Source organism: uncultured Parabacteroides sp., from assembly GCF_947855115.1.
GTDB lineage: Bacteria > Bacteroidota > Bacteroidia > Bacteroidales > Tannerellaceae > Parabacteroides.
The window spans coordinates 1-57671 of the sequence record NZ_CANTZW010000028.1; the positions used below are offsets into that span (position 1 = coordinate 1).

The 57671-nt window shown below is 41.3% G+C and carries 43 protein-coding genes and 2 pseudogenes (1 of these 45 running past the window's edge); 22 read left to right on the top strand and 23 right to left on the bottom strand.

What is annotated here, in order from left to right:
• Positions 1-402: 402 nt before the first annotated feature.
• Positions 403-1728, top strand: a complete 1326-nt coding sequence (gene dgt, locus Q0110_RS14770; RefSeq protein ID WP_297908006.1) for a dGTP triphosphohydrolase — start codon at positions 403-405, stop codon at positions 1726-1728.
• A 532-nt stretch (positions 1729-2260) separates the two neighbouring features.
• Here dgt and rsgA read toward each other — a convergent pair.
• The 12 genes and pseudogenes from rsgA to folP all read right to left on the bottom strand — a co-directional run bounded on the left by rsgA (position 2261) and on the right by folP (position 16164).
• The gene (gene rsgA, locus Q0110_RS14775; protein WP_297908009.1) at positions 2261-3193 is read right to left on the bottom strand and encodes a ribosome small subunit-dependent GTPase A; all 933 of its coding nucleotides are present in this window, start codon (positions 3191-3193) and stop codon (positions 2261-2263) included.
• Positions 3194-3288: 95 nt separating this feature from the next.
• Positions 3289-3852 carry a ribosome recycling factor gene (frr, locus tag Q0110_RS14780; protein WP_297908012.1) on the bottom strand — a complete coding sequence of 188 codons (564 nt, stop codon included), beginning with the start codon at positions 3850-3852 and terminating at the stop codon, positions 3289-3291.
• A 125-nt stretch (positions 3853-3977) separates the two neighbouring features.
• A complete protein-coding gene (locus tag Q0110_RS14785; protein WP_297908015.1) occupies positions 3978-5150 on the bottom strand; it encodes an MFS transporter in 1173 nt (390 codons plus the stop codon).
• 3 nt (positions 5151-5153) lie between these two features.
• Positions 5154-6026 carry a carbohydrate kinase gene (locus tag Q0110_RS14790; RefSeq protein WP_297908018.1) on the bottom strand — a complete coding sequence of 291 codons (873 nt, stop codon included), beginning with the start codon at positions 6024-6026 and terminating at the stop codon, positions 5154-5156.
• 176 nt (positions 6027-6202) lie between these two features.
• Complete coding sequence (locus Q0110_RS14795; RefSeq protein WP_297908021.1) at positions 6203-8008, bottom strand: DUF4980 domain-containing protein; 1806 nt, start codon at positions 8006-8008, stop codon at positions 6203-6205.
• A gap of 128 nt (positions 8009-8136) precedes the next feature.
• A complete protein-coding gene (locus Q0110_RS14800) occupies positions 8137-10800 on the bottom strand; it encodes a substrate-binding domain-containing protein (protein ID WP_366139684.1) in 2664 nt (887 codons plus the stop codon).
• Positions 10801-10930: 130 nt separating this feature from the next.
• Positions 10931-11641 (bottom strand): UMP kinase, encoded by a 711-nt coding sequence (gene pyrH, locus Q0110_RS14805; protein ID WP_297908026.1) that lies wholly within the window; start codon positions 11639-11641, stop codon positions 10931-10933.
• A gap of 77 nt (positions 11642-11718) precedes the next feature.
• A pseudogene (locus Q0110_RS14810) lies at positions 11719-11978 on the bottom strand (nucleotidyltransferase domain-containing protein).
• Between the two features lie 154 nt (positions 11979-12132).
• Positions 12133-13335 carry an acetate kinase gene (locus Q0110_RS14815; RefSeq protein ID WP_297908029.1) on the bottom strand — a complete coding sequence of 401 codons (1203 nt, stop codon included), beginning with the start codon at positions 13333-13335 and terminating at the stop codon, positions 12133-12135.
• Between the two features lie 28 nt (positions 13336-13363).
• A complete protein-coding gene (pta, locus tag Q0110_RS14820; protein ID WP_297908033.1) occupies positions 13364-14377 on the bottom strand; it encodes a phosphate acetyltransferase in 1014 nt (337 codons plus the stop codon).
• A 127-nt stretch (positions 14378-14504) separates the two neighbouring features.
• Entirely contained in the window at positions 14505-15290 is a 786-nt protein-coding gene (gene cdaA / locus Q0110_RS14825; RefSeq protein ID WP_297908036.1) for a diadenylate cyclase CdaA, read from the bottom strand.
• A 34-nt stretch (positions 15291-15324) separates the two neighbouring features.
• Entirely contained in the window at positions 15325-16164 is an 840-nt protein-coding gene (gene folP, locus Q0110_RS14830; protein ID WP_297908039.1) for a dihydropteroate synthase, read from the bottom strand.
• 129 nt (positions 16165-16293) lie between these two features.
• Between folP and murF the strand changes: the two genes are divergently transcribed.
• Complete coding sequence (murF, locus tag Q0110_RS14835; protein WP_297908042.1) at positions 16294-17577, top strand: UDP-N-acetylmuramoyl-tripeptide--D-alanyl-D-alanine ligase; 1284 nt, start codon at positions 16294-16296, stop codon at positions 17575-17577.
• On the opposite strand, the gene Q0110_RS14840 is transcribed toward murF, so the two are convergent.
• The gene (locus tag Q0110_RS14840) at positions 17572-19797 is read right to left on the bottom strand and encodes a DUF2339 domain-containing protein (protein ID WP_297908045.1); all 2226 of its coding nucleotides are present in this window, start codon (positions 19795-19797) and stop codon (positions 17572-17574) included. The two genes, murF and Q0110_RS14840, sit on opposite strands and share 6 nt — an antisense overlap.
• Before the next feature lie 279 nt (positions 19798-20076).
• The gene (locus Q0110_RS14845) at positions 20077-22926 is read right to left on the bottom strand and encodes a DUF6383 domain-containing protein (RefSeq protein WP_297908047.1); all 2850 of its coding nucleotides are present in this window, start codon (positions 22924-22926) and stop codon (positions 20077-20079) included.
• 793 nt (positions 22927-23719) lie between these two features.
• Between Q0110_RS14845 and Q0110_RS14850 the strand changes: the two genes are divergently transcribed.
• A complete protein-coding gene (locus tag Q0110_RS14850) occupies positions 23720-24616 on the top strand; it encodes a PfkB family carbohydrate kinase (RefSeq protein WP_297908050.1) in 897 nt (298 codons plus the stop codon).
• A gap of 75 nt (positions 24617-24691) precedes the next feature.
• Here Q0110_RS14850 and Q0110_RS14855 read toward each other — a convergent pair whose 3' ends face one another.
• A complete protein-coding gene (locus tag Q0110_RS14855; protein WP_297908053.1) occupies positions 24692-25930 on the bottom strand; it encodes an MFS transporter in 1239 nt (412 codons plus the stop codon).
• A 278-nt stretch (positions 25931-26208) separates the two neighbouring features.
• Between Q0110_RS14855 and Q0110_RS14860 the strand changes: the two genes are divergently transcribed.
• The 13 genes from Q0110_RS14860 to Q0110_RS14915 all read left to right on the top strand — a co-directional run bounded on the left by Q0110_RS14860 (position 26209) and on the right by Q0110_RS14915 (position 44729).
• Positions 26209-28497, top strand: coding sequence for an outer membrane beta-barrel protein (locus tag Q0110_RS14860; protein WP_297908056.1), 2289 nt, complete (start codon positions 26209-26211; stop codon positions 28495-28497).
• A gap of 176 nt (positions 28498-28673) precedes the next feature.
• The gene (locus Q0110_RS14865) at positions 28674-30461 is read left to right on the top strand and encodes a glycoside hydrolase family 15 protein (RefSeq protein ID WP_297908058.1); all 1788 of its coding nucleotides are present in this window, start codon (positions 28674-28676) and stop codon (positions 30459-30461) included.
• Positions 30462-30694: 233 nt separating this feature from the next.
• The gene (locus tag Q0110_RS14870; RefSeq protein ID WP_297908061.1) at positions 30695-32782 is read left to right on the top strand and encodes a sodium:proton antiporter; all 2088 of its coding nucleotides are present in this window, start codon (positions 30695-30697) and stop codon (positions 32780-32782) included.
• Between the two features lie 620 nt (positions 32783-33402).
• Positions 33403-33663 carry a hypothetical protein gene (locus Q0110_RS14875; protein WP_297908064.1) on the top strand — a complete coding sequence of 87 codons (261 nt, stop codon included), beginning with the start codon at positions 33403-33405 and terminating at the stop codon, positions 33661-33663.
• 661 nt (positions 33664-34324) lie between these two features.
• Entirely contained in the window at positions 34325-34807 is a 483-nt protein-coding gene (locus Q0110_RS14880; protein ID WP_297908068.1) for a hypothetical protein, read from the top strand.
• 314 nt (positions 34808-35121) lie between these two features.
• Complete coding sequence (locus Q0110_RS18340; protein ID WP_366139685.1) at positions 35122-35202, top strand: potassium-transporting ATPase subunit F; 81 nt, start codon at positions 35122-35124, stop codon at positions 35200-35202.
• Positions 35203-35226: 24 nt separating this feature from the next.
• The gene (gene kdpA / locus Q0110_RS14885; RefSeq protein ID WP_297908071.1) at positions 35227-36936 is read left to right on the top strand and encodes a potassium-transporting ATPase subunit KdpA; all 1710 of its coding nucleotides are present in this window, start codon (positions 35227-35229) and stop codon (positions 36934-36936) included.
• A gap of 16 nt (positions 36937-36952) precedes the next feature.
• Entirely contained in the window at positions 36953-38992 is a 2040-nt protein-coding gene (gene kdpB, locus Q0110_RS14890) for a potassium-transporting ATPase subunit KdpB (protein ID WP_297908074.1), read from the top strand.
• A gap of 83 nt (positions 38993-39075) precedes the next feature.
• A complete protein-coding gene (locus Q0110_RS14895) occupies positions 39076-39654 on the top strand; it encodes a K(+)-transporting ATPase subunit C (RefSeq protein ID WP_297908077.1) in 579 nt (192 codons plus the stop codon).
• 54 nt (positions 39655-39708) lie between these two features.
• Positions 39709-40479, top strand: coding sequence for a TorF family putative porin (locus Q0110_RS14900; RefSeq protein ID WP_297908081.1), 771 nt, complete (start codon positions 39709-39711; stop codon positions 40477-40479).
• 13 nt (positions 40480-40492) lie between these two features.
• The gene (locus Q0110_RS14905) at positions 40493-41614 is read left to right on the top strand and encodes a sensor protein KdpD (RefSeq protein WP_297908084.1); all 1122 of its coding nucleotides are present in this window, start codon (positions 40493-40495) and stop codon (positions 41612-41614) included.
• Between the two features lie 19 nt (positions 41615-41633).
• Entirely contained in the window at positions 41634-43355 is a 1722-nt protein-coding gene (locus tag Q0110_RS14910) for an ATP-binding protein (protein WP_297908131.1), read from the top strand.
• Positions 43356-43382: 27 nt separating this feature from the next.
• Positions 43383-44729 carry an aspartate kinase gene (locus Q0110_RS14915; RefSeq protein ID WP_297908086.1) on the top strand — a complete coding sequence of 449 codons (1347 nt, stop codon included), beginning with the start codon at positions 43383-43385 and terminating at the stop codon, positions 44727-44729.
• Between the two features lie 197 nt (positions 44730-44926).
• Here the strand turns inward: Q0110_RS14915 and Q0110_RS14920 are convergent, their stop codons facing one another.
• The 5 genes from Q0110_RS14920 to Q0110_RS14940 all read right to left on the bottom strand — a co-directional run bounded on the left by Q0110_RS14920 (position 44927) and on the right by Q0110_RS14940 (position 48801).
• Positions 44927-45562, bottom strand: a complete 636-nt coding sequence (locus tag Q0110_RS14920) for a CatB-related O-acetyltransferase (protein ID WP_297908089.1) — start codon at positions 45560-45562, stop codon at positions 44927-44929.
• Positions 45563-45575: 13 nt separating this feature from the next.
• Positions 45576-46868, bottom strand: coding sequence for an MATE family efflux transporter (locus Q0110_RS14925; RefSeq protein ID WP_297908091.1), 1293 nt, complete (start codon positions 46866-46868; stop codon positions 45576-45578).
• Between the two features lie 384 nt (positions 46869-47252).
• Positions 47253-47555 (bottom strand): hypothetical protein, encoded by a 303-nt coding sequence (locus Q0110_RS14930; protein WP_297908094.1) that lies wholly within the window; start codon positions 47553-47555, stop codon positions 47253-47255.
• A 62-nt stretch (positions 47556-47617) separates the two neighbouring features.
• Positions 47618-47980 (bottom strand): hypothetical protein, encoded by a 363-nt coding sequence (locus Q0110_RS14935; RefSeq protein ID WP_297908097.1) that lies wholly within the window; start codon positions 47978-47980, stop codon positions 47618-47620.
• 464 nt (positions 47981-48444) lie between these two features.
• The gene (locus Q0110_RS14940; protein WP_297908100.1) at positions 48445-48801 is read right to left on the bottom strand and encodes a hypothetical protein; all 357 of its coding nucleotides are present in this window, start codon (positions 48799-48801) and stop codon (positions 48445-48447) included.
• Between the two features lie 37 nt (positions 48802-48838).
• Here Q0110_RS14940 and Q0110_RS14945 point away from each other — a divergent pair, with 37 nt between their 5' ends.
• Positions 48839-49570 carry an integrase core domain-containing protein gene (locus tag Q0110_RS14945; RefSeq protein ID WP_297908103.1) on the top strand — a complete coding sequence of 244 codons (732 nt, stop codon included), beginning with the start codon at positions 48839-48841 and terminating at the stop codon, positions 49568-49570.
• A 1649-nt stretch (positions 49571-51219) separates the two neighbouring features.
• Here the strand turns inward: Q0110_RS14945 and Q0110_RS14950 are convergent.
• Positions 51220-52059 (bottom strand): AraC family transcriptional regulator, encoded by an 840-nt coding sequence (locus tag Q0110_RS14950; RefSeq protein WP_297908106.1) that lies wholly within the window; start codon positions 52057-52059, stop codon positions 51220-51222.
• Positions 52060-52186: 127 nt separating this feature from the next.
• Here Q0110_RS14950 and Q0110_RS14955 point away from each other — a divergent pair, with 127 nt between their 5' ends.
• From Q0110_RS14955 to Q0110_RS14965, 3 genes are read left to right on the top strand one after another with little or no spacing between them, the layout of a single operon-like run.
• Positions 52187-52795, top strand: coding sequence for a sugar O-acetyltransferase (locus Q0110_RS14955; RefSeq protein WP_297908109.1), 609 nt, complete (start codon positions 52187-52189; stop codon positions 52793-52795).
• Positions 52788-53432 (top strand): HAD hydrolase-like protein, encoded by a 645-nt coding sequence (locus Q0110_RS14960; RefSeq protein ID WP_297908112.1) that lies wholly within the window; start codon positions 52788-52790, stop codon positions 53430-53432. Before Q0110_RS14955 ends, Q0110_RS14960 begins: the two co-directional genes overlap by 8 nt.
• Before the next feature lie 32 nt (positions 53433-53464).
• A complete protein-coding gene (locus Q0110_RS14965; protein WP_297908115.1) occupies positions 53465-53611 on the top strand; it encodes a hypothetical protein in 147 nt (48 codons plus the stop codon).
• A 69-nt stretch (positions 53612-53680) separates the two neighbouring features.
• Here Q0110_RS14965 and Q0110_RS14970 read toward each other — a convergent pair whose 3' ends face one another.
• A complete protein-coding gene (locus Q0110_RS14970; protein WP_297908118.1) occupies positions 53681-54913 on the bottom strand; it encodes an IS256 family transposase in 1233 nt (410 codons plus the stop codon).
• Positions 54914-54996: 83 nt separating this feature from the next.
• Between Q0110_RS14970 and Q0110_RS14975 the strand changes: the two are divergent.
• Together Q0110_RS14975 and Q0110_RS14980 are read left to right on the top strand one after the other, a co-directional pair.
• Positions 54997-55612, top strand: a pseudogene (locus Q0110_RS14975) (RteC domain-containing protein); the annotation flags it as partial.
• A gap of 587 nt (positions 55613-56199) precedes the next feature.
• A complete protein-coding gene (locus tag Q0110_RS14980; RefSeq protein WP_297908122.1) occupies positions 56200-57534 on the top strand; it encodes an FRG domain-containing protein in 1335 nt (444 codons plus the stop codon).
• A gap of 64 nt (positions 57535-57598) precedes the next feature.
• Here Q0110_RS14980 and Q0110_RS14985 read toward each other — a convergent pair whose 3' ends face one another.
• Positions 57599-57671 carry the final stretch of a helix-turn-helix domain-containing protein gene (locus tag Q0110_RS14985; RefSeq protein ID WP_297908134.1) on the bottom strand. The gene runs 281 nt beyond the window's last position, so 73 of the gene's 354 nt are visible here — the last part of the coding sequence; its start codon lies beyond the right edge, outside the window; its stop codon occupies positions 57599-57601.

Consider the following 57671-nt stretch of genomic DNA (forward strand, 5'->3'; position numbering starts at 1 on the left):
AAATTAAACGGTTTTATTTTAAATAATAATAGTAACATAGTATCATTAGAACTAAATCAAATTAATATATTTAATTCGTTTAGAAATGATGAAAAATTGACTAAGTGTTATCGAACACACTGGAAAAAGTAGATATGGCTTTTATTTTTGTTGCGTTTTAACTTGTCCATATAGTTGTTTTATGTATATTTGTCTGTTGAAATATGAAAAACGACTTAGTTCTAATGAAACTAAGAACAAAGCACATTTAACAGACATTTACTTATATTGCCAACTTTTGGAAACTCTTTTCAGGTTCCTTCATTTTATAATACAATCCGCAATTCTAAATTTCTTCTACAATATTTGACAAATTGAATAGATTATCTTTACATTTGTACATATATAATATATGTATTGACTATGAACTGGACCCAGCTATTATCCGGCAAACGTTTCGGAATGGAAGAATATCACGAGCGGAAACATGAGAGAACTGATTTCCAACGTGACTATGACCGTCTGATTTTCTCATCCCCTTTCCGAAGACTACAAAACAAGACACAAGTTTTCCCCCTTCCTGGAAGTATCTTCGTGCATAACCGGCTTACACATAGTCTGGAAGTCTCATGCGTAGGACGCTCTCTAGGCAATAACGTAGCAAAAGGACTCACACAAAAATATCCGGAAGGCAGTGTCAATTTCCCGGAGATAGGTTCCATCGTATCAGCGGCTTGTCTTGCCCATGACATGGGAAACCCTCCATTCGGGCATTCCGGTGAGAGAGCGATCTCCGCTTACTTTTCCGAAGGGAACGGACGGAAACTGGAAGAGAAAGTACGGCAGGAAGGCGGTCGCTGGGAAGATTTCATCCATTTTGAAGGTAACGCAAACGCCATGCGGTTGTTAACTCACCAATTCATCGGACGTAGAAAAGGAGGATTCGCCTTAACATATAGCACATTAGCTTCTATCATCAAATATCCTTACGCTTCTGTTTATTCTGGAGAAAAAGGGAAATTCGGTTTTTTCCAATCAGAAGAGAAAAGTTTTCTGCAAATCGCCCAAGAGCTAGGAATCGGACATAATCCGGAAGCCCCGGATAAATATATCCGTTACCCGTTAGTCTATTTGGTCGAAGCCGCAGACGATATTTGTTATCAAATAATGGATATAGAAGACGCCTGCAAGCTACATATCCTGACTACCGAGGAAGCGATACAATTGCTGTTGGGATTCTTCGAAGGTAAACGGTTGGAACATATCCGTAAGGTCATGCGTATGGTAGACGATACCAATGAGCAAATCGCTTATTTACGTTCTTGTATTATCGGATTATTAGTTGATGAATGTTCCCGGGTCTTCCTAGAGAATGAGGAAAACATCCTCAACGGGACCTACAACACACCGTTGATCAGCAATATATGCGATCAAGCCAAACAAGCATACGCCAAATGCTCGGATACGGCATACAAGAAGATATACAAGGCAAAAGAAGTTCTCGACATAGAATTGGCCGGCTACCACATTTTCAGTCATTTAATCGACAGCTTAACCGAGGCCGTGATGAACCAAGAGCATGCTTACAGCAAACTGCTCCTACAACGGATACCGGAGCAATACGACACGAAAGCTCCCACCACATACGGTAAAATACAATGCGTACTCGATTATATCTCAGGCATGACCGATATATACGCACTCGATCTGTACCGTAAAATCACCGGCATGAGCCTACCGGCTGTTTAACGGTTAATAAGAGAGCCAATCCTCTCGATTATTCTTAGTTCCAGCAACCTATTCAGTATTTGATTATCAATGCTGTTCCGAGCCATACGGCCATGAGCCAATCGATATACCCTAAAACCACTGGTTCCGAATTGTTTTCCAATTTGGCAGTAAAGATCTTTGTGGTCAGTCCTAAACAAATAATTAAATAAATCCATCATATCCAATTCATTTTATCGTTTTCTATAGATTACTCCAAAACTTCCAAAACGAATAGGATAAACGTTCGTTTTTTTTATTCAAAAATATCAAGATGACTCACATCCGTTAAAAATCAGTCATTAAGTTGTGAATATATTGTGATTCTTATAATTACGAAGCTTGAAAAATAAAAATGTTCCTTATCTTTGTCACCAAAACCTGGTAAAAAAACGAATAGTCTAAACGAAGGTTTTCACTCGCCATTTTTATAACGACACTAACCTGTGCAAGATCTCAAGACCCCACATAAATATTTACAAAACAGAGATTTATAACAATCTGTGATAACTTGTCAGAACTCTTCCCGGTACTTACTTTCCATACGGTCATCCAAGATACTCAGATAACTTTTATAGCGGGACTCGCTGATCAGCCCATCACTAACGGCTTGAATGACAGCGCAACCCGGTTCATGACGGTGCGTACAGTTATTAAAACGACATTCTTCCGAGTATTTGAACAACTCCCGAAAATAATGAGAAATCTCAGCATCTGCCATTTCAATTGTACCGAATCCCTTGATACCCGGAGTATCGATCAAATAGCCTCCATAGGGAAGAGGTATCATCTCGGAGAAGGTAGTCGTGTGCATACCTTTGTTATGATATTCGGAAATATCTCCAGTACGAAGATTAACGCCCGGAACAAGCTTGTTGATAATCGTGGATTTTCCAACACCTGAATGACCGGACAAAAGCGTAACCTTATCTTTCAGATCCGCTGTCAAGGCATCCAGACCTTCCCCTGTCCGGGCACACAATGTCGAACAAGGATAACCAATCGAGGTATACAACTCGATTAATTTCTCCAACGCCTTTTGATCCTCATTATTATAACGATCAATCTTATTGAAAACCAATTTAACGGGGACACGATACGCCTCTGCGGTCGCCAGGAAACGATCAATAAATATTGTTGTTGTTATGGGATAATTTACCGTAACGATCAGCATCGCCTGATCTAGGTTTGCCGCGATAATATGCGCTTGTTTCGATAAGTTAGAGGCACGGCGGATGATATAATTCTTACGCTCCTCAATCTCAGTAATAAAAGCGGTTCCTTCCTTATTTATATTGATTACGACACGGTCTCCTACCGTAACCGGATTGGTACTCCTTATGCCTTTCAGACGAAAGTTTCCTTTGATCTTACTTTCTATATCCCGTCCGTCTTCTGTACGAACCGTATACCAACTACCTGTGTTTTTTATTACCAGTCCCCTCATGAGAATTGAAAATTGAGAATTAAAAATTGAGAATTGGAATAAGGGCCCTATGGAATTCCTTAATTTTCAATTCTCAATTTTCAACTTTCAATTATTTAAACAGTCATTACTTCTTTTTCTTTAGCAGCGTAAAGTTCATCAATCTTTTTGATAAACTTATCATGGATTTTCTGAACCTCTGCCTCGGCGTCTTTCTCTACGTCCTCGGGAACACCGTCAGACTTGATACTTTTCTTCAAAGCGTCGATTGCGTCGCGACGAGCGTTACGGACACTGATCTTTGCGTTCTCTGCCTCCTGCTTACATTGTTTCACCAATTGACGGCGGCGCTCCTCGGTCAACGGAGGAATACCTAAACGGATCACCTCTCCATTATTCTCCGGTGTGATACCCAGCTCTGAATCCAAGATTCCTTTCTCGATATCGCGGATAATCTTCTTCTCCCACGGAGTGATCATGATAGTCCGTGCGTCCGGAACTGTCACCGTAGCCACGTTGGTAAGAGGAACAGGCGCCCCGTAATACATTACCTTCACACAATCGAGGATTTTCGGATTGGCCTTACCTGCCCGAATGTGAGACAATTGCTCGTCCAGATACTCAATGGCGAACGTCATCTTCTCTTCCCCTGCTTTGATCAATTGTTTCGTATCTATCATAAATTATACGTTTTTTGTTTGCGAATCTTTTAATTAACAAAAGTAATAAAGATTTCTAACTTCGCAAACATATAATTAAAATACTCCCTAACAAAAGATTGATCTTACCGCATAATAAGTATCTATCAATGTTTACTCAATTTGGGCGTAAAGAATAACAAATAGGCCACACCCACGCACAGCACCAGCACCGCCCCTATCTGAGAGGCCAACATATCGGATGCCACTCCCATAAAAATAGGGAAGATCGTACCACCGAATAATCCCATAATCATCAAGCCGGATACCTCATTCTGCTTATTCGGCATAGAAAGCAGGGCTTGGGCGAAAATGATGGAGAAGACATTCGAGTTGCCAAAACCGATCAAGGCAATACAAACATAGATGATCTCTTTCGAATGGAATAACAGCAAACCAATCATCGCCAACAGCATCAAGAGGACACTAAAGGCAAAGAATCCTTTCGGAGAGATCTTTCGCAAGATAAAAGCACCGGAGAAACATCCCGCCGTACGGAAGATGAAATACAGGCTCGTGGCGAAACCGGCATCGGCCAAGGTCATGCCTAAACGTTCTATCAAGATTTTCGGGGCAGTCGTATTCGTCCCGACATCAATCCCCACATGGCACATGATACCGATAAAGCAAAGCAGGATAAAAGGTTTGCCCAGCAAAGCCAGACACTCGCCAAAGGTAGAAGGTCGTCCCTCTTCCTTGGTCTCGTGGATAGAGGTAGCTCCCAATAGCAGGATCGCGATCACGGCGATCACCATATAAACCGGGAACAAGACACGCCAACCAAGCCCCATCGACGGTATCGCCTGGGTAGCACCCCACATAGCGATATAAGGTGCTAAGAAAGAGGCGATCGCTTTCACGAACTGGCCGAACGTCAAGGAACTAGCTAGCTTATCCCCGCTTACGATATTCGATAATAACGGGTTCAAGGAAGTCTGCATTAAAGCGTTGCCGATACCTAGCAGAGAGAAGGATATCAACATAACCATATACGCATCGTCAAAGATCGGGATCATTAACGAAAGAAATGTTACGATCAAGCTCAATAACACGGTCTTTTTCCGTCCGATACGGTTCATCAACATACCCGTCGGGACGGAAAAGATCAAGAACCAGAAGAACACGAGCGAGGGGAAGATATTCGCCTCCGAATCACTCAGGCCCAAATCCGCTTTCAGGTAATTAGAGGCGATACCCACTAAATCCACGAATCCCATGGCGAAGAACGCCAACATCACGGGGATCAATTTCAACGATGAAACCTTTTCTTTTTCTTTCATGACTTACAAGTTTTCAGGATAAGCGGGCCACGCACCATTTTGAGTACAAACATATGCGGCTACTTTCACCGCTTTCTCATGAGCCTCAGACAAAGATTTTCCCTTCAGGATGGAAGAGATAAAAGCTCCGGAGAAAGAATCGCCGGCACCTACCGTATCCACTACTTTCACTTGCGGTGTCAGGATTGAAGACATTTCTGTCTCGGAATAGATCGTGCTATATTCCGCTCCAGCGGTAAGAACCAAATAATGAAGATCGTATTTTTTCATAAACCAAAGGCAGATTTCCTCAATCGTACCTTCCAAGCCAAACATCGAGCGAAGCATTTCCAGCTCCTCATCATTGATCTTGAATACGTTCGCCAACTCTAGCAACGACTCGATCAATTCCTTCGAATAGAAATGTTGACGGATATTGATATCGAAAAAGCGTAAGGCATGGTCGGGCATATACGAAAGCAGGGTACGAAGCGTCTCTCGGGATTCTGCGGCACGTTGCGCCAACGTGCCGAAACATACGGCGTCCGCACGTTTCATCAAGTCGATAGACGCTTGTGTAAGAGGGATATGATCCCATGCCACACCTTCGATGATCGTATAAGTAGGAATGCCGTTCTTCAGCTCTACCACCACGCTTCCGGTCGGATATTCCACCGTACTGATATAATTACTATCGATACCGTTCTTATCCAGTTCCTGAATGATCTCGGTTCCGAACACGTCGTTGCCCACGGCGCTGATCGCGTAACCTTCCGCTCCTAATTGGGTAGCGTGATAAACAAAATTAATCGGAGCTCCACCGGCTTTCTTTACATCCGGGAAAACATCCCACAACAACTCTCCAATGCCTACTACTACTGGTTTATTCTTTTCCATGATATCTATATTTTTAAAATTAATTTCATCTAGTTGTAGAGACGGGGCGTGCCCCGTCTCATCCTGTCAAAATGGTAACTAAAATGGCAATTAATAATACTATCGGTATGTGGTGAGACGGGGCACGCCCCATCTCTACAACTGGGTAGTATCAAAAACAACCATACAAGGTATAATTATTTGAGAGGGTAGATCGTTAATGACGTAACCGTAAACGCTCCTCCCTTCGCATTAAAACGAATGCGGTTATAGGGTTCTTCCGGGAATACAAGGTTGGTCATGACAAACTCCCCATTCCCATCGAAAGCCTCTATACTTGATTTATCTACCAGCAAACGCAACGTATATTCCTTAGCGGCAGAAATCGGGGCTGAAGTAGCCGTAGCGAATGTCTTGCTGAAATCCGTGATCCCGCTATTACGGCGATCCATCGTAAAGGTATTATCCAAAAGATTATAATGCATCTCCACTTCCTCTCCTTTCGAGTTGGACAGTTGGAAACTCATGATATCGGCTCCGTTATTCTTAAACTTGATCTCGACCTCATACGTTCCCGTATTATCGGAAAGAATCGGATCGACCTCATGGGAACGGTCTACCTTAAAGGAACCCTTCTTCCGGGCTTTCCCTCTCAACTTCAACACCTCGGGAGACGGGGTACTACTTAAATACGTCTGTCCGTTTTTCGTATAAAGAACCAAGTCGCGAGGAACCGAGTTCGCGCTCCGGTATTGCAAGGTCGGTACGTTATTCGCATATTCCCAATTGCTCATCCAAGCCAAGGCGATCTTCCGGTCTCCCGGAGCGTTACTCCAAGTAACTGTCGCATAATGATCCTTACCGTAATCCATCCATTTGGTCAACGCCGGAGATTCATTCACAAACTGTTTCCCATCGAACGTACCCACGAAATATTGGGTAGCGGAACCGCCAAACGGACCGCCGGGATTAATATTACAAATCAACACCCATTTCTTTAGCTCAGTGCCCTTCACCGGAAGCTCGATCAAATCCGGACATTCCCAAACACCCGCATGCGCTCCTTGTCCTTCCCCGAAACTACTCTCGTACGTCCAATCCTTCAAATTAGGAGAAGAATAGAGTTGCATCTCCTGTCCTACGGCCAGCACCATGATCCATTTATTGGATTCCTTATGCCAGAAAACTTTCGGGTCACGGAAATCACGTTGCGTAGAGGTCAGGATCGGATTCCGGTCATATTTCTTAAACGTACGCCCGTTGTCCAGACTATAAGCCATACTTTGCACTTGCCGATCACTGGCCGAGGTATAGAAAGCCACGATAGCGCCAGCTCCAAACCCGGCGGTATTATCCTTGTCTACCACACAGCTACCGCTAAAGATCGTACCCAAGGCATCCGGGGCAATCGCATCCGGTAGGTGTTCCCAATGAATCAAATCCTTGCTGATCGCATGCCCCCAGTGCATATTGCCCCACATGGAGCCGTAGGGGTTATGTTGATAAAACAGATGATACTCGCCATCTTTGTACACCATGCCGTTCGGGTCATTCATCCATCCCCAAGCCGGCGAGAAATGATAGGCCGGACGGTACTTCTCACGGTTTGTGGAGTCAAACTGATCGGACAATCTCATCTCTTTCCAGCAGAGAGCCGATTCCGGAATAAGCTGGAAATTGAAAGTGATAGGCCGATCTGCATATCCGGAAAGATCTACCGGTACGAAATAATCCACCTTATCAACAGCCAGACGAACATTTATCGTCTGTACCACGTCATTATCAATAATCATATAGAGCTTGGATTCCGGCGAGGATTCCTCTACCGGAAGCAACAAATACTTGGCTTGCGCATCCACACGGACAATACTTTGCCCTTCGCCTAGATGCTTTATATCTAGAGTCGGATCTGCCGCATATCCAGCCAACGGATCGACAGTACTTAATAAAACGACACCGACAACCATACATAAACTTTTAAGAAGTCTCTTTGTTTGTTTCATAAATGAACGGATTAAAGGATAATAATGTTTGATTCTCTGCCAAATTTAATGGGATTCTTTAGGATAGAAAAATGTTTATCCCTTAAAGGTGAGGAGATATGACATTTGTGATAAAGATCGTACAAATGTTATTGATATTCGGTAGGCGTAACACCGTAGATCGCCTTGAAACATTTAGAGAAATAAGCCGGCGAAGAGAAACCGGTCCGATAAGCGATCTCACTCACCGTATACGTATTTTGCCTCAACAACAGGGTCGCTTTATTCAAGCGATAGTTACGCAGGAACTCGACCGGGGTGGTTCCGGTAAGCTCCTTGATCTTCCGGTGAAGGTGCCCCCGGGATAATCCCAAGGTCTCGCTTAGTTTCTCTACATTATATTCAGGATCCGCATAAACCGCCTCGATCTGTTCTACGAACTTACGCAGGAAAGTATCATCGATACTCTCCACCTTTTCCGGCTCGGATAAAGGGAGCTTATTATCCCGCAACTTCTCCAACAAACGTTCCCGTAACTTCTGGCGCTCTTGTAATAAACGGATAATCTTTATCTTCACGTAATCCATATTAAAAGGCTTCTGTATATAGCCGTCGGCACCACCGGATATACCGAAAATCCGTTGGCGCTCATCTGTCAAGGCTGTTAGCAAGATCACCGGGATATGGCTAAAGGGGAGTTGAGACTTGATTGTCCGGCAAAGCTCGAAGCCATTCATCTCCGGCATCATCACATCGCTTAATACCAATGATATCTCCTCCTCTTCCAATACCCGCAACGCATCCTTTCCGTTCGTAGCTGTCCGCACCTTGAAATGGAGAGCAAGCTCACGTTCCAGAAATCCCCGTACCTCATCGTCATCCTCAGTGATAAGTACCGTATAGGGGTAAGTCTTTGCGAGCGTTTCCTTGATTTCCGAGTCATCCAACCGGGAAGCTTCATAAGCTTGATGGGATACGGACGTTTCTATCAGGTCGCTATCCGCGAAATGCGCCTTTCCTTTTCGCAGGTAAACCGTGAAGGCAGTCCTTTGTCCCGGTTCGCTCTCCACACGGATCTCTCCTCCGTGCATACATATATATTCTTTTACCAAATGCAACCCGATCCCGGTTCCCATCGACCGGTCCTCCGTATAGAAACGATCGAACAGATGCGGCAGGTTACCGGGTTGGATACCGCTTCCCGTATCAGTAACCCGTATAAAGACCCGATCTTCCTCTTCCGTCAGCTCTATCCGTACGCTACCACCCTCCGGCGTGAATTTAAAAGCGTTCGAGAGAAGATTGACAAATGCCTTCTCCAATAAATCAGGATCAATCCATAAATCACAAGATCTCATCGAGGAAACGAACGTATAGGAGATCGTGCGCACCGAAGCCATGCTATCAAAATAAGATTTGATCTCGCCAATGAAAGGGACCAAGTCGATCTTCCGTACCTTCAGTTTCTCTTGCCTGTTTTCCACTTTCCGGAAATCCAGTATCTGATTGATCACACGCAACAACCGGTTGGCGTTCTTTTGGATCAACTGCAAATCCGGGGCATAAGGGGATTCTCTCAGCAAGGAAACCAAACGGTCTAAAGGGGCAAGGATCAAGGTCAAAGGCGTACGAACCTCATGAGATACATTCGTGAAGAACTGGAGTTTCTGGGCCGTCACCTCTTCAATCTCAGCGTTCAGGGTGATTAGCTTACGGTTCGCCTGCCTCATCTTCCGATTCATATAAAAGGCATAAATAGAAAGAACGATAAAGCCGACCATCAATAAAGAGATCACGCCCAAAGAGTTTTGCAGGAAATAAAACCGCTCGGACAAACCATCGATACGGGAACGTTGCGCCTCGATACGTTGCTTATACTTCTGGAGCTGATCCGCTTGCAACAACAAAGTGCGAGCAGACTGGTGGTCTACCGGAGCTGTACGAAGAGGGATAAACTTATCTACCTGCTCGCCCTGAATGATACGCATAGCCGTGCGAACCACTTGCTCTCCTCCTGTCGGATACAAGAAAGAGGCGTTGATCCGTCCATCCTCCACGGCTTCCAAGCCGGCTCCCGCTACGGCATCTACTCCGATAATCCGCAACTCCCGTCCTTTGATGGAATCCCATGCCATAAAGTATTCCCGGGCGGCTATAGCCATCATGTCGTTATGGGCGTAAACGAAATCCACATCCTCGGGATGCTCTAGTTTTTTAAGTTCTACCCGGGCCGTATCGATCAGCCATTGTCCCTCCAATCTCCGGAAAGAGAGGTCTTCTCTCTCTTTCAAGGCATCGACAAAGCCTTTATGCCGTTCTTGTGCCGGGGAGGTTTGCGTGAGTCCCCATATCTCTAAGATAACAGCGTTCGGGAGAAGATAATTAGCGGCGTAATTGCCTGCGGCCAATCCGATCTCATAATTGTTCGCCCCGACAAAAGAGGTGTATTGGTCGGTATTTACCTTGCGGTCTGTAATGATCGTCGGGATTCCGGCACGGTACGCTTCCTCGGCAACCGCCGTAATCGGCTCGGATTGGTAAGGGGAGATGATCAAGACATCCACTTTTTGGTGGATCAAGTCTCGTATTTGCCGGATTTGTGTCTCGTTATTGTTTTGCGCGTCCTTGATAATAATCTCCACATCATCATAGTTAGAGGCTTCGATACGCATATCGTTAATCATCGCCTGCCGCCAAGCATCGTCCAACATACATTGGGAGAGGCCGATAACGTGCTTCTTCTGTTTCCCTGAAATCGTGCAACCGCACAAGACGATCAAGGTTAACCATGAGAGTAAAAGGAGATGCTTCATAAACATAAACGGCAAGAGTTACCGCACCCGCTTTGTAGCGGTACCGCAACCTATGTACAGTAAAGCTGCAACCCACGTGCAATGACACAGCAATGCGGGTTGCAGAAATAAGATGCTACGAAGTATATTATTAATTATGTACTAGCGTTCCGATATTCTCTCCGCTCATCACTTTCTTCAAGTTGCCGTTGGTATCCATATCGAATACGATGATCGGGAGGTTGTTCTCTTTACACATCGTGGTAGCGGTCAGGTCCATTACCTTCAAGCCACGGGTATAAATCTCGTCATACGTGATATCGGAAAACTTGGTAGCCGTAGGATCTTTCTCCGGATCGGCGGTATAGATACCGTCCACACGGGTACCTTTCAGCATGACATCCGCCTCGATCTCGATACCTCTCAAGGAAGATCCGGTATCCGTAGTGAAGAACGGATTACCCGTACCGCCGGACATGATTACCACGTGGCCTTGTTCCAGCAACTCGATCGCACGCCATTTATTATAGAACTCGCCGATCGGTTCCATACGGATAGCGGTCAATACCTTCGCCTTCACGCCTTGGGCAACCAAAGCGGAGCTAAGCGCCAAGCTATTGATCACCGTCGCCAGCATACCCATCTGGTCTCCTTTTACCCGATCAAAACCTTTGGAAGCGCCACTCAACCCGCGGAATATATTACCGCCACCGATCACGATACCGATCTGCACGCCCATCTCGGCGATCTCCTTGATCTGTGCCGCGTATTCATTCAAGCGAACCTCATCGATCCCATATTGTTTACTCCCCATCAGCGACTCACCGCTTAATTTTAATAAGATACGTTTGTATTGAGCCATGTTTTGTATATATTTAATATGTAATTCCGCAAAAGTAATGATTTATTGAAGGCTTGTGATAATTCGCAAGATCCTTATCAAACATAGATTCCGTCTTTAAGAATATTATTTTTTAGCGCAGGCCGTAAAGAGTCTCTTAATCGGCCTAAATCCACCTTACATTTACAAAAAGACTCCAGACTTTTTCTAATGACACAAATACGTCTAAGTCACTATCCTCCCTATGTTCACCTCTAGCCACTGAACCAAATATCCCCAGTTCCTTAATCCCGAACTGAGCACCAAACTCTTTCTTGAATCTAGCCAATATCTCTTTATATTCTGCCGCAGCCCTCATAATGAATCATTTTTACAAAATTAGGAATTAATCTTATAGTATACAACAATAAACAAAAAAGATCGCCCCAACCGGTGTCGGGGCGATCTAAACACTAATCCCGTGTTCTGTAAGCTGCGAGGATTAGCTAAAATTATATGAAACTTTACTGGTTTTACTTTTTATCTAAGATCTCTAAGGTATCGGCGGCGATCATGAATTCCTCATCCGTAGGAACGACGATGATAGTCACCTTACTGTCCGGAGTGCTGATTACCATCTCCTCACCACGCATACCCTCGTTCTTCTCAACATCGATCTTCATGCCCATGTATTCCATGTTCTCGCAAACCGCACGACGGGTTCCCCATTGGTTCTCGCCGACACCACCGGTCCAAACCAAGATATCGCAACCACCCATAGCGGCAGCATAAGCGCCGATATATTTCTTGATACGATAGTTATATACGTTCAAAGCCATGATCGCACGGGGATTTCCGGCTGCCACGGCAGCCTCGATCTCACGCATATCGGAAGAGATACCGGAAAGGCCGGCTACACCGCTCCGTTTATTGATCAGGTCGGAAAGGCCGGCACCGTCCATGCCTTCCTTATCCATGATGAAAGACAACGCACCTGCGTCTACATCACCGCAACGAGTACCCATCAACAAACCCTCAACCGGCGTCAGGCCCATGGAAGTATCCACGCTCTTGCCATTCTTGATAGCAGTGATAGACCCACCGTTACCTACGTGAGCCGTGATGATTTTCTGCTCCTCATAAGGAACTCTCAAAATCTCACAAGCACGACGGGATACATAACGATGGCTGGTTCCGTGGAAGCCATAACGACGTACGCCATATTTTTGGTACATCTCGTAAGGCAATCCATACATATAAGCATAATCCGGCATCGTCTGATGGAAAGCCGTGTCAAATACCGCTACTTGAGGAATACCCGGAATCAAAGCCTCCATCGCCCGAACTCCCTTCAAGTTAGCCGGGTTATGAAGCGGAGCCAAATCCGAGCACTCGATCACCTTATTGATCACATCCTGATCGATCAATACGCTGGAAGCGAACTTCTCGCCGCCATGTACCAAACGATGGCCTACCGCATCAATCTCTTTATAATCCTTGATACAGCCATAAGTAGCGTCGGTCAATACACTTAGGATAAACTCGATACCTTGTTGATGGCCGGGAATCTCTCTATCGATAACAACCTTCTTCCCCTCCTTGTCTGTCAATTTCAGGAACGCGCCCGGTAAACCGATTTTCTCGATACCTCCTTGAGCCATAACCTCACCGGAGGTCATGTCGAATAACTTATATTTGATAGAACTACTACCGCAGTTCAACACTAGAATCTTCATATTATTTTGAGTCGTTTAGGATTGTATATTATTTTACGGATTTCAAACCGATGGATTGATTACATGCGATCGCTACCATCTTATAAATATCGTCTACGGAACAACCGCGAGACAAATCGTTCACCGGAGCGGCCATACCTTGAAGGATTGGACCGACAGCCTCAGCTCCACCCAAACGTTGAACCAGTTTATAAGCGATATTACCCACCTCCAAAGTAGGGAATACCAAGACATTCGCTTTACCGGCGATCTCGCTACCCGGAGCTTTCTTGCTACCCACAGCCTCTACCAAAGCGGCATCGGCCTGCAACTCCCCATCAAGCTTCAAGTCCGGAGCCATCTCCTTGGCCAGACGAGTAGCTTCCACTACCTTGTCTACCATCTCGTGAGAAGCACTGCCCTTCGTAGAGAAACTCAACATAGCCACACGAGGCTCAACGCCTACGATATTACGGGCCGTAGCAGCGGTAGCGACAGCGATACTAGCCAGTTCTTCCGCGTTCGGGTTTGGCATAACCGCGCAATCAGCGAATACCAAAATACCGTCATCACCATATTGGGGAGTTTTCGTGAACATAAGGAACGCGCCGGAAACACACTTCATGCCCGGAGCCGTCTTGATAATTTGCAAAGCGGGACGCAACACATTACCTGTCGTATTCTCAGCGCCGGCGATCTCACCGTCAGCATCGCCCGACTTAATCATCAGGCAAGCCAAGAACAAAGGATCTTCAACTAGAACCGCAGCCTTCTCGGGAGTCATGCCCTTCTTCTGGCGAAGCTGGAAAAGCAAGTCTGCGTATGCGGCTTTCTTCTCGTGATTTTTCGGATCGACAAGGGTTGCCTCACCAATATGGTTCAGTCCGAGACCTGCCGCCAAATCCTTGATTTCAGCGGGGTTTCCAATTAAGATGATGTCTGCTACACCGTCGGCCAATAATCGGTCGGCAGCTTTAAGGGTTCTTTCCTCGGTTCCTTCGGGAAGAACGATACGCTGCTTGTTAGCTTTAGCGCGCGCAATAATGTCTTGCATTAAATCCATAGCGGAAGATATTTTATATTATTTAATAATTGTAATCATAATCCGGCTACAAAATTAGGCATAATGCAATATAGAGTTTACAAAACAGGCAAAAGAATTACAGGTCGAGATACCAGTTTCAGATCTTTTAACAGTAATTCGTCACTTCCCGTTCCCCTGAGAGTATTTGTTGCAGTTCTTCCGCTGTCACATTCACACTTAACTTGCCTTTATGGGCTACGGAGATCTTTCCTCGCTCTTCCGAAACGATAATAACCAACGCATCTGTCTCCAACGCCATTCCCAATCCGGAACGATGGCGCAATCCCATATCCTTGGGAAGGGTGGCGTTCTGGGCGACCGGCAAGATACAGCCGGCGGCCTTGATCCGGTTATCGGCTATGATCATGGCTCCGTCATGCAACGGGCTGTTCTTAAAGAATATATTCTCGATCAAGCGGGCATTTACATCGGCGTTGAACATCTCGCCCGTATGCTCATAGATAGATAAGTCCATATCTTGCTGGATCACGATCAAAGCACCTGTCTTCTTCCGGGCCATATTCATACAGGCCAAAACAACAGGAGCGACAAATTTCCCTTCTTTCTCCGGATCGTCTCCTCGTTTGGAAAACAGTTTTCCCAGAAATTTCCAGCCCCGGTGCGAACCTAGCGCCAATAGGAAACGGCGAATCTCATCTTGGAAAAGGATTACCAAAACCACGAACCCCACGCTAATAAACTTATCCAAGATGGCTCCCATCAACCGCATCTCCAATACCTGCGAGATCAAGATCCACACGACGATGAACGATACGACTCCACTGAATATAGCCAATGTGCCCGAGCTTTTCATCAACTTATAGGTCTGGTACAGGAAGAAAGCCACCAGCAATACGTCGATCAAGTCTTTTATACCGAAATGCATCCACATAGTTAATAGAAAATTGAAAGTTGAAAATTGAAAATTATTTGTCGGTCATTTGACCTATGACGCGGACGGCTTCCACCGCCGCACGCACATCGTGTACACGGAGGATATTGGCGCCGTTCAAGAGAGCGTACGTATTCAATACGGTCGTTCCGTTCAGGCTATCCGCGGGGGTTCCACCCAGTAATTTATAAATCATGCTTTTACGGGAGACTCCGACTAATAAAGGCAACTCAAAAATAGAGAACTCCTTTAAATGGCTCATCAATTGGTAATTCTGCTCCAATGTCTTGCTAAAACCAAAGCCGGGATCGAGGATGATATCGTTCACTCCTAAAAGTCGAAGTTGGCGTATCTTCCGGGAAAAGTACAGCATGATCTCCTCCATCATATCCGAGTAACCGGTATGTCGTTGCATGGTTTGCGGAGTCCCACGCATATGCATCATGATATAAGGCACCTTCAAATCCGCCACGGTTTGAAACATGTCCGCATCTAACTCACCGCCGGAAATATCGTTAATAATCGCCACTCCATATTCCTCTACGCAACGACGGGCGATTCCCGCGCGAAACGTGTCTACGGATACCGGGATATCCGGGTAATGCTTCTTTATTATACGTAAGGCAAATTCCAGACGACGCATCTCTTCTTCCGGCGTAACCTCCGCCGCATCCGGACGGGACGAATAGCCACCGATATCTATCCAATCCCCTCCCTCCGACAAGATTTCCCGGATACGCTCCTCGATAGCAGCCTCAGTCTGTTTACGGCTACCCGCATAAAAAGAGTCAGGGGTAATATTCAAGATTCCCATTACCAAGGGTGTCGCCAAAGAAGTGAGTGTTCCTTTAATATTGAGCGTTTTATCTAACATGATCTTTCCTTATTTCCGGCAAAGATACAGGTTTCTCTCTTAAAATCTCCGTCTGGATTCTTCATTCTTTATTTAATTACTACATTTGCCCCGAATTAGACAGGAACAAATATTTAACGTAATATAGTCATGAGTATTATCGACCTCTATGATTTATTTATACATAACCCTCAAATAACGACAGATAGCCGGAACTGTCCGAAGGGTTCTATCTTCTTCGCCTTAAAGGGTGATAAATTCGACGGAAACCAATATGCCGAGAAAGCCTTGGCATCCGGTAGCGTTTATGCGATTATAGATAACCCCGATTATTATAAGGGTGAACGCACGATCCTTGTTGATAACGTGCTGAAGACCCTGCAACAGCTAGCGCATCATCACCGCAAGGTACTGGGCCTGCCGATTATCGGGATTACCGGAACGAATGGCAAGACCACGACCAAGGAGTTACTGGCTGCCGTACTCTCCACGAAATTCAATTTATTATATACCGAAGGGAATCTCAATAATCAGATCGGCGTTCCCCTGACGTTGCTCCGGTTGACCCATGACCATGAGATGGCGGTTATCGAGATGGGTGCCAACCATCCGGGAGACATCAAAGAGTTGGTTGATATCACTCTTCCGAATTACGGGATCATCACGAACGTGGGGTGCGCTCATTTGGAAGGATTCGGCTCCTTGGAAGGGGTGATCCGCACAAAAGGGGAACTCTATGATTATATCCGTCGCTCTAAAGGCAAGATATTTATCAAAAAAGAGAACGAGCATCTTCAGTCTATCGCCAAAGGTATCGAGCAAATCACATACGGAAACGGAAACGATTCTTTCGCTTCCGGGCAAGTAGTCCGCTGCGATCCTTTCTTAGTGTTCAATTGGAAGCAACAAGGAAAGTTGCACACCGTGGAAACCCATCTGGTGGGTAGTTATAATTTAGATAACGTATTGGCCGCCGTTGCCGTAGGCCGCTTCTTCAAGATCCCGGCAGAGCGCATCAGCCGTGCCATCGCCGCTTACGAGCCGACCAACAATCGTTCCCAATTTAAGAAAACCGAGAATAACCAATTGATTATCGATGCTTACAACGCGAATCCGAGCAGCATGAAAGTTGCCCTGGATAATTTCATCGCCATGCCCGTACAGCCGAAAGCCGTTATCCTTGGAGATATGCGCGAGCTTGGGCCTACCAGCGACGAATTGCACGCGGAAGTTGTCGAACAGATCAAGAATGGCCGGTTCGACAAGGTGTTCCTCTGCGGTGAGCATTTCTCCAAGGTAGGCAAAGAATTCTCCCCTTTCGCTACCACGGAAGCAATGGTGGAGATGCTTCGGAAGCAACCGTTAAAAGGTTATCATGTCTTGATCAAAGGTTCTCACAGCATGGGGCTGGAGAAGCTCGCGGATATCCTATAAGCGATCATCGAACAAGACGGTTTTCAACTTCTGATACAGGAAAGAGAGAACCAGCAATATAATTCCCAGGATTATGAATATGACTACCTTTCCGATCGTAGGCAAAAGCCATAGGTCTACCAGCATTAACTTTAGCAATACGATCGAGAAGGTAGCCAGGCTAATCATCCGGACAACTTTCAGGTGCAATCGCATGCCCACCGCCATTTGCATAAAGCCGGCAAGACTCAACGAGACTGAGAAACCTGCGCTTAACTCGTCCGGCAATCCCGACTGATTCAACAAATTATTCGTTCCTACTACCAGTAATATCGTAGACAGCAAACAAATATACAAGGTCATCCCGTGTGTACGCTTATCTTTCGCATCAAATGCCTTATAATAATATCGTCCCAAGATAAAAATATGCCCTCCTATTAAAAGCAAGGAACCCCACAATAGGAACCGGGGAATAAAGAGATGGCTCTCATTCCCGACCCAGAAAGACATTCCGACAAACAGGCATAAAGATATCCCCAAGAACAATCCGTATCCTCCCGCGTTTCTTGATACAGGCAAATAACTTCTCCCTAATAAAACATTCACGGCTAATAAAACCGCTACCGTAAATGTCTCGATATAGCTAAAAGACACGATCGCTGGATCTATATATGAATAGAAATCGAAAATAAAGGCTATATATAACACGACACATCCCGTCAAGAGAGGGCCTTTCGTCGATATTCTTGTAGGGCGTACCAGCCAAGCATCTACCCAGTACGACAGCCCCGTAAAAATACCGGTAGCGAACAGGCCATTTATAAATAGGGTAGAGTCCACGGAACCAGCCTCCATCAACCCGCGAAAGACGTCTATTCCGTATGAGCCCAACGTCAAGACCGGAAGTACCCAGGCGAATACCTCGTAAACCCGCAAACGGAAACGGTTATAGAACCAAAGGATGATCATTACCTCCGAGGCCCAAAACAAGGTTATGAAAGTTCCTTCCAATTGGATCGGGATCGTCACCGATATAAAGGTAAGAGCGATCCCCAATAAAGTATGCATCAAGAAAGAAAAAAGTTTCCCCTTCCGTTTAATCCAAAAGAAAAGAGCGAAGTTGACTGCGGCCACAAAAAGGGTTGTCATACCATTGTAATTCCGCTCAAGCGACATATTATGCAATAGGATAAGGGCAAAGAACAAGAATACGAAATTATTCAACCCGATCACTCCCAATAAATATTGATTAATCCTCCGGACATTGATCCGCACGATGGAGGCGACCGATAACAAAAAGATCAAATAGAAGGCGATAGAGAAAACTAGCAAATGCACTAACTGAACACCTCCCATCAAATCCAACTCCGTAGCATATATATAACCCGCAAAAACGATCCAAGTCAAGACGAAACAGATAACAGGCAGTTCCCCCCACTTCTTATAGATAGACAACCCGAACATCCCCAAATCCAAGATCATTACATAGGTAAACAATACTAAATAACTTCCATCCCCGCTACCCACCAAGAATGGGGCGATAAATCCGCCAACCAAGGCGATTACCGCCAATTCCCTACGGTTATAGAGTATAGATAAAGACGACATAAGCCCCATAAACAGCACAAGCAGAATAAAAGCGGCCGTCTGGCTAAACAACCCGTAATAATGATAGGCGATCGCCACCGTCACATAAAAGATCGCGAAAGCACCTCCCGCCAGCAAAGAGCTAAAGGTACGATAGGGGTCCTTCAAGCGCCAAGCCACGAATAGAAGCGCTCCACCCACCCCAAAGCCGAGTATCGTACGCAAGGTCTCGTTTATCCATTCCTTATCTATCGCATATTTCACGAAAAGCCCCATCCCTAAGACGAGTATCAGGATACCGATTTTTCCGAATAAGTTTTCTCCGATATACTTCTCATAGTTAACAGGTTTCTGCTTTCCAGGAGGCTGAAGGTTTTTTCTTGTAACAGGTTCTGGTTGTACGAATACTTCCGGCTCTTTCAAGATATCCGGCTCAGGTTCCTTTACCTTGGCTGATACCTCCGAGGTCGCTTTCGCCTCCTCTTTTTCTTCCTCCTTTAACACCGGAAGATAATTCCCGGATTCCAAGCGTTTACGTAAGGCCGCGATTTCCTTCGATAATTCTTCCGTTTTATCTTGGGATTTGGATATCTTATTATGTAAGTTTATCCAAACCATGATCAACAATAAAAGTATCAGTAAGGTATATTCCATGAATTCCGAGATTATAAGTCTGTCGCAATATACGTATTTATTCTCGTAAAAAATCTTCTTTCCACAAAAAAGTCCCAACGATATACGAATATCGCTGAGACCAATTTTTTATCCGGTTTCCTTCCTCACGGAAATACTATCGGAAGAACTTTTTTACTTTAGTATTAACCATGCTTTCACCTGTCGCAGGCTACTTTATCGCATGGAAATTATTTAATTCATATATTTAGATAGAGACGGAACATGCCCGCCTCTACTATATCATTTCGAATAAAATGATTACTTAACAACTACCTTAACAGCAGCCTCGCCCTCTACAGCTACAGCAACGATACCTGCCGGTACAGTGATTGTAGCGTTGTCTGAAGTAAGAACTGTCTCAGCGACAACCTTACCTAAGATGTTAGAGATAACAACAGACTTGCCGGCAGCGCCTTGGATGGTAACGGAACCATCGTTAGCTACTACAGAGATAGCAGAAACTCCTTCCTCAACGTTATCGTTAGATGTCGGACATAATTCAGTTGCAGCAACACTAAACAAATGAGCGTCAGTCGGAACAGAAGACCAAACCAAAACATTATTGATAACTTTCAAGAAATATGATTGTGGAGCATATAATTGTTTCTTATCCTCATCTTGACCATTGAATACGTTAACGGTATTCTCTACAATCAAATTTGTAGTACCATCTGTAGCCGCAGTTGTTCTAAATGCCATAGCCGCAGGATTTACGCTCATGTTTTTCAACGTATCAACAGCAGTAGCTTGTGATCTAACAATTGTCAACGAATCAGTACCATATACCTTAGCTTTTACAAAAGCTGCTTTTGCATAAGTAGTATAATTATGATCTTTATACAAGTATGCACTTTCTGTATCAGCATATCCATATCCATTATCATCAGCGACATAAGCAGAATCATATGGATTAACTAAATAATACATAAAGCCAGCCTCACGATCAACCTCAGAAAGACCATTACCAGTTGTTACATAATACAATGGTTTAGTAATATCCTTCACACAAGCAGTATCAATCCACAAGCCGAACAAGCTATCAATATACGGAGTTTGCTCAGCAGTCTTAACCTCTGCGAACAATGTAGTCGGATTCATGGAAAGAGCCTTACCATCACCTTCTGAAGAAGAAAGGATCTTATGAGAAGGAGCGCCCAACGTCGCATACTCAGGAGCCGGAGCTTTTTCGAATTTAACGAAATCATCGCGAACGTCATCCTCTGATACATAAACTAAAGCAGCAGTGTTTACATTAAAAACAACTTTTTTATCACTGGAAGAAATATATTCATTCGCTTCAGTCTCATCGTCATTAATTTCTGAGTAAACATTAACTGGAATCATCTTATATTCATCGGCCTTGTCACCATTCACGAAAATAAACTTCGTTGCAGAGCGATCCAAGAACTTAACAGCATCATAAGTATAATCAACATCATGAGAAACCTTATTATTCGTATACTGTTCAGATAAAGTATAAGCTACCGCAGACAAAGTATCTTTTAAAGACTGCGCACCCGCATAGTCTGAATAGTTCTTAGAAGATAAAAGTTTTTCCCAGCTATAAGTATTATTATCAATTTTATCTACAGACCACGTTTCAATAGCCACAGGATCAACCTTAAATTTGATTGCATTCTCAAATTCTGTAGATTTGATAGAGATCAAAGAATCTTTCGCATAAGCATACAAACCATCAACACCTTCCGTTCCTGATACTAAATTCAAGGCAAAAGCCTCGTTTTTACACTCTTCATTCGTGAAAGACTTGAAACCTAAGAAACGATCTTTAGCCTCTGTTACCTCCTTCGCATACACGAACTCGATTGTATCCAGATCGTATGTATAGACATTGTCTGCGACTTTATAGATTTCCTCGTAAGCAGGAACAACCACATATCCTGGATCAGCACTAGAACCTTGCATACGGCTAACTACCGCATAGCGACCATCTTCCTCTGCTACATAATATTGTCCTTCCAACTTAAAGTTAGACACAGAGGAGATAAAATCTGTAGTAGCAGTTGTCGCACCATAATACTTGTTGTAGTTCGGATTCTTCGCACTACCGTCTGAATTATGAGTATTCTTGTTCTTCAAGAAATAAACACCAGCACCATTAGGCAAACTAGCCGGAGTACCTGGAGTTTGAGTAAACGCTAAAGGATCACCCTGCTCATCAACACTTACTGTCAATACGTTCAAATTATCTATTTTAGCATATTTCAACACCGCATTATCCTTAGTACTGAACGGAGTACTAGTATTAGTTCTTTTCATCTCCGGAGCTGATTTGACAGTCAATGTCATTTTATCCGTTTTCAGATCCTTAACAACCTTAAACAACTGAAAATCTGCATTACTTACAGTATGTTTCTCATTTCTAGCATAAGTACTGTCTGCTTTCAGGATTGCACCAAAAACATTATCTTGACTATGGATCGTAGTAAATGTGGTATCAACTCCAATAAAGAAATTTTTCTTATCAGCTACCTCAAACTTGATCCACTCGCCTTCTTGGTGAGCTCTAACAACAACACCATCGAATGGATTCTTTGTAACCGCAGGATCAGCAATCAATGTAAATACAGAGAATTTTGAGATATTCTCAGCAGTTAACACTTTCGAACCAGGATCTTCCACATTTACAGCAGAACCAATAGTCGTAGGAATCGTAACATTCTTAGCCACACCCGGATTCAGATAAATCACTGTACCAGCCTTAACTGCAGCTGCGATGCTATAACCACTACCATTTGGCTTGAATTGAAATTCACTGATTCCTCCACGAATACTATAAGGAGCCTTATCACTCTTTGATACGGAAAGAACTACACCATCCTTATTTTTAATGGTATAACGCTGTACCCCAGTAGCCTCATCATAACCAGCCTTTGCGATATTCCAAAGGTCAGCATCATCTTTCGCTCCAAAAATAATAGAGTCCTTAGCAGTCTCATTGTAGTTATTACCAATTGTCAGATAACCGGCATCTGAACCAATGTAGTAATACTCCCCTGTCTTCACCTTATCAGGAGCAACAGCACCTGCGGAAAAAGCGGTCGCCAGAAAAGCTCCCGCCAAAAGAGTAGAAAACTTTTTGTTCATAATTCTAAAATTAATATTAATACTAGTGTTAATTAAAAGCTCTTCAATATTTCACCCCTTCAAATCGGGCACAAAACGACTAGTCTAAACCATCGTCTAAATCTTGCGTTTTTTAGTACCCAAACAGGAGATTTGTTTAAGGATTCCGTTGTTTCGTAAAGGATAACCTATCCTATTGATAAGAAAGAGGATAAACGATAAAAAAATAATGCGGAAGGGTTGTAAGTATCGAAGAAACGCGTACCTTTGCAAATGACTAGAAAAATCGATCGTTTACATTAGTCATTTCTCCCATTTTATTTCATCACACATAAAATGTACATCACCGATATAGCAGAATAGCCTCTATGCGTATCGCATATATTATAATGTACGCTCGTACATTATATACTATCTATGTCGTTGACCGATTCTCAATTCTTCCTTCTCAATCCCAACAAGCATATTTATTGGATAAGGTAAGTTTGAATATTCCCGACAGATACACCAAGCATTATTCGCCAATAGTATTATATACGGATTATCAGCATATTACATTTACCTGTATTTATAAATACAGGTAAAACCATTTACAATTATATGTAAATGGTTTTACAACCAGATGTAACGCCGTTTACCTCCATATGTAAATGCCTTTACTCCTAAAGGTAAATGCTCTCGTTTATATATGAAATACTTTCGCTCTCGCATGGAAATGCCTCGTTTATGCTTTTATTGGTCAAAATAATGACTATCCTATGTACTTGAACTCTTTTTTCATAAATTTGTCGCTTTATAATAAACTGAGTAAAAAATGAATACACACGAACTTTGCTGCGTAGGACATATTACCTTGGACAAGGTAGTGACCCCCAAGAACACTGTCCATATGCCAGGAGGAACATCTTTTTATTTCTCACATGCGATAAAGCATTTCGATGATATTGACTATACACTAGTGACAGCCTTGGCTGAGTCCGAGATGAAAACCGTAGAAGAATTGCGAGCTGAAGGTATCGATGTCGCCGTGATGCCAAGCAAGCATACCGTCTATTTCGAGAATATTTATGGGGAAAACCAAGACAACCGCACGCAACGTGTATTGGCGAAAGCAGATCCTTTCACCGTGGAATATCTGAAAAACATCGATTCCAAGATTTTCCATTTAGGTAGTTTGCTTGCCGATGATTTCTCTTTGGAAGTGGTAAGATATTTAGCGGGAAAAGGCTTGGTATCCATTGACTCGCAAGGGTATCTGCGGGAAGTGAGAGACAAGGATGTATTTGCCGTGGATTGGCCAGAAAAAAAAGAAGTACTTAAATATGTACACTTCCTCAAGGCTAACGAACATGAGATGGAGGTGTTAACCGGATATACCGATGCCGTGAACGCCGGAAAAGTTATCTACGATTGGGGCGTGAAAGAGGTATTGCTGACTTTCGGAAGCATGGGATCTATCATTTACGACGGTTCCACTTTCCATAAAATCCCCGCTTACATACCGAAGGAAGTAGTAAACGCTACCGGAGCTGGTGATACTTATATGACCGGATATCTCTATAAACGTGCCAAAGGCGCAAGCATAGAAGAAGCCGGACGTTTCGCCGCAGCTATGACAACATTGAAAATCGAAGGAATAGGCCCATTCAACGGTACCAAGGAAGATGTGGCCCGATGCTTGGAGACGGCGGAACAACGAATGCCGGAGTAATTGAGAATTAAAAATTGAGAAATGGGAATTGAAAATTAGTTACCTCTTTAATTTTCAATTCCCAATTCCCAATTCTCAATTTCCCTTGAATGCTTTGCAGAAGGTAGTCATAAGTAAGATACAAAGTCCTAACAGGCCGACCACCATATAAGCGTATTTCATATTGAACGCCTGCGAGATCGCCCCGATCAACAATGGCGCGATCAATGAACCGATAAAACTGATACTGGAAAGGATTGTCAAAGCGATACCCACCGGAGTTTTTGACTTAGCGCCTACCAAACTATAGATAGTGGGCACCATACAAGAGATCCCCAAGCCTACCAACATAAAACCCAAAGAATTCACAATCACCTTTACCGTCATCGACTCAAACATACCGCCTAACAAGGCCGAAATAAAGAAACCGGCAAAAATAAAGAAACCCGCCAATTGCAGAACTTTTTGTTTTCCTAAAATACTATATGCGGAATTCGTGAGAAAACGGCCCACTGTCATCATTACCATGAATACCAAGAAACCGATCTGCAAGGATTTAGGAACCTGCAATACCGATTCGAAATAAAGCCCGCTCCAATCAAACATCGCGCTCTCCACCACCAAGGCAAACAAGCCGACGATACCCAACTGGATTAACAGCATTTCCGGCTTACGGATAAAACTTAACAAAGCCGGGGCCTCTTTTTTCTCCGCTTCCTTCTCCTTCTCCGGAGATTCAACCGCAACATCTTCTTGCAAATATTTCCGGCTCACTAAAACAGTCGCCCCAATCAATAAAGCGATCAACGTAAAATGCCAGAACGGAGTAACACCAGATACAATCATGATAAACCCGATCAAGGCTCCCAGGCAAGCCGCAAGACTCCAACCTCCATGAAACGAGGCCATGATCGTACGTCCATAAAGCCGCTCGATACCTATCCCCTGCGTATTCAAGGATATATCACAAAGATTCCAGAACACACCAAAACAAAATAAATAAACACCCAGCAAATAGATATTATGTGCCGTACCGATCGCAAATAAGGCCAAGGCATATCCCAGCACACTGGCCTGCGCCATAATACGACTACCCAATTTCGACACCAGATAACCCGCTAAGGGGATCGCTACAAACTTTCCTACCGGAATTAAAAACAAGACCAATCCCCAATAGAAAGCGTAATTCACCTCAAAAATATCCTTCACATCCGGAATGCGGCTAGCCCAGCTAGAGAAACAAAGACCTTGCGCTAAAAAGAAAGAAAGCATCGCGTATCGGATCCGTTCCTTGGGAAAAGCGCTACCTAATGGAGTACTCATTTTTTCATTCATTATCATTTACTTTTATTGTTACCATCTATCCGTGAAAGAGGTACGAACCTTATTCCTTCGCAAAGCTATCAAATATATCTCAATCCCCTAAGTCCTAAAAGCAGAATTTATTAGTAAGATTCCCTAATAGAGTTCGCTCCTTCACGATCTCGCTATACTAAAAAACGACAAACGATTCAAAATCGTAATAAAAAGATATAATATTAAGACCCTTTATTTGTATAAACTAAATATATTTACGAAATATGCACCGGAATGTTGACAAAATCGAGGATGATATGAAAACCGGGATTATCTTTTTATTATTGTTAGTCACCACATTCATACAAGCACAAGTTATAACAGGTAAAGTTACAGACTCAAATAACCATCCTGTCGAACTAGCGGTCGTGATTATACAAACAAGCGATTCTGTATATGTAAACTCCACTTATACAGATTCTTTAGGAGCTTTTAGCGTCAAGACAAACACAGTACCTTTCCTCTTAACCGTCCAGCACTTGCTGTATGAGACGTATCAAAAATACTATGACTCGCCAGCGATAGACAATATACAACTGAGCGAAAAACACCAAACGCTCTCAGAAGTATCCGTTACCGGAGAACGTCCTCTAGCGAAGGTTACCGATGGAAAAATAGCCTACGATATGCCGTATCTGCTAAAAGACAAGATGGCCGTTAGCGCTTACGAAGCGATCCTAGAACTGCCGGGAGTCCGGGAACAGAAAGGAAAAATCCAACTCGCGGGCACAAATGGGGTCACGGTTATCATCAATGGCAAGACCACCAATATGGGTGAGAGCCAATTGGAGAATTTGCTTAAGAATATGCCCAAGGAACGTATTCAAGAAGCAGAGATAATGTATAGCGCCCCACCTCAATACCATGTACGCGGGGCCGTAATTAACTTGGTCCTTAAAAGCGAGACCTCCGAGATTCCCAAACTACAAGGACAAGTCAACGCCGTATATAGCCAAGGACATTACGCCAATTACCAAGGAGGCGCGACCATCGTTTATAACACACCTAAATATTCTACCGATTTCATGTACTCTTTCGGATACCATCGGGAACGGACGGGAACGGATATATTCTCGCATCACTTATACGATGGTAAGACCTACGAGATCGAACAATTCGACAGAGGATATACCCGGCTCCCGGTTCATACCATACGCCTAGGTAATGATTGGTTCTTAAACGATAAAAATAAACTGAGCTTTGCCTATACCTCAGAGATCCAGCAATGGACCCGTCCTTTTACCGCCTCCGCAGGAACCTATTCGGATTCGGAAAACAGAAAGAAATCCGATAAACCAATACAGATGCATAATCTGGCGCTCGACTATGTTTCCGGGTTCGGCCTCAATGTCGGTATTGATTTCACCGCTTACATCAATCATACGACACAATACTACCAAGAGAAAAAAGCCGGGAAAGAAGATGCCTTTAACGCTAAATCGCAACAAGACATCCGCAGGTTCTCCGTCTATGCAGACCAAAACCATAAATTGGGCAAAGGCTGGACGCTCAACTACGGGACGAAATTCAGTTTCGCCTCAGACAAAAGCTCTCAGGTATACCATTCGCTGCGCGATCATGATTGGTCTACTTCCAATAGCTATAGCAAGCTGGATGAATATGTATATGATTTATATGCCGGCTTTTCCAAAAGCTTCTCCGATAACCTATCCGTCAATGCCTCTTTGACCGGAGAGTATTACAAACATAAGGAAATTGATTATTGGAGCTTATTCCCAATGATGGAAGTCACATACCGGGTTCATCCCAGCCACATCCTGCAACTATCCGTTTCTTCAGACAAGACTTATCCCAGTTATTGGGAGATGCAAAACGCGGTCTCTTATTTGAACGGATATACCGAGATACAAGGTAATCCGGATCTAAGACCGTCCAGGCTTTACTCTACCCAATTGAACTATATCCTAAAAAACAAGTATATTTTCACGCTATACGCCAACTACATAGACAATAACTTCAACCAACTCCCCTACCAAGCCTCCAATAGACTGGTTCTTATTTATAAGACGCTGAATTTTGATTATTCCAGTAAGTTAGGCCTGAATGTTATGCTTCCGTTCAAAGTTGGTTCCATACTTGATTCCAGATTAACGTTAAATGGTTATTATGACAAGATGAAATGTGATAATTACCATGATATAAGTTTTAATAAAGATAACCTGGCATTCTATACCGAATTGAATAATACGTTCAACATCTCATCGAGACCTACCATCAAAGCGGAAATATCCGGTTCTTATATAACCCGTAACATTCAAGGCCCGATGACGATCAGCAGCATGTATAACGTAAATGCCGGCTTGAAATGGATCTCATCCAGCGGCAAAGCGGAGGTCTCCTTGAAAGTGGACGATATGTTCAATTCATGGATACCCGAAGATCTTAATCTCCAATACAAAACACAGGACTTAAACATGCGTATGATCCCAGACTCAAGAAGGGTCACCTTATCTTTTATCTATAAATTCGGAAATTTCAAAGCCAAAGGACATAAGGAGGTCGATAGCTCCCGATTCGGGAAATAAAAGTTTTTCCAGAATGAAAATCTTTTTTCAGAATGAAAATCCGTTTACTATTTCTCCTTCTCATAAACATCTGATTGCCAATATTTACGTAAATATGGCATATGTTTTGCTATATGATACATGATTTCATGTATAAAATTGATCATTGTATCATACGTGCTCAAAAAATAATTCTTATGAATAAATTAAATTACGGAGTAATAGGAAATTGTTGTACGGCAGCATTGGTATCGGATAAGGCTTGCATAGAATGGCTGTGTTTCCCGAACTTTGATTCACCCTCCATATTTGCCGCTCTACTTGACCGGGATAAAGGAGGTCGCTTTGGATTCGACGTATCCGACGACTATCATATATCCCAGTCATACATCCCCCACACCAACATCCTTTCAACCAATTTCATCTCGGAAGAAAATGAGTTCGCGATCGTTGATTTCATGCCTTGTTACCATCTAAGCGAGGCCAATGAGAGTTATCGTCCGGCAGAGATATACCGTTATATCCGTTGGATAAAAGGGAAGCCGCGCTTTAAGGTTAATTATGCCCCGGCCCCGGATTATGCCCGCGGAGAGACGATCTTTAATACCACGACGCAATACATTGAAACTTATTCTACCTCCAACAGTAAAGACAGGCAATATCTTTACTCATCATTGCCTCTATGCGATATCGCGCAACATAAGAAAATAACCTTGACAAAAGATGAGTTTTTCTTATTATCTTACAATGAGAAGGTTATATCCATTGATATTGAACGTGAGAAACTGGAATATTGCCGGACCCTGGTTTATTGGTTGAATTGGACAGACAGGACCAAAAAGTTCACCTTATATAATGATATAATTGAACGCAGCCTACTAGTTCTAAAGATGATGTCCTTTTACAATGGAGCCGTGTTGGCCGCAATTACGACCAGCCTGCCGGAGACGATCGGTGAGGTACGTAACTGGGATTACCGTTTCTGTTGGTTAAGGGATGCCTCTATGTCTATCGAGACCTTATTCAAAATAGGACATGTCGACGCGGCACGGCGTTTTATGAGATTTGTTCAATCAACATTTGTCTCGCAACATGATACCTATCAGATCATGTATGGTATCCGCGGCGAAAGGAAACTGACAGAGGTGATCTTAGATCATCTTTCCGGTTATAAGAATTCTCAGCCTGTCCGGATAGGCAATGACGCGTATCACCAACTTCAAAATGACTCGTTCGGGTACTTGATGGATCTCATCTATCAATATTATCGCCTGATGCCAGGAACATTGGATGAGGTAGAAGACATGTGGGAAATGGTGAAAAGCATCCTGATGACTGTAATTAGCGACTGGAGAAAGCCGGATAAGGGTATTTGGGAAATTAGAGGCGAAGGAAAAAATTTTGTCTCTTCCAAGGTAATGTGCTGGGTAGCCTTAGACCGGGGAGCTCGTATCGCCGATTTACTGAATAAACCCTCCTATCGGCAATATTGGTCGGATGAGGCGGCTCGGATTAAAGAAGATGTCATGAGAAATGGTTGGAAAGAAGATATACAAAGTTTTTCCCAAGCCTATGAGAACTCAGACCTCGACGCATCTTTACTCTTAATGGAACCTTATGGTTTTATCCAAGCGAATGACATACGTTATCGCAAAACGGTAAAAAAGATAAAACAGACCTTACTTTACAAAGGATTAATGTATCGATATAATACCCGCGATGATTTCGGGCATCCCTCTTCCGCTTTCACGATCTGTACCTTTTGGCTGATCCGCGCCCTTTATGTCATCGGGGAAAAAGAGGAAGCTCGTTGTTTATTCGAGGAAATGCTTCATAATTCAAATCATCTAGGTCTTTTTAGTGAAGATATTGATTTCGAGACCAAGGAACAATTAGGGAACTTTCCCCAGGCATATTCTCATTTGGCCTTGGTCAATACGGCGATCTTATTTTCGGAGGAAGATAAGCGCCTGTCTTTTAAATAGCCCTTTTCCATGTATATATCTATATATACACAACAACACCCCTTAAGTAACCAATGCAAAAACAATAATTCTCCGCGTCCCTTTCCGTTTTGAAAAAATTCTTTCCATTATGAAAAGGCAAGTTTATTCTTTTTTCCCCCAGAAAAAGAATAAACCACTTTTTATCAAATGATTAAATCAATAAAAGAATTATTGGTACGCCTATTGCTTGTGTTACGAAAAGTATGTGATATATGGAAACGAATAATTTGTTGGCGCCTTTATTTTTTGTGTTGATAGGATTGATGGCTGGCGCTTTCTTAAAATTCGGGCTGAAAAAAACTCCCCTACCCTATACAGTGGGATTGTTCGCGTTTGGTTTGTTGATAGGTATGTTTGACCGGTTAGGCTGGCTGAATGGCATTCCGCTATTACAATCTACCATAGATTTTGCGGGAAACTCCAATCCGGATATGATCCTTTATATTTTTCTGCCAATATTAATATTTGACGCAGCCTATGAGCTAGACGTTCATGTTTTCCGGAAGACCTTGACAAACGCGACTTTATTGTCTGTTCCCGGTGTCGTTATCGCAATGCTACTGACAGCACTCTTAATGGTCGGGATTAGTAGCTCCGTTCCCTCATATGAGGAATGGAACTGGACTTTCGCCCTCATGTTCGGAGCCTTGATAAGCGCCACAGACCCAGTAGCCGTAGTTGCTTTGCTAAAAGAATTGGGTACCAGTAAGCGTTTCTCGACCCTTGTCGATGCCGAGTCGATGCTGAACGACGGTACCGGGATTGTTCTCTTCATGCTATTCTTCGGGGCCTATAGCACATCCGGCATCTCTGAGTCTCCGGTAACAGATTTTATCATGGTTGTGGCAGGAGGCGCTCTTTTAGGAACCTTTTTCGCCTACTTATGCATCCAATTTATCACGAAAGTGAAAGGAGACGAGATGCTTCAAAACAGTGTCATGATTCTTTCTGCCTACATGACCTTTATCTTAGCGCAAAATTATCTGGAGGTATCCGGCGTGATCGCCTTGGTTGGCTTCGGTCTGACAGTCTCTTACATGGGACGCCCGAGGCTGAAACCTCAAGTCAACCGGTTCATGCGCCAATTCTGGGAATTAGCCGCCCATATAGCGAACACGCTGATATTTATAATTGTAGGTATCGTAATCGCTCTAAAAGTAGATTTCTCATGGACGGATTTATTTATTCTTCTTTGTGTTTACGCAGGAGTGAATCTAATCCGTATCTTGGTCATAACGATATTCTATCCATTCATGAAAAGATGCGGCTATGGCCTGTCTATACGCGAATCCGCTATCCTAAGCTGGGGCGGCTTACGAGGAGCCTTGGGATTAACCATGGCCTTGATGGTGTCTTATACTCTCTCGATACCAGAACCGATACGACGACAAGTTCTTTTCCTCACCGCAGGTATCGTTACCCTGACATTGACAGTGAACGCTACGACGATAGGCTGGTTGCTGAGGAAACTAGGGCTGACCAAAATACCGTCATCCAAGCTTCTCCTTGATTATAGCGTAAAAGAGCAGTTGTATGAAGGGGCCGAAAAATACCTACAGAATCTAAGCGGGAAAGAGGCATTAGCATCTACCGACTGGAATGTCGTCAGAAAATTTCTACCTCAAAAAGAGGCACACCCCGACATTTCAGCTCGCCCTAAAGATGTTATGGCAGATATGCGTCTCCGGATTCTCGACAAGGAACGTTCGCTTTATTGGAACTTATATACAAACGGGGTTATCTCTTCCGGGACATTAAGACGTTTGAACGCTTCGGTCGATGATTTATATGACCAGAATGGGAAGAAGCCCTTATGTGAACGAGGGGATATCTTCGATTTTTGCAAGAGACCTCCGCGAAGCGGTCTAAGCCGTTATTTCCGCTTCCTCGACAAATGGGCCGACTTTTACTTTCAAGACCGGATCATTCTAGGATACGACCTCGCCCGGGGATTAATTATTGCCCAGAAAGAGACACTAAAACTTGTCAACGAGTTTGGAACCTCGGAAACCGTATCTACCGAATACAGAAGTTGCCTACTTCTCCTGCAAGTAGAGATTCGGAAAAACATAACTAAGGCCGCCTCTTTCATAGAGGGGATATCGAATGATTACCCGAATTCTTATAAAGAGGCCGTAACCCGAAAATCTGTTCGTATGCTTCTAAGCAACGAGAAAAAGATGATAGAACAATTCAAGGAACAAGGGCTGATCTCCCAAGAAGATGCCGAACAGATGATAAATGATCTAGGGGAGTATCATAACAAGACCGTCGCTCCTTACTCGTTTCTAAAACAGTGAAATCTGCGTGCGTCTCCGTGAAAGCTTATTGCTTCATAAAATCAAATGAGGAATATGGATCATATCGTAGTAGCAAAAATATTGGATGGAAGTACAGATGATAGCTTTATGCATGAGGGGATCGCCCCATGTACATGCCCGGAATGCCATCTGCCTTTAAAAAAAGTAATCAATCCGGAATATCTAATATCATTAAGAAAAACCGGTGATATCAGATATACAAGAGACCGTTATTGCCTGGTCTCCGAGAATTTCAGGATATTTTGTATACAAAACGAATATCCCGGCCTAATATTCATTCCCTTAGTTTCGTCCGCAGGTTACTACTATTTTGAGTCTCAAAAAATTTACCCGATAAATATGGAACTTCAAGGTATCGAACTCTCTGATCCCTGCCTTACTTGTTGCAGCTATAGAAAGGTAAAGATCGCCTATCCCGTGTATTCGAAAACCAGAGATAACATCCAACATGATTTTATCTGTCAAACAGAAATGGAATTTGGGATTAACGAGAAAAAAAGCCCGCTTATCATCATAGGAGTGGACACCGCAAAAAAAATGATCGATTTCGGATTGAGAGGCTTGTCTTTTCATGACGTTTATAAATAAATTCAAAGACGATGAAAACATGGATCGCTTCGTGCATATGTATTTTATGCTTATATATTATATGGTCAGACACGCCTCGCGAGAATAAGGCATGTAAAAAACTTGACAAGACAGAAGGTTCTCGGCAGGGAACCTCTGATCAAGGACCTCGTACCCGGAAGAAAAGTTTTACCCTGCATCACGACAGTGTTGCCACTGGGATCGCTTCGGATTCTTCAGTGCCACATGGATTGAATGATGAGACCTATTTAAAAAAGGTAAATGGAGAGTAGCCCGAGTACTATCTCAAGCAGAGAGCATACCAAAATGAAAAAAGACTTTCATTTTAATTTACCTTCTTAGCCTATTATCCATGCTCACATTTATTTAATAAACTAGCAATGAGATCATTACATAATCCATGAATAGTTTGGCACGATTTTAGAGATATATTCATCACTATCAGGTTTTCCAAAGGTGATATGATGGAAACCGATACCAAGGAAAACTGATATTAATGAATGAATACTATTAAATAACAAAGAAAAGTAAAATGATATTTTTTATTTACCAATTAGGTGTGGTTGCTTCGATACTAGCAATCAACAATTTATTGAAAAAAGATATCCCCGCGGCTATAAAACAGCGGCTTATCATAGTATTGATAATTACAAGCTGGATTGGGTTCTTCGGCTACTTTTTCATTTTGAAAAACAAGATTGAGAAGTGGTGGAAGTCTCAGAAATATTTAATGGCCCACAAATAAAATATTTGAATATCGTATATCATATCACAACTAAGCTGTTTTTATGTAAACCAAAATCCTTTTGTTTATTCATTTTGTAAATGATTTAAATTGTTTTTTTCTTTTTGGAGCCGTGGGTATTTAATATTCACGGCTCTTTTTCAAAAGAACAGGCATAAACAAGGGTAGGAAACAAAAAGAGAGTCCTTATGAGATCCTTAAACCGTAAAACAATGGTAATAACCATATTATCATTTACCATGTTACTATATATGTATAGTATCCAAGAGATTCATTTTTTTGCCGATGATTATCATGCCAGGTATATTCTAAATGCTTTTACCGGGCTTATACTTTTAATAGGAGTGGCCTATCTGTGTTATCCTCCCCAAAAACCAGGCGATATAGAGAAATTAAGAAGTCTTCCCTCACAAGTCCTCAGAAAATACAAATTGGAATCTGGCGCTGAATCAACAGAACCACAATATTTCATATCCGACAAGGAGGCCTGGAACGTATTAAGGAAGCAGTTGAGAACGATCAGTCTAGGATACGCGGTCTTATACGTCTACGAAAATTGTGAACTAGCCATGATCAATAATAGCACTTCATCCGATGAGAGGCGCATAGATTGCTGGAAACCTGTTTGCATGGGACGGATTTCGGAAGATTTCGAACGTCAAAGACAGTAATAAGCGCTACGGATTGTCCCAAAATGAAAAAAGCTTTTCATTTTGAAAAGGTTCCATTCTTCTTTGAAAAAACCTATTTTGGTATATCTCGCTAAGATACAACAACTTAATTCCATAAGGGCTTTTTTGGTACGACTTTGGCATATAGGAGGGCAGAAAACAGACAAATAGTATTAACAATTAAAAAAGAACAAGTATGGAAGATGCGTTATCATTTTTATTTCTGTGTGCTACCGGCGTAGCATGCTATTACTTTTTTTTCAAGTGTGTGGATTGGTTTGAAAAAATTTAAAGAGAGAAAGGAGATTTAGAGTATGTTTTTAGCACTGTTTATACTCTGCTTAGTGATATTCGGGTACTTAATGTATGTCCTGGTAAAACCCGAGAAGTTTTAATGGTAATTTTTTTTAGGTAAAAAGATGAACACAGAAATTTTAGGTGTAGTAGCGCAAATCGTGCTTTTGATAGTGATCAGCTATCCACTGGGAAAGCACATAGCGAAAGTTTACAAGGAGGGAAACGACTGTATGCGTTTCATGGCTCCTATCGAAAGGTTTATTTACAAGTTCGCAGGTATTAACCCCAATGAGGAGATGGACTGGAAGGCATTCCTTAAGTCTCTTCTTATCATAAACGTATTTTGGTTTTTCTGGGGTATGATCTTGCTGGTGTCACAAGGTTATTTACCATTAAACCCGGATGGGAACCCAGGGCAAAGCCCAGACTTGGCATTTAACACGTGTATCAGCTTCATGGTCAACTGTAACCTACAACATTATAGCGGAGAGAGTGGATTGACTTACTTTACACAACTTTTCGTCATCATGTTGTTTCAGTTCATCACAGCCGCTACAGGTATGGCCGCAATGGCGGGAGTCATGAAGGCTATGGCTGCGAAAACAACAAAGACAATCGGAAACTTTTGGCATTTCTTGGTGATCAGTTGTACTCGTATCCTTTTCCCGATGTCATTAATCGTCGGTTTTATATTAATCCTAGAGGGAACTCCTATGGGATTCGACTCAAAAATGACAATCCCGACTTTGGAAGGAGCCGAACAAACCGTATCCCAAGGTCCTACAGCAGCGATCGTGCCTATTAAACAACTAGGTACAAATGGTGGTGGTTATTTTGGAGTAAACTCTTCACACCCGTTAGAGAATCCGACTTATCTAACAAATATGTTAGAATGTTGGTCCATCCTGATTATCCCGATGGCTATGGTTTTCGCTCTGGGATTCTACCTAAAAAGAAAGAAATTAGGTTACACTATTTACGGGGTGATGCTTTTCGCTTATCTCTGTGGCGTAATATGCAATGTCCATTATGAAATGGCAGGTAATCCCAACATCGACAAGATGGGTATCGACCAATCTTGCGGAGCAATGGAAGGAAAGGAAACCCGTTTAGGCGCAGCCGCAACCGCTTTATGGTCTGTAACAACAACCGTAACATCCAATGGATCCGTAAATGGTTCGCATGACAGTACGATGCCGCTTACAGGAATGATCGAGATGTTGAACATGCAGATCAATACTTGGTTCGGAGGTGTAGGCGTAGGTTTCTTAAATTATTACGCATTCTTGATCATTGCCGTATTCATCAGTGGATTGATGGTCGGCCGTACTCCCGAGTTCTTAGGGAAAAAGGTAGAGGCACGAGAAATGAAGATCGCGACGATCGTAGCATTGGCCCACCCGTTCGTTATATTGATTTTCACGGCGATCTCCAGCTATGTCTATGTATATCATCCTAATTTCGTTGAAAGTGAGGGAGGATGGTTGAATAACCCAGGTTTCCATGGCTTCAGCGAGATGCTATATGAGTATACGTCATCATCCGCAAATAACGGTTCCGGTTTCGAAGGCTTAGGAGATAATACTTATTTCTGGAATTACACATGTGGTTTGGCTTTAATTATCTCACGCTATTTGCCGATTGTAGGCCAAGTCGCTATAGCCGGCCTTTTAGCCAAGAAGAAATTCATCCCGGAAAGCGCAGGTACATTAAAGACAGATACCGTGACATTCGGTGTTATGACATTCTGTGTAATCATGATTGTAGCAGCCTTGTCATTCTTCCCTGCGTTAACATTAGGCCCGATCGCCGAATATTTTAGCATTTACTAATTGACAGATTAAGAAGATGAGAAATAGCAAAGCCGCTTCTTTATTTCCAAAGGAGCTTGTCATAGAAAGTTTAAAACAATCATTCGTTAAGTTGAATCCGCGGATGATGTTCCGTAATCCGATTATGTTTATCGTGGAGGTCGTAACATTTGTCATGTTACTTGTCACAATCTGGAGCGCTGTTTCAGGAGATACCTCACAAGGTTCATTCGGATATAATACCTTGGTATTCATTATTCTGTTAGTGACTATCCTTTTCGCTAACTTCGCAGAAGCGATCGCCGAAGCTCGCGGTAAAGCTCAGGCAGACAGTTTGCGTAAAACACGTGAGGAAACCCCGGCAAAATTATGTATAGGTAACAAAATTGAAACCGTAAGTTCCTCACAATTAAAGAAAGGGGATATATTCATTTGCGAGGCTGGAGATACGATCCCCTCAGACGGAGAGATCATTGAAGGTCTGGCATCTATTGATGAAAGCGCAATCACCGGAGAGTCCGCACCGGTTATTCGCGAGGCCGGAGGTGATAAAAGTTCCGTAACCGGAGGTACCAAAGTGTTGTCCGACCAAATCAAGGTTAAGGTCACGACCCAACCGGGCGAAAGCTTCCTTGACAAGATGATTGCTTTGGTGGAAGGCGCTTCTCGCCAGAAGACTCCCAACGAGATCGCTTTAACGATCCTATTGGCAGGTTTCACGCTGGTCTTCGTTGTTGTCTGCGGAACGTTGAAACCGTTCGCTGATTATTCCAATACAGCGATTACGATCGCAGCCTTTATCTCTTTGTTCGTTTGTTTGATCCCGACGACCATCGGTGGTTTGTTATCGGCTATCGGTATCGCCGGTATGGACCGCGCATTACGTGCAAACGTGATCACCAAATCCGGTAAGGCCGTAGAAACAGCAGGAGACATCGATACGCTTTTGCTGGATAAGACCGGAACAATCACCATTGGAAATCGTAAGGCTACACAATTCTATCCGGCAAAAGGAATCGACGAGCAATCTTTTGTAAAGGCTTGTCTGATGGCTTCCTTATCTGACGATACTCCGGAGGGAAAATCAATCGTGGAGCTTGGACGCGAAAAAGGTATACGTGTACACGATTTGAATACATCCGGTTCTAAAATGATCAAGTTCACGGCTGAGACAAAATGCTCAGGAGTGGATCTGCCAGGAGGAACACGCATCCGTAAAGGTGCTTTCGACGCAATCCGCAAGATGAGTGAAGCCGCCGGAAACAAATACCCGAAAGAGGTAGCTGATTTGGTTGAGAAGATCACGAGCAACGGAGGTACTCCGCTGGTTGTTTCCCAAGATGATTATATCATCGGTGTGATCGAGCTTCAGGATATTATCAAACCGGGTATCCAAGAGCGTTTCGAGCGTCTGCGCAAAATGGGTGTAAAGACCGTGATGGTTACCGGAGATAATCCTTTGACCGCAAAATATATCGCGGAAAAAGCCGGAGTAGACGATTATATCGCCGAGGCTAAGCCGGAAGACAAGATGAACTATATCAAAAAAGAGCAAGAAGGCGGAAAGCTAGTTGCCATGATGGGAGATGGAACCAATGACGCTCCTGCTTTGGCTCAAGCAAACGTTGGTGTAGCAATGAACAGTGGTACCCAGGCGGCCAAAGAAGCTGGTAATATGGTGGATTTGGATAACGACCCGACCAAGCTGATCGAAATCGTTGAGATCGGTAAGCAATTACTGATGACTCGTGGTACCTTGACCACATTCAGTATCGCCAACGATGTCGCAAAATACTTCGCGATCGTACCAGCCCTGTTCATGGTTACGATTCCAGCTTTAGCCCCACTGAATATCATGCATTTGCATAGTCCGGAATCTGCGATTTTGAGCGCTATCATTTTTAACGCTATTATTATCCCGATCTTGATCCCGCTTGCATTGCGTGGTGTGGCATACAAGCCGATCGGTGCTTCGGCCTTGCTTCGTCGGAATCTATTGATCTATGGCGTAGGTGGTATCATCGCTCCTTTTGTGGGTATCAAATTGATTGATATGATCGTAAGCTTATTCATGTAATTTTAATTCAAAACAGACCTCCCTTTCTGTAAATTATCCGGAAGGAAAGGGAGGTCCGAAAAAAAATAAAACAGTAAATCATTATGATATCAAATCTTTTCAAATCATTAAGACTGACAATCGCATTTTGTTTGTTCTTTAGTATCTTTTACATATTTGTTCTGTGGGTATTCGGACAGATTGCCGGTCCCAACAGCGGAAATGCCGAGTTGGTAGAATTAAACGGAAAAATTGTCGGCGCGGCAAATGTCGGCCAAAATTTCACGAAAGATATTTATTTCTGGGGACGTCCTTCCCATGCAGGTGATGGTTACGATGCTTCTAGTTCCGGCGGTAGTAACAAAGGACCTTCCAATGAAGAACATCTGGCTCTTTTAGAAGAACGTATCGACACATTCTTGGTTCATCATCCTTATATGAAACGTGAGGATGTTCCGGCTGAGTTTGTAACCGCTAGTTTTTCCGGACTGGATCCTCATATTTCCCCGAAAGCCGCATACGCTCAAGCAAAACGTGTAGCAGAAGCTCGCGGCTGGTCTGAGGAAAAAGTAATAGCTATTGTTAATTCTAACGTAGAAAAGCCTTTACTCGGATTATTCGGGACGGAAAAAGTCAATGTCCTAAAATTAAACGTAGCGCTTGACAAAGCGACTACAAATTAAACAACAAACATTCAGTAATATTTTAAGGTACAAAGTAAATTTTTTTGATTAAGTATGAAATCTTTATATAAAAAAATAGTCGCATTAGTGGTTGTGTTTTCAATGGCGTCATCTACGATGGTCAAGGCTCAAGATGATGATAAATCTTTGAAATTTAATGTATCCGCAGATTTGGTAAGCTCCTATATTTGGCGTGGTATGTATCAAACCGGAGTCAGTATACAACCGACATTCGGACTTAGTATAGGTGGTTTTTCCTTCACGGCATGGGGATCTACCGATTTTGACGGAAACTTATCAACTGTCGATGAAAACGGTATCGCCAGAGCTTCCAAGGAAATTGACCTGACCGCTGCTTATACTTTCGGGAATTCAGGTCTGACTGTCTCTATCGCTGATCTGTGGTGGCCAGGACAAAATTCCGGAAAGTATTTTAATTTCCAAAGTCATGAAACAGACCATCATTTTGAGGCAGGTCTAGCCTATACTCTACCGGTAGAAAAATTTCCATTATCCATAGCTTGGTATACCATGTTCGCTGGAATGGATAAAAAAGAGAATGGTAAACAAAACTATTCATCTTATATGGAATTAAGTTTCCCCTTTTCCGTTAAAATGGTAAACTTGACGGCTATTTGCGGTATTGTTCCTTATAAGGCATTACAATATAATACAAATGGTTTTGCTGTGACAAATGTCGCGTTGAAAGGTTCTACAGATATTAAGATCACAGATTCTTTCTCATTACCTATCTTCGCTCAAGCAATTTGGAATCCCCGCATGGAGGATGCACATCTTGTTTTTGGATTCACTTTAAGACCTTGATAATATAGTTCTTATGGACCGAGAACAAAGCGTACAACATTTTTTGGATTTATTGAAAAAATCTCGTCGCGGTAATTTCAAAATCTACATCGGCATGATTGCCGGTGTAGGTAAATCATACCGGATGTTATCTGAAGCTCATCAATTACTGGATAGTGGGATTGATGTGAAAATTGGTTACATAGAAACCCACGGACGAGTAGAGACAGAAGCATTGGTGGATGGGCTTCCTATCATTCCGCGACGCAAAATCTTTTATAAAGGGAAAGAAATTGAGGAAATGGACTTACAGGCGATTCTCAGTATTCACCCTGAAGTTGTTATCGTTGATGAATTGGCCCATACCAATATTGAAGGAAGCAAAAACCTAAAACGATGGCAAGATGTCATGGATATCCTAGACGCTGGCATCAGTGTGATTACAGCGGTGAATATTCAGCACTTAGAAGGTTTGAATGAGATGGTGCAGGACGTTGTCGGTATAGAGATAAAAGAACGAATCCCTGACATCGTTTTAGAACAAGCAGATGAGGTTGTCAATATAGACCTTACAGCAGATGAATTACTTGCCCGGCTAAAAGCAGGAAAAATATATAAACCAGAGAAAATACAAACCGCATTAAATAATTTCTTCAAAGCGGAGCATATTCTTCAATTAAGAGAACTTGCGTTGAAAGAAGTCGCTCTACGAGTTGAGAAAAAAGTTGAGAATACCATTCCGGATAATCTTGGAGTACGCCATGAAAAATTTATGGCTTGCATAAGTAGCAACGAGAAGACTCCGCGAAAAATCATACGTAAAGTCGCTCGACTGGCTACTCGATATAATTCCAAATTTTACGTATTATATGTCCAAACACCTAGGGAAAGCACGGATCGGATTCCGTTGGCAAACCAGAGGTATTTGTTGAACCATTTTAAGCTGGCGACAGAATTAGGGGGAGAGGTTATTCAAATACAGTCTTCGCATGTGACAAGCGCTATCATACAAGTTTGTAAAGAGAAACAAATAAGTACTTTGTGCATCGGACGCCCTACCTTAAAATTCCCTTCAGGTTTTGCGGCCATGTTCAGGTACAGGGAGATGTTAGAAGAACTGGCTAACTTAAGTATTGATTTAGTAATATTAGCATAAAAATAATCCGTTCATGAATTTGAATATGAATATACGAACAAAACTTACTTATGGCATAGGTTTTTTATTTGTCATGATTGTATTGTTAGGCGGGTTGGCCATAAAGAATATAAATGATATATCCTTTGACACCCAAAATATTTTAGCAGACAATTATAATTCTCTGCTTTACTCCCGCCGGATGCTTGAATCTTTAGAAATCATCAAAGATAATCCGGAAGCAAAGAAAGAATTTGAGGCCAGCTTAGGGAAACAACAAGAAAATATTACGGAATTCAATGAGGATGTGCTAACCAGCAATTTGAATTCTTGCTATGAAAATATGTTGAAGCAAAACATGGACGACGAGTCGATCCGGCAAACACGTAAAGCTATTTATTCCATTATGGGGGCTAATATGTCTGCCATTTACGACAAAAATAAAGTAGCGATACACACGGCCGAAGATTCCTTGCTATGGATATGGATAGTCGGTATTATTTGCATCGCGATCGCATTTCTCTTTTTAATCCGTCTGCCTTATTCCGTTAATATCCAAATCAAGAAACTGACCGACGGCATTAAGGAGATAACAAAAGCCAATTACAGCAAAAGGTTGGATTTAGGGAATGAACCAGAGTTTAAAGAAACGGCAATACTTTTTAACGAGATGGCCGAACGGCTAGCTGAGTATAGAAATAGCTCTTTAGAAAATATATTGCAAGGGAAAAAATATATTGAAACCCTTATAAATAGTATAGCCGAACCCATAATAGGGCTGGATAAGGAACGTAAAATATTGTTTGTCAACGATGAGGCATTAACTGTATTAAATATCTCGAGAGAAAATATAATAGATAAGCCCGCTCCGGAGCTGGCCTTAAAAAATGATTTACTTCGGAGATTAATTCGCCAATTAGTACATCCGAACGAGAATAAGGATCCCCTGAAAATATACGCGGATAACAAAGAAAGTTATTTTCAGGTAAAATACATTCCTATAAACGTAAATAAACAGAATGGATTGGAAAGTAAATATGTAGGCGATGTGATTCTTCTGAAAAACGTCACAGAATTCAAAGAACGAGATATCGCGAAAACAACTTTTATATCAACGATTTCTCATGAACTAAAGACTCCGATTTCCGCAATAATGATGAGTCTTAAATTATTAGAAGATAAAAATATTGGAGAGTTAAATCCGGAACAAGAGACTCTTTCCCAGAAAATAAAGGAAAATAGTGACCGTCTTTTGGAAATAACCGGCGAATTATTAAAAATGTCTCAGGTAGAAAGCGGTAAATTATATCTTAATCCTAAGATAACAAAGCCTATTGAACTTATAAATTATGCGATTAAAGCAAATAGAGTACAAGCAGAACGGTTCAATTGCCAGATAGAGGTAGAATATCCGGAAAAAATAGCAAAACTATTTGTCGACAGCGAGAAAATCGCATGGGTTGTGACAAATTTGTTATCTAACGCAATTCGTTACTCATCCGAGAATGGAAGGGTTATTATCGGAGCTCGCCAAGATAGTAATGCTATAGAGATATATGTTAAAGATTTCGGAAAAGGTATCGACCCCCGTTATCATGAAAGTATCTTTGATCATTATTTCCGTGTTCCCGGCACAAAAATGCAGGGAAGCGGATTAGGACTTGCCATAAGCAAAGATTTTGTGGAAGCTCATGGTGGAACAATTCATATAGAGAGTGAACTTGGTAAAGGCAGTACATTTGTCATTCGGTTTAATATATAAAAGAGAACTCAAAAATCAGATAATCTTATGAAAGTATTAAAATTTGGTGGCACCTCTGTTGGCTCTGCCCAAAGAATTAAAAATGTCGCATCTATTATTTCTGATAGAGAAGAGAAGATAGTCGTGTTGTCGGCCATGTCTGGAACAACAAATTCCTTAATAGAAATATCTGAATGTTTCCGTAAGAAAAATCCAGAGAAAGCAAATACAATTCTTACATCGTTGGAACAATCTTACGTCAACCATATAGAAGAATTGTATAAAAGTGATTTCTATAAAGAGAAAGCCATGCAATACACACTTGAAAGATTCCAGTATGTATGGTCTTTCTCCAATATGCCTTTTAGTGTTTTCGATGAGAAAGAAATCTTGGCGCAAGGAGAGCTGATATCGACTTTTTTAATGACATGCTATTTGGAAGAGCAAGGTATTAAAGCCGTCTTGTTACCCGCTTTGAATTTTATGCGGATAACAACAGATAATGAGCCGGATATGGAATATATTAGCAGTCACTTAAAAAAACTCTTGTCTCAATACAAAGACACGAATCTATATATAACACAAGGCTTTATTTGCAGAAATGCTTATGGTAGCGTTGATAACCTGGAAAGAGGAGGTAGCGATTATACCGCATCTCTTATCGGGGCTGCCATAAAAGCCGAGGAAATACAGATATGGACAGATATCGATGGAATGCACAACAATGATCCGAGATTTGTTGACGACACCGCTCCTGTAAGACAACTGAATTTTGACGAAGCCGCAAAGCTGGCTCACTTTGGGGCTAAGATATTGCATCCTACTTGTATTTTACCCGCAAAGGAAAACAATATACCTGTCAGATTATTAAATGCCTTACAACCTAGCGCCTCTGGTACTCTGATCTCGAACACAGCAGAAAAGGGAGCTATAAAGGCCGTAGCCGCAAAAGACGGGATCACATATATTAAAATAAAATCCCTTCACACTATACCTACTCCTCACTTTCTGAGTATTGTGTTTGACACTTTTTATAATTATAATACTCCAGTAGACATGGTTACAACTTCCGATATCGGGGTATCCGTGACGATTGACAACGATAAACATATTGATGAAATCGTAAATGAATTAAAACAATACGCAACTATCGTTGTTGAGAAAAATATGGTTATCATTTGTGTTGTCGGAGATTTAGAATGGCAAAATGTAGGTTTTGAAGCACGTATTATAAATGCGCTGAAAGATATCCCTGTAAGAATGATTTCTTATGGCGGTAGTAATAGTAATGTTTCACTTGTTATGAAAAAAGAAGATAAGGTACATGCCTTGAAAGCACTTAGTGAACATTTATTTTCCGTTTCAACAAAAAACAGGTTATCTTCCGTATCCTAAAGATAATTAAGATTAATAATGAATACAATTTGTTTTTTGATTTGTTTTAGAGTTGGATATAAAGTGATTCTCTATTCAGGGAATCACTTTATTTTATTTGGTGCCGAAAACATTATACTAGGAAATAACTGGATATAATTACTGACGAACTACAACTCACATTGATCTTTGTTAATATAATCTCTATATAGTTCATCTTACATCTTTTTTACGTTAGATAATTCATTGAGTTTTCCTTTTGTAATATATGGTAAACATTGGCTGATTTTATCAGTAGGCCAAATCCACCACTGTAGCGTCAGCAATTGCCGGATCTCTTCTGTATCAAAACGTTTTCGTATTTCTTTAGTAGGAATACCGCCAACAATCGTATAAGGCGGCACATCTTTAGTTACAACGGCACATGCGGCAATAATTGCCCCGTCACCAATATGTACACCTGCCATAATCACAGCTTCATAACCAATCCACATATCGTTTCCGATCACAATATCTCCTTTGTTATCCCATGCTGCGGTAATGTCTAATTTATCCAATTCCCATTCCTCATAGAATAAGGGAAAAGTATAGGTAGACAATGATTTCAATGTATGATTGGCACAGTTAAACAGAAATCTCGTACCACAAGCGATAGAACAAAACTTACCAATGATTAATTTCTCCCGGTGAATGGAATAATGATAAAGCACATTGTTCTTCTCAAACAATAAAGGATCGGCTACAGGATCATTATAAATGGTATAATCGCCAACTTCTATTTGGGGATCTTTAATCACGGCATTCAGATAAATGGTTTGTTTATCTCCGGTGCGTGGATATATTTTTGTCATCATAATTGAGTTATTTTTAATAATGTCTACTTTTTAGATAAATAATAGATTGCAGGGCTAGCAGAATTACGAATAGATATTCTGCCGTCAAATAGATTGGCAAGGATGTTTCTATACAAAAGCTCAACCAATAGAGATACACCAAATACACTGCGGTAGTTGTCACCTGAAATAAAAAAGTGATTCTGGTCTTCCCGGTTCCTCCAACCGCATTGAGATATACATAACCGGGCAAGGCAAAAGTGTAATTCAACAACATTACCACAAAAGGGATAAACGCCTGCTCTATCAACTGCTGGCTATCGGTATAGAAGCCTACAATCCATTGGTTACAGAGCAAGGCAATCCCAACCAACGGAAAGCCAACGGCATAACCTAATTTAAGGACCTTACGACAGATCGGAAAAAGCTCATGTCTTGCCCCAGATCCAATCGAATTACTTACTAATGATCCCGTAGTAACAGCAAAGGAATTGGCAATCACGAAGAAGAATGCCGATACACTTCTGGTTATATTGGAGATCGCTAACTCAGTTTTCCCTAAATGCTCAATCGCCACGAAAAACAAGAACCAAGGAGCCACGCTAATAAATGCATGGAGCATACTCCATACAGACAGATTCAATATTTTGACAAGTAACTTTCCATCATATACAAACTTCAATCCATATTTTTCTCTATCTATCTTCCTCCATGTATAGAAGCAAAGCACCACTAAAGACCCCATTTCTGCCAAAGAAGAAGCGATGGCCGCTCCCGAAATACCTAATCCATATGTGAATATCAAAAAATAATTCAACGGGATATTAATCACGACCGCAGCAACTGCCGATCCGGACAAAGCCTTTGTTTGCGTTATTCCGACAAAGAAAGAGCGGATAGCCAGAAACGGAAATGAGAAAAGGAGTCCAAAGCTACGCCAAGCCAAATAATGGATTACTGCCTGATAGATCTCCGGAGAAGAAATTAATCGCTTCAATATTAAAGGAGAAACAGCATGGACCAATAGACAAAGTAAAAAGGCTAATCCTGATAAGAAGAAAAGACCTTGAAAGAAGGTCTTTCCTGTTGCCTTATAATTCTGTTCCCCATTCTTCCGGGCAACCATTACTTGCAATCCAATACTAAAACCAAAACCAAGCATATAGACTGCCAGATAATAAATCCCAGCAACAGCAGACGCTCCCAACTCTACCTCTCCCACATGCCCTAAAAAAATAGCATCTGTTATATTAATTAACTGTTCTATCAAAATGCTCATCATTACCGGAAAGTTGATGAACCATATTTGTTTATATGTGTAACTCATTGTTCAATAGAAAAATAGTACGACTAAACAGACCATATAAGTATAGTCTGTCAGCCCGTAAATTCATAAATAAAAGGACATAAAATCTCTGTGACAAATAAACCGTTATTTGTCGGATAGCCGAATAGCTTTTTTAAACAGGGCTATTCGCAGGAGCGTAGCTATATACAGAGTTTCATAAAAGGTAAATACTATTTGTTTATTGACATAACGCAAATATACGAAAAATCAAGAATATCAACCAGTTAATTTATGAATTCTTTTATATGCAAGTGGTATTCCATAACGATTAATCTTCACACTGTTATCGAGTATCTGTCTGTCAACATCTTGGATTTCATTATTTTTGGATTATGTAGATGGTTAAAGATAAACATGATAAGATTAGTGTAAAATTCGTTTAACTAAAATATCTTTTCCATATTCATTTTCAAACCAACCACAATGTAAGTTTATTTGCGCAGTTTCATGTTTGTTTATTGTTTCACGACTTTCGCTAACTTCACTTTTACACTCTAATAGAAAAAAATTATTTTCAATTCCTCCCCACAAATTATCTGGTCCTTTACGAATTTCTTTATCAGGTCTTTGACTTATAAATCCCAATAAGGAACCTATTTCTTGTAAAGCTGTTTCAAAGTTTTCAGCATTTATCCCAAAGGTAAAGTCATTTAAAATACCATCCACGTTCAGAATCTTCTTTTATATGATTATCCAATATCGCTTGTATTTTATTACACGCTTCTTCATCATTCTTCTTGGAAGAAAAAGTTTCTGCCTCTCTCTAGTTCTAAAATATTATAAATATTATTATTGTTATCAGAAAAAGATAATTTATCCATTTCTTCACGATAAAATTCTTTCCATCCTTCATCTCTTTTTTCTAAAGCTTGGGCAATTAACGATATTACTACATTGAGAGTAGATTCATCTGTTTTTAAATCCTCTTTTGCCATATCCGCTATTTGGAAACCAATGTCTATTTGCTTCTTGGTCTGTGGAGAAAAATACCGATTGGTTCTTACACTTCTGATAAACTTTACTAAATCAGCTCCTATCAACAGGATAACACTATAATCTTTTTCACCTGAAGTACCCCCAAAAACTTGCACATTGCCGAAGCAAATCTTTTGTAACGAATTTTAATCAGCAGAAGAAGCCGGAATGCTAGCAAAAACAAATAGATCTAAACAAGGTACATGATTCCTTCTTACCCAGTGAACCATTGTCCCGTTTCCGTATACATACAAGCCACGATCTGTAAACGTTTTAACTCTGTCAAATCGCATTCCCCCCTTCCCTCCTCAAATTTTTTATCATAATAACGGAGCAATCGTCTCGTATTTCCTTTTGCTAGAAAGGCCAACTCGTCAGCCTTCCCCAAACATTCCTTAGCGGATTCTAGTAAAACCTATCCATTCGTCTTTTTGATCCGAACCCAATAAAAATAGACCAACATGTTATACACTATAGGGGCATCTTTTATAAGGTTTTTAATTATCTTGAACGTATCTTCGTTATTTGACCGAGTACCGCTCTTACTTATTACCGAGTATCATATTTCCATATATTATAATCACAATAAACCATTTTGTTCATATAAATAATCAACCACGCTATTCCAATCATGGAATCGCTGATTTCCAAACCGAATCCACTCTCCCTCAAAATCCAGCGCTCCATTTTCCTCACGATCATCAATGAGATAATCACCTTTGCACAAATTCTTACAGTGAGAGATAATCATGCGCTTATGAAAGACATCATCTAAATTCTTTCGTATCCACTCTACCTTGTCAGAAGGAGCGGAATAGTTATTCCATGGCACAGAAGACAAAATGTATAAGTCAAAATGCTTTTGTAACTCACGCACAGCCTCAATCGCTCCCGGCATAGGTTTCATATTGGCAAATAATCCAGGGATCTCGTCCATATGGTCACGGCATGATATGTAAACTTTTCAGAAACGCTTGAAAGTATTATCCGCTAAGGTGGAACAAGAGGATATAATCCTTGACGAGAAGCAGGTGGCGGCATTGGAAAAAGCGAAGGAAGAGAAACGGGCTCATGGGGAAATAGATACCTATTATCCCGGTTTTCTTGTCGCCCAAGATACTTATTATGCAGGATACATCAAAGGTGTCGGACACATTTGCCAGCAGGCTGTCATCGACACTTACTCCAAAATCGGGTTTGCAAAGTTATATGACAGGAAAAATGCGCTTGTCCCGCAGATATGTTCAACGATAGGATTATTCCTTTTTTTTGAACAGCATGACTTGAGGCTGATACGTATGCTCACGGACAGGGGAACAAAGTTTTGCGGAAACTGGGAGAACCATGAGTATGAACTGTATCTGATTGTGGAGGATATAGACCATTCTAAAATCAAAGCGAAAAAAACACAAACGAATGGGATCTGTGAACGATTCAACAAAACAGTGCGGAACGAGTTCTATGCTATTGCCTTTAGAAAGAAAATCTATAACGCTATCGAGCAGCTACAAACAGACCTTGATGCGTGGATGAACTCATACAACACGGAAAGAGCACACTCTGGAAAATATTGTTTCGGAAAAACTCCTATGCAGACCTTTATCCAAGGGATAACCATGGCAAGAAAGTATCAACTACAAAACCAAGAAACGATAAAACCGAATGAGAATAATAAATACCCTTACCCATATAATCGTCACTATTAAGTATCTGTTCGGCCTCCAATCCCTGTCTCTCGAAATCAGTATAATCCTACCGCATCACTACACTACTATCCAAGCGAAATTCCGGTGCTCCGTATCCCGTTGAGTTCACCAACGCAAATATCTATCTTTCCTCCATAAATCAAGTCCACGTTCTCTTATTTATGTTACACAACATAAAAAGATAAAAAACACGTAAAAAAGTTTTGTGTTAAAGAAATAAAGGCTTCCTTTGCCGAAAAATGAAATTTGCCGAGGCTTGTTTATCAAAGCATGCCCTTGGTCCTTAACTATGGATAAACCGAAACCTTGACACTAAACAAAACTTTAAATTATATAGTTTTGTACGGGTAATAATAAAGGAAGGGACGCCTTCTCGCCCGTTTTTCTCATCTTTTTGGATACTCTTTTTACGTCCTCCATCGGGAGGTCTAATGAGAGAGGATATATTGATTTTAGGATACTTTCCTCTTTGAGTTATGACGCTTTAGACTCATTTTCATCGAATTCGTGACATGCAGTTAATTTGTAACCGGAATCGTATCTCCATAAAGATATAGGTCTTTGCCGAGAACCCTGATTTTAAAAGCTTTGGCATCTATCTGTTGAATATCTTATCGAAAACTCTCTGTCTCACATGTATACTCTCATACGCATTTTCCTTGTAGACTTCCCCCCTCTTAAGCTCGTTTCAAATGATAACGAGCAACTTGTGGATAATAGCGACAAGTACCTTCCGGCACTCATCTCATTTTTGAGCCTTAGGCCTCTCGTCCGACTAGTACCGAGGTTATCTAGAAGGCTCTTATGTCGCATCCGATCTCAGCCAATATCAGCCCTGTACTTTGGACGCTTATACCCAAGATAGACTCAATCCTCTTTTTCTGCGGGTATAGTTGGTCCTAACGAGTTCCTCAACTTTTTTCCAGTACTCCTCCCGCTGGAACTCCTTATAATTGCTGTGCACTTCGAATATCACCATATGGTGAGAACTAGATTTTTCTTTCCAAGGGGAAAATGGCATGGAAAAAACATCAAGGAACAGACTTTATATTTGTTCTTTTTATTTTTTGGACAGCAAATTCTTGTCTTCGGTTTGTCTCCAAGGCATTTACCACAAATAAAAGTATTTTGAATATCAATTTGTTAAAATCCTCTTCACACATAATAAAATATATGATAAACAACAAGTTAAAGATTAAATTGTTGTTTTAATTCTCGTAGGTCTAAATAAACAATGAAGAATATTGGAACAATTGTTTCAGGAGATATACCAAAATGTACACATTCTTTCCTTTTCATGTTTTACAGCATAAAAAAGAAAGAGGCAAAAGTTTGTTCGCTATCGTATAAAATGTTTCCTTTGCATCGTTACTCGTTTTGATAGAGATTATACATAGAGAGTGACTGATTGACCAAAGAACTTTGACTATATAGAGGTGTATAGCTTGGCCATATATAGAGCCGGGCTTTTTTTGTAAATAAGCTTTAATAGGGCTAAAAATTAGCCAAAACTTTAACTGCAATTAGGAAGCGTGTCTCGTAATAGAGATACGCTTTCTTTATTAAAAAGACTTCCTCCGATTGACGTAACCATTTTGTGTAAACCATAAAATATATAAGGCCAAGCGACTTGTCCTAAAATAGCCTTATTAAATCCTATACTTCTTCCTAAAATCTGTTGGATTGCAATCTTTGTATTTCTTGAATAGCTTATTCAAATGGCTTTCATCTGTAAATCCAAGTTCTTCTACTATTTCACTAATTCTCATTTCGCTGTGTAGAAGACGGCTTTCCACCATTTGCATTTTATAATTGAAGATATATTGTTGCATGGTTTCATTAGTCTGCTTTTTGAAATATCTCCCAAGATAATTGGGGGAAATACCGAAATGTTGGCTTATCGTTTTGGCTTTTATCTTCTCGGGATAGCAAATATTCGACTGGATGTATTGTAATATGTTCAGCGACTTTTCTTCTGAATTCTCGTCTATCTGTTCAGGCAGGAACAAAGCTATGTTACGGGCGACAACAATCACGATTGTATTGATTAGCTGCGTAATAATTTCACTGCTATATATCTTTTTGTTCAAGTATTCACGAATAATTGCTTCTATCATAGGTTTTACCAGCAACTTGTCGGTTTGGTTGCGTAAGATACACCCGGGGCGATGATTGGCGTGTTGTAGTATAAACTCTAATCGTTGGATATTCTCCGCACCGAAGACCGCCGAATGAATATAGATGTCATTGAATTTTATATAAACAAATTTTGTGGTAGTATGAATGTCGAACGAATGTATATCACCGGGAGTAATTATAAAGAGATGTCCGTCATGATAAGGAAATTTATTATTGTTTATCCACTGAACACCTGTTCCCGATAGAATATAGACCAATTCAAAGAACGTATGGTCATGTTCCTTTAATTGCGACTCATCCAGTTCACTGAAACTGATTTCAAACGGTTGGTGTAGATTTTCCCTTTTCATTTTATGTAATCTGCTATTCAGATGTAAAGATACAAATAAAGAGAAAAAGAATACAGATTTTATCTTATGAATATGTATAACTTTGCCACAAATAGAAAGATTGTAGTAACTTTTATCATGAGTAGGTATGAAAACAGAATTGGAAAAATGCTTGTCGGGCGAATGGTACGATTGTCATGCTCCCGTATTTATGGAGTTTAAAAGAAAAACGCACGAATTATTGCTGAAATACAATTCATTGCCGTATGATTGTAAAGAGGAAAAGTATGCGTTATTGAAAGAAATGTTTGAAAGCATTGGCGAAAAAGTTTCGGTAGGGTATTCTTTTATATGTGATTATGGCTGTAATATCCGTATAGGAAGCAATGTCAGTATTAATACCGGATGCACCTTTGTGGATTGCAATAAAATCACAATCGGAAACAATGTATTGATAGCCCCAAATGTACAAATCTATACGGCTACTCATCCGGTGGAACTGAACGAACGCTTAGAACCCGTAGCAAACTCAAATGGAATAGAATATATACGCCACACGTATGCTTTGCCCGTAACCATTGAAGACGGTTGCTGGATTGGTGGCGGTGTTATCATCCTGCCGGGTGTCACCATTGGTCGGGGAAGTGTCATCGGGGCGGGAAGTGTTGTCACTAAATCCGTTCCAGCAAATAGTCTTGCCATAGGAAATCCATGTAGGGTAATTCGGGAAATCAATACTTCACATAACCATGATTAAATTAGTCGCTTTTGATTTGGACGGTACAATAGGCGATACCTTGCCGATGTGCATACAGGCTTTTAAGGAAGCCACACAACCCTATGCCGGACGTGAATTGTCGGACGAGGAAGTAGTACAGACATTTGGATTGAATGAAGAAGGCATGATAAGATGTGTGATTGATGAAGCATACCAGCAACAAGCGTTGCACGATTTTTATGTAATCTATGAAACATTACATAAAACAATGTGCCCAAAACCTTTTGAGGGAATACGTGAACTGATAACCTTATTGAAGCAAAATGGCATTATAGTAGTGCTTATTACTGGTAAGGGAGCAAAAAGTTGTGATATAACACTGCGGCAATTCAGTATGGAAAACTGCTTTGCAAAGGTCGTTACCGGAAATGCGGAAAGAAATATCAAGTCGGAAGCGTTGGAAGAATTGCTGCATACTTATCATTTGTCAGCAGATGAAATCGTATATATCGGAGATACAGTTTCGGATATAAAAGAATGTCAGAAAGCGAATGTGAAATGTTTGTCTGCCGCATGGAGTATTTCACAAAGCGAAATATTAGAAAGTCATTATGCTAAGAATGTGTTCTATTCTATATCGTCCATACCCAGCTTCCTCTTATCTCGAATAAGATAAATATTTGATTGATAATTATAGATTTTGAAAAGATGAAAGAGCTTTTAGAAAACATTTTATCAGAAATAGATGTAGAGATTGACGAGATAGACCTCCACGGTTATGATATTGTCGAAAATTCTCTTTCAATGGCACATCGTTTGCAGGCGGTTCTCAATGATTTAAAAATAAAACTGTAAACTTATTCTTTTCCAGGGCAGTGTCCAAAATATTGTGTAAACGAAAACGGGATTCAGATGTAAGCGTTCTTATATCTGGATTCTGTTTTCAAAGATAAGCATAAACTGGTTCATAATCAACCCCCAGTTAGGAATAGGCATCGTCCACTTCTTTTCAATCTCCATAAGTGAAAGATATACCGTTTTCCTCACGGCATCATCCGAGGGGAATGAAAGTTTTGATTTGGTGTATTTTCTGATTTTCCCGTTCAGGTTTTCAATGAGATTGGTGGTATAGATGATTTTCCTGATTTCCAGAGGAAACTGGAAAAAAACAGTCAGGTCATCCCAGTTGTTTCTCCATGAGAGTATGGCGTAAGGATACTTTCCAGCCCATTTCCTTTCCAAATTGTCAAGTTCAGCGGCGGCAACTTCCTTGTTGGGTGCATTATAGATATTCTTCATATCCACCGTAAACTCTTTCTTGTCCTTATAAACGACATATTTACAGGAATTTCTGATCTGATGTACGACACATATCTGCGTGGATGACTGGGGGAATACGGTACGGATGGTATCCGTAAATCCATTCAGATTGTCGGTGCAGGTAATCAGTATATCCTGTACTCCACGGGCTTTCAGATCGGTCAGGACACCCATCCAAAACGAGGAACTTTCCGATTTGCCGACCCACATGCCAAGGACTTCCTTCAGCCCGTTCTGTTTCAGGCCGACACAAAGATAAACTGTCTTGTTCATGATCTTGCCGTTATCTCGTACCTTGAATACGATTCCGTCCATCCAGACTATCAGGTAAATGGGATCCAAAGGACGGTTCTGCCATTCCTGGGCAGCTTGGTTGACCTTGTTCGTAATGATTGAGATAGCCGATGTGGAAAGTTCTATCTCATAAATCTCACGCATCTCTTCCTCTATGTCTGAAACACTCATGCCTTTGGCATATAGAGAGATGACAAGCTTTTCAATGGAAAGTCCACGGCTCTCATGCTTAGGAACAACTATGGGTTCGAATTGACCGTTACGGTCACGGGGAATAGGGATGACAGCCTCGCCGTGTTCGGTTTGGATTTTCTTGGGGTAGCTGCCGTTACGGGAATTGCCGGTGTTGTTCCCTATCACAGAATCCTTTTCATAACCTAAATGGGCATCCATTTCACCCTCGAGCATTTTTTCCAATACTTGGGCATGCAACTGCTTTAGAAACTTGCTCACGTCGGCTTCTGTTTTGAATTGGCTAAGGAACTCCTTACTTAATACCTCATCAGGCACCACTTGATTCTTTTCTTTCATAATCTTCTTCATTTTACAAATCTATTAAATAAAAAAATACGAAACTCAATCTGAATCCCGCATTTTCCATTTACACAAAATAGTTTATAGTGCCTTTTCCAGCCCAAAAGGATGAAATTACATTCTTCAAAACACAGAAACCGGAAATTCTTGGAAGGCTACTATTCTTCTATAAGATTTATCGGATAGAAACACAATGCCCCAAAGGTAGTAATGATGTAATCAGAAACCATATCAGTAAAGAATTGGATAACCTGACCTACTTCTTTAACCGTAATCTGGACTTCTACCAATATTATCGCTCTCATTCAACATTGTATGATGAATATTATTTTGTCCGAGGAAAGTCTGATTTACGCTTATGTACCGATAGCGCACAATTCGATAAAGACCCGAATTCCTCAACCGGGTATGATTTAAGGTGGCTAAAATCATAGCCAATGAAATCCGTGTATCTATCTGAACAAAAGACTGGTAAAACTGGAAACCAACACCCAAGTAGAAGAAAACTTGCAAAAGGATCTGAAATATCCTTTTCGTTTCACAGGTAAAAAGGTCTTTTTGATAGAATTGGGAGATTCCCTTGTTTTTTCGGGTGACATTAACAATGGGAACGTGGAAATAAAAGAAATGATGAACATTCTCGGTACGGTGTTCCAAGTGGAGTTAGACGATTATTATGCTGCCTATATTACCATGAAAAAACGAAAGAAATTGATGAACTGAAAATGAGATACTTGCAGTATGGACAAATCAAGACAACAAACCGCCAATTAAGGACATTCCGTGACCTAAAATCCGAAAGGTCGGACAGATCACGAATTAGTCACGAAAGTATGTCTTTTTGTGACCTTTTCGTGTCTTGAGTCACTGATTTATACAAAGAAAAAACTCCTACAATACCTTGATATTGTAGGAGTTGTCTCTTTTTTGTCGCCGTTTGGCTTTGTTCTTATGTGATCCACCTGGGTTATGAACCAAACGTTATTTCTTCCTCAATATCAGTACTTTCAGAAATTTAGGCTTTGCATCCGTCACGCTTTAATCCTTAAAAACTGTCTGCTGTTGTCTGGTGTCTGTCTGCCAACATCTTGGGTTCAAATGTACATATTATTTTTGAATTATTCAAACCGTTGAAAATAAACATTCTAAGGTTAGTGCAAGGTGCAAGCTATATAAATATATACTTGTACCTTGCACTAAAAAACATCAATGATATTTGCAATATTTGGAGAAACACTTCTCTACAATGTGTATATTTGCAAATAATTATTTCATATATCATCTATATTAACACAATGACTCGATTCTTTTCAATATCAGAAATTAAATATCTAGTTAAAGAGAGTACTAGAAAAAGACTGCCACCTTGTGAACAAAGCGATGTAAATCAGCAAATTGTTCTTGATCATGAACTTGGCTTTGAAGCGGTACTTACAGATAATGGAGATGAAAAAATCCTTTTACCGGAAGATGGAGCTGTTGTTTACCTTTTTAGGGGACAAAGCCAAGAACACATACCATGTTATCCATCTTTATATCGTGAAACTCCTCGTCCATTAACAGGCTCTGAAATATTTACATGGAAAATGAGATTTATGTTATTTTGTGATATGCTTGATACATATCCCATTGTTGACAAATTCTTTAAGCGACATAATTTCAAAGTTGATTATGAAGGATTAGCACAACACTATGGATTATTAACATCTGTGCTTGACTTAACCAGCAATATAGATATTGCATTGTTTTTTGCTACATGTTGGTATGATAAAGACAAAGATTGTTACAGACCTTTTGATGATGGTAGAGAACATGAAGGAATACTTTATGTATTTTGTCCTTTGAGAGCGAATGAACCAATTCCCCTAAATATGGATGATTTTATGAAAGAAAATATAACACCGATTGGACTTCAACCTTTTTTACGACCTGCACGTCAAAAAGGATACGCACTTCATATTCCTAAAGGAAAAAGCACTAAGAGTTGGGCATATCGATTCAAATTTTCTAATGAAGATTCATTAGCATATTACGATTTATTCAATGGGGGGAAAGAGTTATGGATATACGATATTTTAGCAGAAAAAACTAAAAAGATAGTAACTATAAGAAAGTTTTCGTATGAAGTGTTTACTCGTACTTATGAAAAATTTCGCCCTAAGTGTTTTTCTCGTACAAAACTCAAGAAAGCACTCGCTACTGAAGGAATATCGCTTACTAAACATGCGGAAACAGTTTTTTTTAGTGAAGATGAAAAAAATGAAGCTATTCAGAAATGGAATAGTGGAGAGGGTAAACAATTCTGTGACACTATTGGAAGGCGATCATGGTGTGAAGAAATAGGCGGGCATGAAACCATTTCCAAGGAAAAAGGACAATATAATGTAAAAGTAGGACCTATTAATCCTTATCGAACGCTTAAAATGCTTGCCGAAAATGCATTGCTTGGAATGCTTGCTCATCCAGAAGGACCAGACGAAGCAGAGTGGATAAACTATAAAGACACTCCCAATGAAACACATCGATTATTTGGTGAGAAAGAACAAGGATGGACTAAAGTTCCAGGTCGTTTGGTTAATCTTTTTGCCAAAAGATATTTGAAGGAAGAAGACTATTTGATATTCGAATAGGCGTTTAACCTTGTGCGTTAATGTAAGAAGCAAGCATTATATAACTTGCTTCTTGTCCCAAGGTTCAATACTTGTTTCTCTTCCTGTTTTCCATTATCGTTTCAAAGTTTTCTTGCCCCCATTGTTTCAACCGCTCT

Coding starts and splice junctions, on each gene's coding strand:
- dgt (WP_297908006.1), top strand. CDS start 403: ATGAACTGGACCCAGCTATTATCCGGCAAACGTTTCGGAATGGAAGAA.
- rsgA (WP_297908009.1), bottom strand. CDS start 3,193: ATGAGGGGACTGGTAATAAAAAACACAGGTAGTTGGTATACGGTTCGT.
- frr (WP_297908012.1), bottom strand. CDS start 3,852: ATGATAGATACGAAACAATTGATCAAAGCAGGGGAAGAGAAGATGACG.
- Q0110_RS14785 (WP_297908015.1), bottom strand. CDS start 5,150: ATGAAAGAAAAAGAAAAGGTTTCATCGTTGAAATTGATCCCCGTGATG.
- Q0110_RS14790 (WP_297908018.1), bottom strand. CDS start 6,026: ATGGAAAAGAATAAACCAGTAGTAGTAGGCATTGGAGAGTTGTTGTGG.
- Q0110_RS14795 (WP_297908021.1), bottom strand. CDS start 8,008: ATGAAACAAACAAAGAGACTTCTTAAAAGTTTATGTATGGTTGTCGGT.
- Q0110_RS14800 (WP_366139684.1), bottom strand. CDS start 10,800: ATGAAGCATCTCCTTTTACTCTCATGGTTAACCTTGATCGTCTTGTGC.
- pyrH (WP_297908026.1), bottom strand. CDS start 11,641: ATGGCTCAATACAAACGTATCTTATTAAAATTAAGCGGTGAGTCGCTG.
- Q0110_RS14815 (WP_297908029.1), bottom strand. CDS start 13,335: ATGAAGATTCTAGTGTTGAACTGCGGTAGTAGTTCTATCAAATATAAG.
- pta (WP_297908033.1), bottom strand. CDS start 14,377: ATGGATTTAATGCAAGACATTATTGCGCGCGCTAAAGCTAACAAGCAG.
- cdaA (WP_297908036.1), bottom strand. CDS start 15,290: ATGTGGATGCATTTCGGTATAAAAGACTTGATCGACGTATTGCTGGTG.
- folP (WP_297908039.1), bottom strand. CDS start 16,164: ATGTTAGATAAAACGCTCAATATTAAAGGAACACTCACTTCTTTGGCG.
- murF (WP_297908042.1), top strand. CDS start 16,294: ATGAGTATTATCGACCTCTATGATTTATTTATACATAACCCTCAAATA.
- Q0110_RS14840 (WP_297908045.1), bottom strand. CDS start 19,797: ATGGAATATACCTTACTGATACTTTTATTGTTGATCATGGTTTGGATA.
- Q0110_RS14845 (WP_297908047.1), bottom strand. CDS start 22,926: ATGAACAAAAAGTTTTCTACTCTTTTGGCGGGAGCTTTTCTGGCGACC.
- Q0110_RS14850 (WP_297908050.1), top strand. CDS start 23,720: ATGAATACACACGAACTTTGCTGCGTAGGACATATTACCTTGGACAAG.
- Q0110_RS14855 (WP_297908053.1), bottom strand. CDS start 25,930: ATGAATGAAAAAATGAGTACTCCATTAGGTAGCGCTTTTCCCAAGGAA.
- Q0110_RS14860 (WP_297908056.1), top strand. CDS start 26,209: ATGAAAACCGGGATTATCTTTTTATTATTGTTAGTCACCACATTCATA.
- Q0110_RS14865 (WP_297908058.1), top strand. CDS start 28,674: ATGAATAAATTAAATTACGGAGTAATAGGAAATTGTTGTACGGCAGCA.
- Q0110_RS14870 (WP_297908061.1), top strand. CDS start 30,695: ATGGAAACGAATAATTTGTTGGCGCCTTTATTTTTTGTGTTGATAGGA.
- Q0110_RS14875 (WP_297908064.1), top strand. CDS start 33,403: ATGAAAACATGGATCGCTTCGTGCATATGTATTTTATGCTTATATATT.
- Q0110_RS14880 (WP_297908068.1), top strand. CDS start 34,325: ATGAGATCCTTAAACCGTAAAACAATGGTAATAACCATATTATCATTT.
- Q0110_RS18340 (WP_366139685.1), top strand. CDS start 35,122: ATGTTTTTAGCACTGTTTATACTCTGCTTAGTGATATTCGGGTACTTA.
- kdpA (WP_297908071.1), top strand. CDS start 35,227: ATGAACACAGAAATTTTAGGTGTAGTAGCGCAAATCGTGCTTTTGATA.
- kdpB (WP_297908074.1), top strand. CDS start 36,953: ATGAGAAATAGCAAAGCCGCTTCTTTATTTCCAAAGGAGCTTGTCATA.
- Q0110_RS14895 (WP_297908077.1), top strand. CDS start 39,076: ATGATATCAAATCTTTTCAAATCATTAAGACTGACAATCGCATTTTGT.
- Q0110_RS14900 (WP_297908081.1), top strand. CDS start 39,709: ATGAAATCTTTATATAAAAAAATAGTCGCATTAGTGGTTGTGTTTTCA.
- Q0110_RS14905 (WP_297908084.1), top strand. CDS start 40,493: ATGGACCGAGAACAAAGCGTACAACATTTTTTGGATTTATTGAAAAAA.
- Q0110_RS14915 (WP_297908086.1), top strand. CDS start 43,383: ATGAAAGTATTAAAATTTGGTGGCACCTCTGTTGGCTCTGCCCAAAGA.
- Q0110_RS14920 (WP_297908089.1), bottom strand. CDS start 45,562: ATGATGACAAAAATATATCCACGCACCGGAGATAAACAAACCATTTAT.
- Q0110_RS14925 (WP_297908091.1), bottom strand. CDS start 46,868: ATGAGTTACACATATAAACAAATATGGTTCATCAACTTTCCGGTAATG.
- Q0110_RS14940 (WP_297908100.1), bottom strand. CDS start 48,801: ATGGACGAGATCCCTGGATTATTTGCCAATATGAAACCTATGCCGGGA.
- Q0110_RS14950 (WP_297908106.1), bottom strand. CDS start 52,059: ATGAAAAGGGAAAATCTACACCAACCGTTTGAAATCAGTTTCAGTGAA.
- Q0110_RS14955 (WP_297908109.1), top strand. CDS start 52,187: ATGAAAACAGAATTGGAAAAATGCTTGTCGGGCGAATGGTACGATTGT.
- Q0110_RS14960 (WP_297908112.1), top strand. CDS start 52,788: ATGATTAAATTAGTCGCTTTTGATTTGGACGGTACAATAGGCGATACC.
- Q0110_RS14965 (WP_297908115.1), top strand. CDS start 53,465: ATGAAAGAGCTTTTAGAAAACATTTTATCAGAAATAGATGTAGAGATT.
- Q0110_RS14970 (WP_297908118.1), bottom strand. CDS start 54,913: ATGAAGAAGATTATGAAAGAAAAGAATCAAGTGGTGCCTGATGAGGTA.
- Q0110_RS14980 (WP_297908122.1), top strand. CDS start 56,200: ATGACTCGATTCTTTTCAATATCAGAAATTAAATATCTAGTTAAAGAG.